48 protein-coding genes, 1 tRNA gene, 1 pseudogene and 1 other annotated feature (1 of these 51 running past the window's edge) are annotated in these 57,671 nt (G+C 70.5%); of the genes and pseudogenes, 26 read left to right on the top strand and 24 right to left on the bottom strand.

The features are described 5' to 3' along the window. From ABD264_RS12325 to ABD264_RS12315, 3 genes are all read right to left on the bottom strand, one after another. On the bottom strand, window positions 1–473 hold the start of the coding sequence (locus ABD264_RS12325) for an MFS transporter (protein ID WP_425554340.1). It extends 967 nt beyond the left edge of the window; only the first 473 of its 1,440 coding nucleotides appear in the window; it begins with the start codon at window positions 471–473; its stop codon lies off the left edge, out of view. 156 nt (window positions 474–629) lie between these two features. Further along, window positions 630–1,379 (bottom strand): sulfite exporter TauE/SafE family protein, encoded by a 750-nt coding sequence (locus tag ABD264_RS12320; RefSeq protein WP_295109145.1) that lies wholly within the window; start codon window positions 1,377–1,379, stop codon window positions 630–632. A 142-nt stretch (window positions 1,380–1,521) separates the two neighbouring features. After that, on the bottom strand, window positions 1,522–2,133 hold the full coding sequence (locus ABD264_RS12315) for a hypothetical protein (protein WP_145011084.1): 612 nt from the start codon (window positions 2,131–2,133) through the stop codon (window positions 1,522–1,524). A 139-nt stretch (window positions 2,134–2,272) separates the two neighbouring features. On the opposite strand from ABD264_RS12315, the gene ABD264_RS12310 reads away from it, so the two are divergent. Continuing rightward, on the top strand, window positions 2,273–2,881 hold the full coding sequence (locus ABD264_RS12310) for a class I SAM-dependent methyltransferase (RefSeq protein ID WP_144943180.1): 609 nt from the start codon (window positions 2,273–2,275) through the stop codon (window positions 2,879–2,881). 55 nt (window positions 2,882–2,936) lie between these two features. On the opposite strand, the gene ABD264_RS12305 is transcribed toward ABD264_RS12310, so the two are convergent. After that, on the bottom strand, window positions 2,937–4,040 hold the full coding sequence (locus tag ABD264_RS12305) for a type I restriction endonuclease (protein ID WP_145011090.1): 1,104 nt from the start codon (window positions 4,038–4,040) through the stop codon (window positions 2,937–2,939). A 320-nt stretch (window positions 4,041–4,360) separates the two neighbouring features. Between ABD264_RS12305 and ABD264_RS12300 the strand changes: the two genes are divergently transcribed. The 4 genes from ABD264_RS12300 (at window position 4,361) to ABD264_RS12285 (ending at window position 8,185) form a co-directional block, all read left to right on the top strand. Continuing rightward, complete coding sequence (locus ABD264_RS12300; protein WP_344206318.1) at window positions 4,361–5,512, top strand: DUF808 domain-containing protein; 1,152 nt, start codon at window positions 4,361–4,363, stop codon at window positions 5,510–5,512. Between the two features lie 51 nt (window positions 5,513–5,563). Further along, window positions 5,564–6,145, top strand: coding sequence for an arylamine N-acetyltransferase family protein (locus ABD264_RS12295; protein WP_344206316.1), 582 nt, complete (start codon window positions 5,564–5,566; stop codon window positions 6,143–6,145). Beyond that, window positions 6,145–6,462, top strand: coding sequence for an arylamine N-acetyltransferase family protein (locus ABD264_RS12290; RefSeq protein WP_344206314.1), 318 nt, complete (start codon window positions 6,145–6,147; stop codon window positions 6,460–6,462). Before ABD264_RS12295 ends, ABD264_RS12290 begins: the two co-directional genes overlap by 1 nt. Before the next feature lie 211 nt (window positions 6,463–6,673). Beyond that, complete coding sequence (locus ABD264_RS12285) at window positions 6,674–8,185, top strand: LGFP repeat-containing protein (protein WP_244944832.1); 1,512 nt, start codon at window positions 6,674–6,676, stop codon at window positions 8,183–8,185. Between the two features lie 131 nt (window positions 8,186–8,316). Here the strand turns inward: ABD264_RS12285 and ABD264_RS12280 are convergent, their stop codons facing one another. From ABD264_RS12280 to hisC, 3 genes are read right to left on the bottom strand one after another with little or no spacing between them, the layout of a single operon-like run. Further along, window positions 8,317–10,014, bottom strand: a complete 1,698-nt coding sequence (locus ABD264_RS12280) for a thiamine pyrophosphate-dependent enzyme (RefSeq protein WP_344206312.1) — start codon at window positions 10,012–10,014, stop codon at window positions 8,317–8,319. 12 nt (window positions 10,015–10,026) lie between these two features. Further along, window positions 10,027–11,469, bottom strand: coding sequence for an amino acid permease (locus ABD264_RS12275; protein WP_344206310.1), 1,443 nt, complete (start codon window positions 11,467–11,469; stop codon window positions 10,027–10,029). A 6-nt stretch (window positions 11,470–11,475) separates the two neighbouring features. Next, entirely contained in the window at window positions 11,476–12,645 is a 1,170-nt protein-coding gene (gene hisC, locus ABD264_RS12270) for a histidinol-phosphate transaminase (protein WP_144943187.1), read from the bottom strand. A gap of 165 nt (window positions 12,646–12,810) precedes the next feature. On the opposite strand from hisC, the gene ABD264_RS12265 reads away from it, so the two are divergent. Then, window positions 12,811–13,299, top strand: coding sequence for an Lrp/AsnC family transcriptional regulator (locus ABD264_RS12265; protein WP_145011107.1), 489 nt, complete (start codon window positions 12,811–12,813; stop codon window positions 13,297–13,299). A 75-nt stretch (window positions 13,300–13,374) separates the two neighbouring features. Here ABD264_RS12265 and ABD264_RS12260 read toward each other — a convergent pair. The 3 genes from ABD264_RS12260 to ABD264_RS12250 all read right to left on the bottom strand — a co-directional run bounded on the left by ABD264_RS12260 (window position 13,375) and on the right by ABD264_RS12250 (window position 15,245). Further along, a tRNA-Leu gene (locus ABD264_RS12260) sits at window positions 13,375–13,458 on the bottom strand. 186 nt (window positions 13,459–13,644) lie between these two features. Beyond that, window positions 13,645–14,508 (bottom strand): metal-dependent hydrolase, encoded by an 864-nt coding sequence (locus ABD264_RS12255; protein WP_344206307.1) that lies wholly within the window; start codon window positions 14,506–14,508, stop codon window positions 13,645–13,647. Between the two features lie 98 nt (window positions 14,509–14,606). Continuing rightward, window positions 14,607–15,245: a YdcF family protein gene (locus ABD264_RS12250; protein WP_303106282.1), complete on the bottom strand. Its 639-nt coding sequence runs from the start codon at window positions 15,243–15,245 to the stop codon at window positions 14,607–14,609. Window positions 15,246–15,363: 118 nt separating this feature from the next. Between ABD264_RS12250 and ABD264_RS12245 the strand changes: the two genes are divergently transcribed. Continuing rightward, on the top strand, window positions 15,364–15,840 hold the full coding sequence (locus ABD264_RS12245) for an acyl-CoA thioesterase (protein WP_303106283.1): 477 nt from the start codon (window positions 15,364–15,366) through the stop codon (window positions 15,838–15,840). A 143-nt stretch (window positions 15,841–15,983) separates the two neighbouring features. On the opposite strand, the gene ABD264_RS12240 is transcribed toward ABD264_RS12245, so the two are convergent. The 3 genes from ABD264_RS12240 to ABD264_RS12230 form a co-directional block, all read right to left on the bottom strand. Then, entirely contained in the window at window positions 15,984–16,538 is a 555-nt protein-coding gene (locus tag ABD264_RS12240) for a DUF2617 family protein (protein ID WP_303106284.1), read from the bottom strand. A gap of 265 nt (window positions 16,539–16,803) precedes the next feature. Continuing rightward, complete coding sequence (locus ABD264_RS12235) at window positions 16,804–17,838, bottom strand: aldo/keto reductase (protein ID WP_303106289.1); 1,035 nt, start codon at window positions 17,836–17,838, stop codon at window positions 16,804–16,806. Then, complete coding sequence (locus ABD264_RS12230) at window positions 17,835–18,470, bottom strand: tetratricopeptide repeat protein (RefSeq protein ID WP_303106290.1); 636 nt, start codon at window positions 18,468–18,470, stop codon at window positions 17,835–17,837. Before ABD264_RS12230 ends, ABD264_RS12235 begins: the two co-directional genes overlap by 4 nt. 113 nt (window positions 18,471–18,583) lie before the next feature. On the opposite strand from ABD264_RS12230, the gene ABD264_RS12225 reads away from it, so the two are divergent. The 4 genes from ABD264_RS12225 to ABD264_RS12210 all read left to right on the top strand — a co-directional run bounded on the left by ABD264_RS12225 (window position 18,584) and on the right by ABD264_RS12210 (window position 26,397). Beyond that, a complete protein-coding gene (locus ABD264_RS12225) occupies window positions 18,584–19,030 on the top strand; it encodes a YsnF/AvaK domain-containing protein (protein ID WP_303106291.1) in 447 nt (148 codons plus the stop codon). A 130-nt stretch (window positions 19,031–19,160) separates the two neighbouring features. Beyond that, window positions 19,161–19,724: a histidine phosphatase family protein gene (locus ABD264_RS12220; RefSeq protein WP_055084075.1), complete on the top strand. Its 564-nt coding sequence runs from the start codon at window positions 19,161–19,163 to the stop codon at window positions 19,722–19,724. Window positions 19,725–20,404: 680 nt separating this feature from the next. Then, window positions 20,405–25,486, top strand: coding sequence for an NAD-glutamate dehydrogenase (locus ABD264_RS12215; RefSeq protein WP_344206302.1), 5,082 nt, complete (start codon window positions 20,405–20,407; stop codon window positions 25,484–25,486). A 179-nt stretch (window positions 25,487–25,665) separates the two neighbouring features. Next, a complete protein-coding gene (locus ABD264_RS12210; protein WP_144943276.1) occupies window positions 25,666–26,397 on the top strand; it encodes a LysM peptidoglycan-binding domain-containing protein in 732 nt (243 codons plus the stop codon). Between the two features lie 79 nt (window positions 26,398–26,476). Here ABD264_RS12210 and ABD264_RS12205 read toward each other — a convergent pair whose 3' ends face one another. Then, window positions 26,477–29,401: a multicopper oxidase domain-containing protein gene (locus tag ABD264_RS12205; RefSeq protein WP_344206299.1), complete on the bottom strand. Its 2,925-nt coding sequence runs from the start codon at window positions 29,399–29,401 to the stop codon at window positions 26,477–26,479. Window positions 29,402–29,594: 193 nt separating this feature from the next. Between ABD264_RS12205 and ABD264_RS12200 the strand changes: the two genes are divergently transcribed. After that, window positions 29,595–30,098 carry a DUF456 domain-containing protein gene (locus ABD264_RS12200; protein ID WP_145011145.1) on the top strand — a complete coding sequence of 168 codons (504 nt, stop codon included), beginning with the start codon at window positions 29,595–29,597 and terminating at the stop codon, window positions 30,096–30,098. 192 nt (window positions 30,099–30,290) lie between these two features. Then, window positions 30,291–30,872: an LOG family protein gene (locus ABD264_RS12195; protein ID WP_295108283.1), complete on the top strand. Its 582-nt coding sequence runs from the start codon at window positions 30,291–30,293 to the stop codon at window positions 30,870–30,872. A 349-nt stretch (window positions 30,873–31,221) separates the two neighbouring features. Here the strand turns inward: ABD264_RS12195 and ABD264_RS12190 are convergent, their stop codons facing one another. From ABD264_RS12190 to ABD264_RS12180, 3 genes are read right to left on the bottom strand one after another with little or no spacing between them, the layout of a single operon-like run. Continuing rightward, a complete protein-coding gene (locus ABD264_RS12190) occupies window positions 31,222–32,616 on the bottom strand; it encodes a molybdopterin molybdotransferase MoeA (RefSeq protein WP_344206296.1) in 1,395 nt (464 codons plus the stop codon). Window positions 32,617–32,635: 19 nt separating this feature from the next. After that, window positions 32,636–33,358: a molybdenum cofactor guanylyltransferase gene (mobA, locus tag ABD264_RS12185; RefSeq protein ID WP_344206294.1), complete on the bottom strand. Its 723-nt coding sequence runs from the start codon at window positions 33,356–33,358 to the stop codon at window positions 32,636–32,638. 3 nt (window positions 33,359–33,361) lie between these two features. Beyond that, window positions 33,362–33,757 (bottom strand): hypothetical protein, encoded by a 396-nt coding sequence (locus ABD264_RS12180; protein ID WP_094393455.1) that lies wholly within the window; start codon window positions 33,755–33,757, stop codon window positions 33,362–33,364. A 231-nt stretch (window positions 33,758–33,988) separates the two neighbouring features. Between ABD264_RS12180 and ABD264_RS12175 the strand changes: the two genes are divergently transcribed. The 5 genes from ABD264_RS12175 (at window position 33,989) to ABD264_RS12155 (ending at window position 42,376) form a co-directional block, all read left to right on the top strand. Beyond that, the gene (locus ABD264_RS12175; protein WP_144943272.1) at window positions 33,989–37,723 is read left to right on the top strand and encodes a nitrate reductase subunit alpha; all 3,735 of its coding nucleotides are present in this window, start codon (window positions 33,989–33,991) and stop codon (window positions 37,721–37,723) included. Next, window positions 37,723–39,483: a nitrate reductase subunit beta gene (gene narH, locus ABD264_RS12170; protein ID WP_290499193.1), complete on the top strand. Its 1,761-nt coding sequence runs from the start codon at window positions 37,723–37,725 to the stop codon at window positions 39,481–39,483. The genes ABD264_RS12175 and narH overlap by 1 nt, the downstream gene beginning before the upstream one ends. Next, window positions 39,483–40,178, top strand: coding sequence for a nitrate reductase molybdenum cofactor assembly chaperone (narJ, locus tag ABD264_RS12165; protein WP_055083592.1), 696 nt, complete (start codon window positions 39,483–39,485; stop codon window positions 40,176–40,178). The genes narH and narJ overlap by 1 nt, the downstream gene beginning before the upstream one ends. Next, complete coding sequence (narI, locus tag ABD264_RS12160; protein ID WP_344206290.1) at window positions 40,175–41,062, top strand: respiratory nitrate reductase subunit gamma; 888 nt, start codon at window positions 40,175–40,177, stop codon at window positions 41,060–41,062. The genes narJ and narI overlap by 4 nt, the downstream gene beginning before the upstream one ends. 90 nt (window positions 41,063–41,152) lie before the next feature. After that, a complete protein-coding gene (locus tag ABD264_RS12155; RefSeq protein ID WP_055083596.1) occupies window positions 41,153–42,376 on the top strand; it encodes an MFS transporter in 1,224 nt (407 codons plus the stop codon). Between the two features lie 189 nt (window positions 42,377–42,565). On the opposite strand, the gene ABD264_RS12150 is transcribed toward ABD264_RS12155, so the two are convergent. After that, a complete protein-coding gene (locus tag ABD264_RS12150) occupies window positions 42,566–42,934 on the bottom strand; it encodes a GntR family transcriptional regulator (RefSeq protein ID WP_344206288.1) in 369 nt (122 codons plus the stop codon). Window positions 42,935–43,031: 97 nt separating this feature from the next. Here ABD264_RS12150 and ABD264_RS12145 point away from each other — a divergent pair, with 97 nt between their 5' ends. From ABD264_RS12145 to ABD264_RS12120, 6 genes are all read left to right on the top strand, one after another. Then, window positions 43,032–44,201: an acyl-CoA dehydrogenase family protein gene (locus ABD264_RS12145; RefSeq protein ID WP_425554339.1), complete on the top strand. Its 1,170-nt coding sequence runs from the start codon at window positions 43,032–43,034 to the stop codon at window positions 44,199–44,201. Beyond that, complete coding sequence (locus tag ABD264_RS12140) at window positions 44,195–45,532, top strand: PIG-L family deacetylase (protein ID WP_344206283.1); 1,338 nt, start codon at window positions 44,195–44,197, stop codon at window positions 45,530–45,532. Before ABD264_RS12145 ends, ABD264_RS12140 begins: the two co-directional genes overlap by 7 nt. Beyond that, entirely contained in the window at window positions 45,529–46,482 is a 954-nt protein-coding gene (locus tag ABD264_RS12135; protein WP_344206281.1) for a glycosyltransferase family 2 protein, read from the top strand. Before ABD264_RS12140 ends, ABD264_RS12135 begins: the two co-directional genes overlap by 4 nt. 68 nt (window positions 46,483–46,550) lie before the next feature. Beyond that, entirely contained in the window at window positions 46,551–47,015 is a 465-nt protein-coding gene (locus ABD264_RS12130) for an SRPBCC domain-containing protein (RefSeq protein WP_344206279.1), read from the top strand. A gap of 268 nt (window positions 47,016–47,283) precedes the next feature. Continuing rightward, window positions 47,284–48,507: an MFS transporter gene (locus ABD264_RS12125; RefSeq protein WP_344206277.1), complete on the top strand. Its 1,224-nt coding sequence runs from the start codon at window positions 47,284–47,286 to the stop codon at window positions 48,505–48,507. A 249-nt stretch (window positions 48,508–48,756) separates the two neighbouring features. Then, on the top strand, window positions 48,757–49,851 hold the full coding sequence (locus tag ABD264_RS12120) for a pyridoxal-phosphate-dependent aminotransferase family protein (protein ID WP_144943264.1): 1,095 nt from the start codon (window positions 48,757–48,759) through the stop codon (window positions 49,849–49,851). A gap of 161 nt (window positions 49,852–50,012) precedes the next feature. Here ABD264_RS12120 and ABD264_RS12115 read toward each other — a convergent pair whose 3' ends face one another. The 4 genes from ABD264_RS12115 to ABD264_RS12100 all read right to left on the bottom strand — a co-directional run bounded on the left by ABD264_RS12115 (window position 50,013) and on the right by ABD264_RS12100 (window position 54,032). Continuing rightward, a complete protein-coding gene (locus ABD264_RS12115) occupies window positions 50,013–50,567 on the bottom strand; it encodes a type 1 glutamine amidotransferase domain-containing protein (protein ID WP_012399062.1) in 555 nt (184 codons plus the stop codon). Window positions 50,568–50,711: 144 nt separating this feature from the next. Continuing rightward, on the bottom strand, window positions 50,712–51,674 hold the full coding sequence (locus ABD264_RS12110; protein WP_012399061.1) for an aldo/keto reductase: 963 nt from the start codon (window positions 51,672–51,674) through the stop codon (window positions 50,712–50,714). Between the two features lie 84 nt (window positions 51,675–51,758). After that, window positions 51,759–52,694, bottom strand: coding sequence for a VOC family protein (locus tag ABD264_RS12105; RefSeq protein WP_425554337.1), 936 nt, complete (start codon window positions 52,692–52,694; stop codon window positions 51,759–51,761). A 558-nt stretch (window positions 52,695–53,252) separates the two neighbouring features. After that, entirely contained in the window at window positions 53,253–54,032 is a 780-nt protein-coding gene (locus tag ABD264_RS12100) for a hypothetical protein (protein WP_144943262.1), read from the bottom strand. A gap of 13 nt (window positions 54,033–54,045) precedes the next feature. Here ABD264_RS12100 and ABD264_RS12095 point away from each other — a divergent pair. Together ABD264_RS12095 and ABD264_RS12090 are read left to right on the top strand one after the other, a co-directional pair. After that, window positions 54,046–55,133: pseudogene (locus ABD264_RS12095) on the top strand (copper amine oxidase); the annotation flags it as partial. 479 nt (window positions 55,134–55,612) lie between these two features. Next, window positions 55,613–55,900, top strand: a complete 288-nt coding sequence (locus ABD264_RS12090) for a hypothetical protein (protein ID WP_244944836.1) — start codon at window positions 55,613–55,615, stop codon at window positions 55,898–55,900. Between the two features lie 114 nt (window positions 55,901–56,014). On the opposite strand, the gene ABD264_RS12085 is transcribed toward ABD264_RS12090, so the two are convergent. Both ABD264_RS12085 and ABD264_RS12495 read right to left on the bottom strand, forming a co-directional pair. Further along, the gene (locus tag ABD264_RS12085; protein ID WP_145011165.1) at window positions 56,015–56,866 is read right to left on the bottom strand and encodes a methyltransferase domain-containing protein; all 852 of its coding nucleotides are present in this window, start codon (window positions 56,864–56,866) and stop codon (window positions 56,015–56,017) included. Window positions 56,867–56,963: 97 nt separating this feature from the next. Beyond that, window positions 56,964–57,170 (bottom strand): IS3 family transposase, encoded by a 207-nt coding sequence (locus ABD264_RS12495; protein ID WP_363785251.1) that lies wholly within the window; start codon window positions 57,168–57,170, stop codon window positions 56,964–56,966. A 61-nt stretch (window positions 57,171–57,231) separates the two neighbouring features. Next, window positions 57,232–57,362, bottom strand: a sequence feature (AL1L pseudoknot). Between the last annotated feature and the right edge of the window lie 309 nt (window positions 57,363–57,671).

The raw sequence follows: 57,671 nt of genomic DNA, 5'->3' as shown, positions 1-57,671 counted from the left end.
TGCACCCAGCCGTTGAGGAACATCACCGTGGCGAACAGGGCCACCGAGGCGGAGACGGCGGGGACGAACGCCACCACCAGGTTGGCCACCGCGGACAGCGCCAGGCCAATCGGCAGGAAGTACCGGGCGTTGGAACGGTCCGAGATGGTTGCGGAGAAGAACTTGGAGAACCCATAGGCCAGCAGCACGGCGTTGCCGATGATGCCGATGCCCACCGTGTTGATGGTGCCCTGCTCCAGCAGCAGCGGTGCGATGAGCGAAATGTTGTTGCGGATCAGGTAGAAGCCCGCGTAGCCCAGGAAGATCCCGATGAACACCTGCAGTCGCAGCCGGGGATAGCGCCGCTGGACCTCGTCCTCGGGAAGGCGCGGGGCGGGCGACGGAGCGGCCATCCACCGCGTGAGCGGCGACATGGTCCTGGCAGTGGCGGTGTCCGCGACAGTGGTCTGCGGGCTGGGGGCGTCAGGGGGCATCCGGTCCAACTCTCGGGTGGTCGTGGGCCGTTCCGGGGCCCGGTGGGAAGAACGGCCATCGTACCCAGGTTTTTCACAGAAACGCCTTGCCTGTGGGCAGGATCGCGCGTGGGAGACGTGCGCGTCATGACGCGCATCCGCGGCGCGACGGGCGCTTCAGCCGAGGAGCAGGGTGGCCGCCCCACGGACCAGGACGACGACGCCGCCGGCGGCGGCGAGCGCCATCGCCAGTTTCTGAGCCGTCGCCTTCGAAAGGTGCTGGGCGAGCCAGGTCCCGGCGACGATGCCCGCGAGGACGGTGGCCACCAGCGCCGCGAGGGCGGCGAGGGCTGGGACAGGAAGCGTGAAGTGCACCCCGGCGGCGAGCTTGGACACGGTGGAGAGGATGCCCATGCTCATGAACACGGGCTGCATGGTGGCCGCAAAGCGCACCTGGTCCCAGCGCGTCACGCGCGAGTAGACGACCATGGCGGGCGCGGCGACACCCGCGGTGGAGTTGAAGAACCCGCCGATCAGACCGGCCGGGGCCACCGCGGCCCGGCGGGAGGCACGCGGGGTGGCGGGGGAGAAGCGGGTGATGGTCAGCGCCGCGAGCACCACGGCGCCCACCGCGACCTGCAGCCAGGCACTCGGCACCCAGCGCACCACGAGTGCGCCCGCCATGATGCCTGGCAGTGCGGAGGTCACCAGCACCGCCGCATGGCGCCACTCCACGAGCCGGCGCACCGAGAGCGTGATGAGGAACCCGGAGCATGTGGTCGCGGCGTTGGTGGCGAGCACGCCGGCGCCCGGACCCATGAGCAGGGACAGCACCGGGGCCACCACTAGCCCCACCCCGGTGCCGGAGACGCGCTGCAGCACCGTGCCCACGAGGACCGCGGCCAGCGCGGCGAGCAGGACGGTCATGGGGGCTCCTTCGTGAAGCGGGTTCCATGCCGCTGATGCAGCGAGCCACGGTTGTGCGAGATGGAGCGAATCCACTCATGATCTCAGGCAAGCTGCCCCGGCGCTCTGAGGGTGATGCCCACCTGGCCCCGCGGCTTCGGGATTAGATGTTCCACTCCCATGCCCCATCTAGCAAGGAAGGCCCGTAGATCAGGGTTCCCTTGGTGCTCGGAAGGTCCAGAACAATTTTCCCGTTGGCGCGTTCTGCTGGGCCCATCTCTCTGATCAGCTCCTTCGAGTCCAGGCAATTGAAGACCGGATTGGTCATGACAGAATTTGCCGTTTTCCCCTTGTCATCCACGAACTTCCAATCTGCGGGATTGAACATGAAGTCCTGGCCGTAGAGCGCCTCCTTGAAAGATTCGGCGGGTCCTGTCTCCGCCTCGACGTTCACGGTCACAAGATGCCCGTTCTCGGCAGGCATGGCCACGGGGCTGGTGCACTGGGTGTCCATGTCGACTGACTTCACGGTGAACTCAATGACGGGTTCGGATTCACCGTTCTGCCCTTCGACTGTGATGCCTGCGGACTCCCCAAACTTCTTCTGGAGGTTCCCGCGCTCGGACGTCGGCGAGGTCGCGTCGGCCTCGGCGGTGGAGGCGCCGGGCGAAACCTCAGCGGTGGTGGGTGAGGCATTGGAGCTGTTTGCTGCATTGCATCCAGCGAGGCAGAGCATCATCACGGGGGCAATGACGAGGTAGGACAGACGCTTCACGGGGGGCCTTTCGGGGTGACGAGGGGTGGCACAGACCGTGCACAGATCCAACAATAAATATGCATATGTAATTTCTTTGGGATCTACGCGTCGTGGCCTGCGACTGCCCTCATGTGGGTTCCCGGCCTACCCTGGCCCCATGGTGGAACAGAGCAAGTGGATGGCACAGGTGGAGCGCAACCCCGGGCACTCGCAGTGGTACGTGGAGCGGTTCCGGACGATGGCCGCTGAGGGGCAGGACATCGTGGGGGAGGCTCGGCTGGTGGACGCGATGCTGCCGCGCGGCGCCCGCGTCCTGGACGCCGGCTGCGGCCCGGGCAGGCTCGCCGGGTACCTGCATGGGGTGGGGCACCACGTCATCGGCGTGGACGTGGACCCCGCCCTGATCGCCGCAGCGAAGCGGGACCACCCCGGTCCGCGCTACGAGGTGGCCGACCTGGCAACCCTCCCGGACCTCGACCTCGGTGTGCCCTTCGACGCGATCGTGTGCGCGGGCAACGTGGTCACGTTCCTCGCCGAGAGCACCCGCCGGGACGTGGTGCGCGGTTTCCGCGCGCACCTGGCTCCGGAGGGTCGAGCGGTCGTGGGCTTCGGGACGGGCCGCGGCTACCCGGTGTCCGTGTTCTTCGACGACGCCGCCGCGGCCGGTCTCACCCCTGAGGTCACCCTGGGCAGCTGGGACCTGCGCCCGTGGCGCGAAGGCGGGGACTTCCTGGTGGCGGTGCTGGGAGTGTCCAGAACAGCATGAAAGAGAGCGTTCCCTCCCCGCGCTCTGCGGAGAGGGAACGCTTTCCGGCCGAGAGTCAGGACAGGAGGCGATCCACAGTGGCGCGGAGTGTGTCGCTGAGGCCGTAGATCTGCTCAGGAGCATCCACCGCGTGGCGGGTCTCGGCTTTGTTCTCGTCGAGGATGCCCACGTATTTCTGATTGCGGTTGAAGTGCAGCCGAGCGATCGTCTTGCGGTTGTTGTCGTCCAGGAGGATGGCGCAGTAGCTCTTGGCATCCCGGTACGAGACGCGAGAGATGTCCACCTGGTTGCACACGATCGCTCGCACAATGTTGAAGGCCGTGAGTTCTTCGGCGGTGGTGATGATCCCGTCTTCGCTCTCCTGCAGGTCCTTCTCCGCCTCGGGCTGACTGGTGAGTTCCACCGCTGCGTCGTCGTCCTGGGGGAAGACCGGCGCAACGGAGCTGGCCCCGAGCGCGGTCGTCAGGCGGTTGTTGACCTGCTCGTTGAGGAACTGCTGCGAGGCCTTGACGACCAACGGGGTGAACTGGTCGCGGGTCTTCTGGGTGAACGAGCCTTCGTAGACCCGGTTCGTGAAGAACCTGATCCAGTCGACGGAGGGGTCCCGGAACTCCGCGGCGATTGCCCGCTTGATCTCCCCCACGTACTTCAATTCGCCAGCCGCATTGATGATGGAGTCGAGGTCGAACTCGGTCTTGCTGAGTTTCTGCAGCTCCGGGATCACTGTGGTGTCGATGTCGAGCAGGTCCAGGACCAGGAAGGGCTTCGCGTCCATGCGGTTGGGAGCGTCGAGATCCGTGTAGAAGTGGTACTTCGCTCCGTTGGTGAGGATCGCGATGCGGGCGTTTGTCACCGCGAAGTACCGGTACAGCTGGGAGGCGTGCTCCAGGGAGAGGGGGGCACCTACGTGCTTGCACTCGATGAGCATCTGGATCTGCCCGTCCTGGACGATCGCATAGTCAATCTTCTCGCCCTTCTTCACCCCCACGTCAGCGGTGAACTCAGGAACCACCTCGGACGGATCGAAGACGTCGTAGCCGAGGATCGTGGAGATGAAGGGCATGACGAAGGCGTTCTTGGTCGCTTCCTCCGTTTCCAGGGACGCCTTTTGCTGCGCGACCTTGTTGGCCAGAGCCGACAGACGTTCGGTGAAATCCATGGGGACCTCCGTGGGGCTGTTGGGTGAGTTTGTTTCACCGGGACCGCGGGCTTGGAGCACCGGGGCGGGGTCTCTGCAAAATTAAACCCACCATACTGATCGCCAAAGCAAATTCGCGCGGACGCGCCCGTGGCGCGAGGGCGGGGACTTCCTGGTGGCGGTGCTGGAGGTGGCCAGGGGGTGAGCGGGGAGCCGGACGAACGGGCCAGTCCTCGGCCGCGCGCCCTGGGAACCACGACCGCGAGCCACTGATCGTCCTCTGCACCCTCTAGTCTTGTCCCGAACACATCCTTGGTGGACGACCTGGAAGAGGGAAGCGGATGGCCGCTGGACTGGCCGCACTGCTGGACGACATCGCGGCACTGGCGAAGCTGACGGCGGCGAGCCTGGACGACGTCGCCGGGGCCACCGGGCGGGCGAGCGCGAAGGCCGCGGGCGTCGTCGTCGACGACACCGCCGTGGCACCCCGGTTCGTGGAGGGCGTGAGCCCCAAACGCGAGCTGCCGATCATCAAGAAGATCACGATCGGCTCGCTGCGCAACAAGCTGCTCGTCATCCTGCCCGTGGCCCTGCTGCTGAGCCAGTTCGCGCCGTGGCTGCTCACGCCGCTGCTCATGCTCGGCGGGACATATCTCTGCTTTGAGGGTGCAGAGAAGGTCATCGAGCGCTTCTCCCCCAACAAGCACGCAGAGGAAGAGCCGGCGGCGGACCGCGGCCCGGACGCCGAGAAGAAGATCGTCTCCGGCGCCGTCCGCACGGACCTCATCCTCAGCTCGGAGATCATGGTCATCTCCCTGAACGAGGTCTCCCACGAGCCGCTGCTCTCCCGCACCCTGATCCTCGTTGCGGTGGCCATCTTCATCACGATCCTCGTCTACGGGGTGGTGGCGGTGATCGTGAAGATGGACGACATCGGGCTGGCGCTCGCGAAGAAGGACTCCGAGGGGGCTCAGAAGTTCGGCCGCGGACTGGTCAAGGCCATGCCTGCGGTGCTGCAGGTCATCTCCGTGGTGGGCGTCTTCGCCATGCTGTGGGTAGGCGGGCACATCATCCTCACGGGCATGAACGATCTCGGCTTCACGCCCGTCTACGACTGGGTGCACCACCTCGGAGAGTCCGTCCACCACGTGGCGGGCGTGGGTCCGGCGCTCGCGTGGATCGTGGAGACGTTCTTCGCGCTGGTGCTCGGGGTCATCTGGGGCTGCGTGATCGTGGGTATCGTCCATGTGCTGCCGTTCGGGAAGAAGCACGGGGAAGGCGCGGACGACGACGCCGCGGCCCAGGACGGTGACGCGGCCGCAGCTGAGCGCGCGGCGTCGCCGGCAGGCACGGTTGCCGACACCTCGGATCGCAGCACCCCGGACGACGGTGCCCCGGGCGGTGACGTTTCGGGCCGCGGCACCCCGGAGTCACGGGCCCCGGGGGCCGGGAGCGCCGAGGGCGGCTCGACCGCGGCGGACCGTACCGACTGAGCACCGTCCGCCTTTGACGCGTCGCCACGCCCGTCGACACGGAGGGCCCCCATGACCCACGCGACCGCCCAGGAGTGGCAGATCGACGCCGTGGACGTGCCGGCCTACCTGGCCGCGCTGGGGGTCGAGCCCGCGTCGCCGAGCCTGGACCTGCTTGAACATCTGCACCGCGCCCACGTGTCCACCTTTCCGTTCAGCAACGTGGAGGTGCTGCTGGGTGAGCACCCGGGCGTGGAGCCGGCCACCGTGTTCGACCAGGTCGTGGTGCGCCGCCGCGGCGGGTACTGCTTCGAGCACTCGCAGCTCTTCTCCGCAGCACTGCAGACGCTCGGCTTCACGGTGCGCCGCGCGCTGGGCCGGGTCCGTTCGCTGCAGAGTGCGCGCACCCACATGACGGTCCTCGTGGACCTCGACGGCGCCCGGTACCTGTGCGATCCCGGGTTCGGCTTCAACATCACCGGCCCCATTGCCCTCGACGACGGCGCTCGCCGCGTGGAGGGGGGCGTACCTTCTCCGTGGGCCGGGTCCCGGACGAGGGCTGGCCGCTGTGGTCCCTCAACCGTGACGGGGAGATGGAGCACGTGCTGGACGAGTCCACGGTGCACCCGGCAGACGTCCGGATGGGCCACCTGATGACCTCCACCGGCGAGGACTCCGTCTTCCGCCAGCACCTCATGGTCATGCGCCACACCCCGCAGGGGCACGTGACCGTCACCGAGGGCGGGGTGACCGTGCGGTGGCCAGGGCAGCGGAGGTCGCACGAGGAACTCGGGGTGGACCGGGTGGTCGGCCTCGTACGGGAGCTGGACGTGAGGGTCTCGGACGCGGAGGCGGAGGAGCTCGCCCGGATCGTGGCGGGCCTGCGAAGCCGACCGGGCGCGGTGACACTGCATCGTCGGCACCCCGGCCCGCGCCGTCGTGCCCATTCAGCTGCACACTCCGAGGAGTAGGCAAGCCCGCCGGGAGGCCGCTCTGAAGGGCAGTTCCACTCCTCAGATTCAGGGTGCTGCCCGGAGGGTCTCCGTGCGCGCGGTGCCCTCGACTGGAATGATCGGGCTCTGGCCAGGCATTCCTCCCCCGCATGCGCGGCCACTGCCGTGCCCGGAACCGAGCTGACCGGGCGCGGGACAACTGCACATCCCCCCTCAGAAAGCACCCCCCATGCATTTCTCACGTCATCTCGCCGTGCCCGCGGCGGCCCTCGTCCTGAGTGCCGCGACGGCTCTCGTCCCCGTTCTGATCGGCCCCGCACTGATGAGCCCTGCAACGGCGGGCACCGCCCCGAGCACCACCGCCCACCTGGGCACCCTCCAGAAGGGCGCCGCCCAGACCAGCACCGCCCAGGCGAGGGCCGTGCAGACGGGTGCCTCGGCGTCGTCGGCCAGCATGCTGCAGGCAACGGCCCCCAGAGCAGCGGCGCTGCCCACCACCGGCTACCACCGCTCCTTCACCGGCGCGGGGAAGACCTCCACGTATCACGTCTATGCGGACGGCCTCGACCGTTCCAAGGCCGTGGGAGTGCTGTACTACCTGGGTGGCGACTACACCAGCGTCAAGGAGACCTGGGTCCACAACCCCGGGGGCACGCACCTCACGGCCATGGCGGCGGAGGCCCGGAAGAAGAACATGGTCCTGGTGGTTCCGATCTCCCCGGACACGGACACGTCCGGCAACGGCGTGACCTGGTGGGAGGAGGCCGACGGCAACGGCGACTGGTTCCGCGCCCTCCAGGCCGGTCTCACGTCGAACTACGGTCTGGACGCCTCCCGCACCTGGTTGGCCGGCTACTCGGGCGGGGCGGAGTTCCTCACCTACGAGCTGCTCGCGGACCGACAGGGCTGGCTCCAGGGTGGCGGTGCCACGATCATCGGCGGGGGCGGGTCCGACGGCATGCAGACCGCGCCGAGCGCCGCCGTCCGTTCGCTGTCGCTGACCTGGTTCGTCGGGTCGAAGGACGTGGCGGGCAGCACCACCCCGGCCACGTGGTCCGCGTCCGCCACCGCGGCCCAGGGCAGGCAGCGCTACGCCCGGGACGGTTTCACCCGTACCCGCCTGACCACGCTGCCGGGGCTCAGCCACGACGACTACGACATCGTGGGCCTGATCTCGAAGGGTCTGGCGACGCTGCCGCCCGCCCCGGCGACGTCGTCCCCCTCCTCCCTGCTGCGCGGCGCCATCCGGGCGGACTACCTTGCCACCGGCGGGGCCGCGACGTACGGCCAGCCCACCTCGGCGGAGAAGCCCACGGGGGTGCACGGCGGCGTGTACCAGGGTTTCACGAAGAACTGCACCTACTACTGGAGCCCGCAGACGGGAGCGCATCCGGTGCGGTGGGGCACGGGCATCGGCAACGCCTACCGCGCCGCAGACCTGGAGCGCGGGTGGGGGTACCCGGTGATCGCCGAACGGGCCCTCGCCAACGGCGCGTACCAGGACTTCCACCGGGGCACCGCGCGTTTCCGGGCAATCTACTCCCCGCGCACGGGCACCCACGCGGTGAAACTCAGTGGCGGCATCGGGACCGCGTGGCAGAAGGCCGGTCACGAGCACGGCTGGGGCTTCCCCACCACGGAGGAGTACGCCGTGAACGGGGGCGTGGCGCAGAAGTTCTCGAACGGGTGGGTGGCCACCTGGCACCGAGCCACCGGGAAGGTGACGGTGGCGAAGGGCTGAGCGAGCTCCGTCGTCGCCCGCCGGGACCGCTCCGCGACCCGCGGCAGAATCTCAGGCGCGACATGCCCACCGGGACCGTCTCCCAACGGGCATGTCGCGCCTCAGATGTGCGAGGGGGGACGACGCCACCCTCAGTCCCGCTCCGGCTCCGCCGTCCTCGCCCGGCTCGCCGGCATGATGAAGCACCATGGACTCTGCTCGAGCGAGAGCGGCATGGGGACCGTGATGACCGTGGGGCGCTTCGCGGCGACCGCCTCGGCCATCGCGGAGCCCAGCTCCTCCGGGGTGGTGGCACGCAGTCCGAGTGCCCCGAAGGACTCGGCCATCGCCACGAAGTCCGGGTTGCGCAGCTCGGTGCCGGAGCCGTGGCCGTAGATGCGCACCTGGTCCGCCTGCACGTTGCCGAACGCGCCGTTGTCGAAGACCACGGTGATCACGTTGAGCCCGTACTGCACCGCGGTGGCGAGCTCCTGCACGCCATACATGAACCCGCCGTCACCGGTCACGGAGACCACCACGCTGTCCCGGTGCGCAGCCTGCACGCCCAGCGCGGTGGGGAAGCCGTAGCCCAGATTGCCCTGGTAGCCGCACGTGATGAAGTGCCGCGGGTCGTAGACGTCCAGCGCGAAGTAAGAGGCGAAGCCGATCTGCGAGACCTCCTCCACGAAGTACCCGTCCCGGGGAAGGACCTCCCGGATGGCCGCGAGGTAGTCGGCGTGGGGCTTCAGCTCGGCAATCTCACGCCGCGCCTTCTCCTTGATCCCCGCCAGCTCCTCGTGCCGCGAGGGCCGCTGCGGAGCGTCCTGCAGGGCCGCGAGCAGCTGGTCCACCACCAGGCGCGAGTCGCCGGTGAGCCCCACGGTCGGTTCGAGCCGTTCCTGCTGGGCCGGGTCGATGTCCACGTTCACGGTCACCAGGCCCTCGGGCGTGTCCGGCCACCGGAACCACACGAGCTCCTGCCGGGTGCCCACGGCCAGCAGCACGTCCGTGTCTGCCCAGCGCTCGAACCCCGCCGCGCTGGAGAACCCCAGCGGGTGGTCGTCCGGAACGATCCCGCGGCCCCCGCGCAGGGACACCATGGGCGCCTGCAGCGTCTCTGCCAGCGCCAGGACGCCCTCCCGCGCGTGCCTGGCACCGCTGCCCACCATGATCATGGGATTGCGCGCCCCGGCCAGCGCCTGGGCCGCGCGGGCCACGGCGTCGTCGTCCGCACCGTGCGCCCGCGTGGGCTCGAGCTCCACCGGCGGCATGGACGCCTTCCGGGTGAGCACGTCCCACGGGATGGCGACGACGGACGGTCCGGGCCGCCCGCCCGTCGCCTGGGCGAAGGCCTCGGCGACGGCGCCGGGAACCTCCGCGGGGTCCGTCACCGTGGTCGCCCACTTGGTGAACGAGGACACCGTGGCCTGCTGGTCCGGCATCTCGTGCAGGTGGCCCATCCCGCGGCCCATGTAGTCGGTGGGGATCTCGCTCGTCACGCACACGGTGGGCGTGCTCGTGGCCAGCGAGGTCAGCATCCCCGCGCTCGCGTTGAGGACGCCCGGCCCCGGAACCACGCTGAACACTCCGGGCCGTCCCGTGGACTGGGCGTACCCCAGCGCCATGTACGCGCAGGCCTGCTCGTGGCGGGCACCGATCACCTCGATGCCCGGTTCCCTGCGCAGGGACTCGAACAGCTCGTAGGTCTGGACCCCGGGGATGCCGAAGACGGTGTCCACACCGCGCGCGCGCAGCCCGGCCACCGCGGCCTGCCCGGCCGTGAGGACCGGGGGCTGCGCGGCGTCGGCGTACGTGGAAGCGGGTGCTGAAGGGGCGGAGGTGGTGCTCATGCGGGTTCTCCCCTACTCGTCGAGGTTCGCGTGGACCGCGGCGGGCTGGGTGGTGCGCCGAGTCACGAACACGCCGGTCACGGCGATCAGGGTCGTGGCGGCCACCGTGAGCAGCAGCTGCGTGCGGGCCGCGGGGTCGAACAGCGCAACTACCACGATCACCACCAGCAGCGCGACCGTCAGGTAGGACAGGAACGGGAACAGCGGCATGCGGTAGGTGCTCGCCCGCTCACCGGGGTTCTCCCGCTCGCGCCGGTGCCGCAGCGTGATCTGGGAGGCCGCCACGGAGATCCAGATGATGATGATCGTGGAGCCCACGATGGACAGCAGCGTGTCCAGGACCTTGCCGGGGAAGACCGCTTCCAGGATGCTCGCCACGAACCCGAACGAGACCGTGAGCAGCACGGCCCGGCGCGGCACGCTGTTGCGGGCGGTGCGCTTGATCGCGGCGGGGGCGTAGTCACGCTGGGCGAGTGAGTGCATCATGCGCGACGCAGCATAGATGTTGGCATTCAGCGCGCTGAGCAGGGCGAACACGGCGATCAGCGCCATGATGTTGCCCGCGGCGGGCAGGCCGGCCACGTTGAGGACCGCAGCGAACGGACCTTCGGGCGGATCCGCCTGGGAGGGCTTGAGCACCGCCACGATGATGAACACCGAGCCGATGTAGAACAGGCAGATCCGCCACGCCACGGTACGGATGGCGGTGGCCACGCTGCGCTGCGGATCGACCGTCTCGCCGGCCGCGATTGCCACGATCTCGGTGCCGCCGAACGCGAAGATCACGATCAGCAGACCGGCACCCACACCGGCCACACCGGTGGGCGCGAAGTCCGCGAAGTTGGAGAGGCCACCCTCGTGGCCCGGGACCACGCCGATCAGCATGAGCACACCGACCACCAGGAACGCGAGGATCACACCCACCTTGATGAACGCGAACCAGAACTCGAACTCGCCGTACTTGCTCACCGCGAACATGTTGATGGTGGTGAACAGGGTCATGAACACGAGGCTCAGCAGCCACGTGGGTGGAACGGTGACGTCCCCCATGGTGTTCTTGAGGATGCCCGTGAGGATCGTGGCGGCACCGTTGGCCTCGGCGGCGGTCACCACGGCGAGCTGCACCCAGTACAGCCAGCCCACGGTGTAGCCCGCCACGGGGCCGAACGCGTTCTGCGCGTGCGCGGAGAACGCACCGGTGGTGGGGTTCGCGGCGGAGAGCTCGCCGATCATCCACATCACGAGGATGACCAGCGCACCAGCCACGATGTAGGAGACCAGGATGGCGGGGCCGGCCACGGCCACACCTTTGCCGCTGCCGAGGAACAGGCCCGCGCCGATCGCGCCGCCCAGGCCCATCATGGTGAGCTGGCGGGGCTTGAGCCCGCGGACCGTCGAGGTGGACTCCAGAGGGATCTGGGCGGAGGTCTTCCGGGGTGCGCGCTGCGCGTTCATCGCGGATCAGCCCCCGTTCCGGGTGTTCGAGGTGCCCGGGGTACCCGCAGAGTCCGCGGTGCTCGACGTGCCGCGGACCAGGCCGAGGACCTCTTGCGCCGCCACGAGGAAGGCCTGGTTGCCGGCGGGTGAGCCGATGCTCACACGGATGCCCTCGTCCCCGAATGCGCGCACGATCACGCCGTGGCGGGAGAAGACCTCCTCTGCGTCCTGCGTCTTCGCGCCGGTGCGCAGCCACACGAAGTTCGCCTGCGACTCGGGGACGTCCCAGCCCTGCTCGGTGAGCCTGCTGTGGACGTGGTCGCGCTGCTCGACGAGCGCGGTGATGCGCTCCTCGATCTCGCTCTCCGCCGCGAGGCTCGCCAGGGCGGCCTGCTGGGCGAGGTTGGTCACGCCGAACGGAATGGCGACGGCGCGCAGTGCCGCGCTCACGTGAGCCGGGGCGATTGCGTAGCCGATCCGCAGCCCCGCGAGACCGTAGGCCTTGGAGAAGGTGTGCAGCACCACCACGTTCGGGTACTCGCGGAAGAAGTCGATGCCGCGGGCGGCGTCCGGGTCCACGTTGAAGTGCACGTAGGCCTCGTCCACCACCACGAGCACGTTGCTGGGAACCTGCGCCATGAACTCGTGCAGCTCGTCCGTGCCCACGGAGGTGCCCGTGGGGTTGTTGGGCGTGCACACGAGCACCACCTTGGTGCGCTCCGTGATGGCGGCGGCCATCGCGGGGAGGTCGTGCCGCTCGTTCTCGTCCAGGGGGACCTTCACGGCCGTGGCACCGGCGAGGCCCGCCAGGATGGGGTACGCCTCGAAGGAGCGCCACGCGAAGACGACCTCGTCGCCCTCCTCGCACACGGCGCGGATGATCTGGGAGGCCACCTCCACGGACCCGCTGCCGAAGCTGACGGACGACGGTTCCACGCCCCAGCGGTTCGCCACGGCCTGGGTGACCGCCTGGCAGGTCATGTCCGGGTAGAGGTTCATCTCCGGGGACACCTGGTTCACGGCGTCCAGCACGGACGGCAGCGGCGGGTACGGGTTCTCGTTGGACGAGAGCTTGTACTGGACGACGTCGGACGCGGCGGCGGACTTCCCCGGCTTGTAGGGGGGAAGTGAACGCAGCGCCGCCCGCAGGGTGACGGCGGACTGGGCCGAATCCTCGGGGTGCTGAGTTGTCACGGATGGCTCCTTCACGGCATTGTGGTCGGAGTCACAGTGGCACAGGACTCCTGGGCTGACAACCAGTCATCCGAAACTCGAGCACACTGCTCACTCTTCGCCGGTCTACCGGTGAGTCGCTGTACAGATTGTCATGCTTTTCAGGTCGGACCACGAGGAGCCCGAATGAAGATCGATGACCTGGACGTGCGTATCGTCGAGCTCTTCAGTCGCGAGGACGGAATCGGAGTGCTGGCCGCGTCCCGTGAACTGGGGGTCGCGCGGCCTACGGTGCAGTCCCGCCTGGACAAGCTCAGGGCGGCGGGGGTGATCGAGTCGAGCGGCCCGCTGCTGAACCCGGCGGAGTTCGGCTACCCGGTGATGGCGATCGTCTCGATCGAGATCGCCCAGGGCGTGGGGCACATCGCCGTGGGCACGGCGCTGAAGGAGATCCCGGAGATCGTGGAGATGTACACCGTCTCGGGGGACCACGACGTCATGGTGCGCGTGGTCGCGAAGTCCAACGACGACCTTCAGCGCGTGCTCGACGCCGTGGCCGTGACCGGCGCGGTGAACAGGACCCGCAGTGTCGTCGTGCTGCAGACCCACTTCCAGAACCGGCTGCTGCCGCTGTTCGCGCGGGTGGGCGGAGCGGGCGACGTCATGGGGGAGTGAACCGCGGCGGCGGGACCGGCTCCGGACATGAGAAGATCCCGCCCGACCTTCCGGTCGAACGGGATCTCTCTGCGGTGCGCGAGGGGGGAGTTGAACCCCCACGCCCTTTCGGGCACACGGACCTGAACCGTGCGCGTCTGCCTATTCCGCCACTCGCGCTCATTGCCCGCTCAGCCTTCGGCTGCGAGCAACGTCGAAAACAATACCCGACGCCCGCCACCTTGGCGAATCGGCACCCCGCGCGGGAGAGCACGAGGGCACGACGACGAGGCGCCGCCACCACCGCGCGTCAGTCCCCCCGTGCGGCGCGGCCGGCTGAACCGCCAACAGACCCTGGCGCCGTCGTCACACGCTCACCGTCAGCCCCGCCCAGGAGATCGCCGCGCAGCACAGCCCGGCCAGGGCGTAGAGCGTGACGGGCACGATGACCGCGATCTCGCGTGCGGAACCGGCGTTTCCCAGCACCGGCAGGCGCACGAACGCGCTGCGGCGGTAGAACGTGATCGGCAGGGGCAGGGGGATCCGCAGGGGCCACAGCAGGTGGATGCCCTGCGTGGTGAGCAGGTCCCCGAGCAGGTGCACGGCGCACCCGAGCCCCACCGCGACCACGAACCAGTGCGGGTCCTCGGGCGGGTGCGTGGCCACGAACGCGCCCAGCAGGATGCCCACCACCCAGTTGGCGTGGGCCAGCCGGTCCGGCACGAACGCCAGCACCTTCACGGCGCACGCGATCAGCAGCACGGACAGCACCGCTGCCAGTGGCCACACCTGCCCGGGCAGCGACGCGGCGGCGTCCGGGGCCGCACCCGCCTCGCCGCCGGTGCCGGGCCAGGAGAAGGAGTGCCAGCGCAGCGCGTCCCCCACGGGGATGGACGCGCGCTGGGAGAGCACCGCGAGCAAAATCACGAACACCAGGCCCACGAGCGAGTGGGTGGCCCGTCGGTGACCCCCGGACAGCGTGCTCGTGGCCTTCGCGATCCACCCGGACAGCGGTGGCAGCGAGCGGGCCACGGTGCCGCCGGGGTGGTCGAGGTCCGGCAGCAGGGCCGCACCGGCGCAGATCAGCGAGCCGGTGATCACCCCGGCGTTGCCCACGGGCATGAGGCCGAGGCCCACGGGGATGGAGACGTCTGCGAGCTGCACGGTGTAGGTGCCGGTGAGCGCCACCCACGCGGCGGCACCGCAGGCGGCGTGACTGGGACCCATCATGGGGCTGACCTGGGCATGGAGTGGTCCTCTCAAGACCTCGGGGAAGGAGAGGACCCCAGGCTAGGAAGGGGCTCAGACCCGCATAAGCGACCGCCGGCTCAGGAGGAGGACTTGGGCTTTCCGGGCAGCTGCTGGTCGCACCCGGGGGTGAGCCAGGCCTTCACGAACCCGGCGCTCTGGTGCACGTACTGCATGAGCAGGCTCGTGCCGGTCAGGTGGAAGTCCACGGAGGCCATCCGCAGCTCGCCGGTGTAGCAGCGGGAGAGGATCAACCGGGATCGGCTGACGTGCTGCGTGAACGTCACCGCGGTGACGGTGTCCCAGCCGCGCTCCTGCGCGAGGGAGCGCAGCTCGATGGCCTCGCCCTGGGTGGTGGAGGGGTCCGGCTTGAAGCAGATCACCTCCACACCGTCGTGCTCGTTGCAGAACGAGCGTGCCTCGTAGTAGGCCACGGTCTCGGGGGAGTCGTAGGCCTCCGCGTCCGGCACGGAGATCACCAGGGTCTTGGCGATGTGCTGGTTGTAGACGAGGTCCTGCGCATACTCCACCCGCGTGGGGTCCGGGGGACCGAGCACCAGCACGGCGTCCGAGGCGCCGGGGCGCTCCACGCGGGGGTCGTCCAGCACCGCGTGGCACACCGCGAGCCACAGCACGATCAGCAGCACCACGGCGATCACCACCACCAGGGGCCACCGTCGTCTCGTCGCGGGGCCCTCTCCGGGCGCCGTTTCTGCCAAGGTGTTCCTTCCGCGTGGGCTGTTCGGCGAATCTGCCGCCGATATCATCTCACCCAGTGGCAGCGCGGACACCGGTTCCGCGTGACGACCGGGCGAACGCCCAGCAAGGAGACAGCCCATGCGTTCGAATGAGCACCTCGACCGCGCCGTGACCTGCCAGGTTCCCCTGCGCTGGGGAGACATGGACCCCTACGGCCACGTCAACAACGTGGAGGTCATCCGGGTGCTGGAGGAGGCGCGGATCGCGGCGTTCGGCGTTCCCGTGGGCACGGGCGAGCAGGTGCTGCCGGCCCGGATCCCGCTGTTCTCGGTCCTCCCGGAGGGCACCCAGGCCCTGATCGCGGAGCACCGGGTCAAGTACCTGCGCCCGCTGGAGTACCGCAACGTGCCCGTGGACGTGCGCGTATGGGTGGTCTCGGCCAGGGCGGCCACACTTGTGCTGGGTTTCGAGATCCTCGACTCCGACGACGGCGCCCCGGTGGTCCGCGCCCAGACCCAGCTCGCGCTGTTTGTCCCGGCCACGCGCACCGTGCTGCGGATCACCCGCGAGCAGCGGGAACTCCTGGAGCCGTACACGGGGCCCTCGCCGTTCTGAGGCCGGCCTGAGGTCGGCGCGCCTGCGAGGCGGCTGGGCCTCGGGCGGCGCCAGTTCCGACCACGTGAGCGGGGGGTGAACGGGCCGGGGCTGGAGCCTCGGGGCAGGGCCATGGCGGGGCCCGCTGGAACGGTGCGGTGCGCTCAGGCGGCCGCGCGCGCCGTCGACGTCGTCAGCCGCAGCTCGGCGCGGGTGCGCAGGATGTGGCCGCTCTCCGGCAGCACGCGCCACGTCCACCACATCAGGGCGCGGGAGACCAGGTCCGCGTGGCACGTGGCAGCGGTGACCGCTGCGGGTTCCTGGGGATCCTGGACCGCCAGGGCCAGGGGAGCGGCCTCGAGCGTCTCCCACAGCCGCCGCAGCTCCTTGCGCAGCCCACGGGGCGAGTGCTCGGTGACGATGCAGCCGGTCTCCACGCGCGAGGCGAAGGGTGTGGGGTGGGCCTCGTAGCGCAGCACCGGCAGGCCGGCAGCGGCGTCCTCGAAGACGTCCACGGTCTCGATCCACGTTTCCCCGTGGTGGCCGACCACGCACTGGTGGTGCCCGGGTCCCACCCGCAGCTCCACCTCGGTGTTCTTGTCCACGCGCAGGCTACGGCTGGCGGGTGCCTCGCGCGCCGGGAGGTCCGTGCGGTAGCCAAACTCCTCTGGGCGGCACACGACGTGCCCGGGCGTGCGGGCGAGCCAGAGATGCTCCATGGTGGCACTGTCTTCCTGTTGGCACCGCGGCAAGGCCCTGTGGCAACCCACCGCACTTGCTTTACACATGAAAGTATCCCCGGGCAGGGGGACAAGCAAGCACCGCCGGGTCACTGTTGGGTGACGGTGGGACGCTCCCGTGGTCGGCGCCGCGGGGCCTCGGCGCGGGGACCTCGAGCCCTCTCGCCACGGTCCGCCGGGTGCGCACCGGAGACGGGCGCAGCGCCGTCGCCGACCGACGCAGGGCGCAGACGTGGGGAGCCCCTCAGGGCAGCGGGCGGCCGCGCGCGGCGGTCCACAGCGCGTACCAGTCCTCGTGGCTCATCAGCTCAGCGGCTCGGGGCGCCTGCGCGCACGCCGCGATCCGTTGCGGATTCAGCGTTCCGACCACGGGCCGGATGCCGTACGGGTGGCGCAGCAACCACCCCACCACCACGGCCTCGGGGGAGAGGTCCATGCGCGCGGCGAGGTCGGCGACGAGCGCGCTCGTGCGCTCCCCCGGTGACGTCGCCGTCGTGCAGCCAGCGCTGTCGACCACGTCACGCGCGGCGTCACGGTCCACCGTCGACGTCGCGGACCCGTCCCCGGACGACGGCGCGGGCGCACCGGAGTACGCCCCACCGGCCAGGGCACCCCACGCCTGGATCTCGATGCCGTCCGCAACGCACTGCGCGAGCAGCCCCTGGGGGAAGGAGACCGTTGCACCGTCCGGGTGGTTGGCGAGCACCTGGGACTCCACGAAGTCCCGGTGCTCGAGGCTCATCTGGATCTGCACCGCGCTCAGCGGTACGCACATCAGCTGCTGCAGAGCGGCGACGTGGTGGGACGTCATGTTGGAGAGCCCCACCGAGCCGATCAGCCCCTCCCGGTGCAGCTCGTCCAGCGCACGGGCGGTCTCACCCAGCGGGGTGAGGGGGTCCGGGCGGTGCAGGAACAGCCGCTCCACACGGTCCACCCCCAGCCGGCGCAGGGACCCCTCCAGGGAGGAGCGGATCGAGTCCCGGTCCAGCCGGTAGTGCGCCGGGGAGCCCGCCGGGCCGGTGTTCCCGGGGAGCTTGATCCCGCACTTGGTCTGGATCCGCACCGAGCGCCGCAGGGACTCGTCCTCCGCGAGGATCCGCCCGAACACGGTCTCGGAGTCCCCGCCCACGTAGATGTCCGCGTGGTCGAACAGGGTGATCCCGGCGCGGTGGGCGGCGTGGACGGCGTCGCGGGCGACGTCGTACTGGGCCGCGGGAATCTCCGTCTGACCCCACGAGCCGCCCAGGTTCATGCAGCCGTAGACCAGCGGGGAGCTCACGCGCGGCCCCACTGCTGCTCGGCGGCGCGCCGCAGCCGGGCGGCCTCCGCGAAGGCCGCCGCGGACTCGTCCAGCTTGCCGGTGCTCTCGTAGAGGGAGCCGAGCTCGGTGAAGCAGTCAGAGCGGTCCCTGAAGGTCTCCGGGTCCTCCTGGTAGAAGTCCACGGCCCGGTTGTAGGCGGTGACGGCCTGGGTGGGGCGGCGGGTCGCGCGGTAGACGCGGGCCAGGTTGACGTAGCAGTCCGCCTGGTCCCTCGGGTCGTGGGGCGCGTCCAGGTACTGGCCGAGGGTGTCCAGGAGATGGTCCTCCGCGGCGCGCAGGTCCCCGGTCTCCACGAGCAGTGAGCCCAGAATCAGGTGGGCGCGCGCCTTGTGCCTGCCGCTGTCCTCCAGCCCGGCGAAGTGCTCCAGTGCCTTGCCGTACTCCACGACCGCCCTGCTGGTCTGCTCCGTGACCACGTAGACGTGGCCCAGGTTGTAGTGGCACGCGGCGAGCTCCCGCTCGGTGCCCTCACCCTCGCGGAACAGCTCGATGGCCTGGCGGTACGCGGTCTCCGCGAGGGCGTGGTCACCGCGGTCCTCCGCGTCCAGGGCTCGTGTGAAGTATCCGTTGCCGTCGTCCGAGTAACTCATCCCAGCATCCTCCCGTGGCCCGTCAGGGTTTAAGAATGCTACATGCGCGGGGCCCGCAGGAACCCTGCTGATAGTCTCGGTCGTACACTCTCTCTGGCCCTCTGGAGGACACGATGGCAGCACAGAACACCACGCCGGGACAGACCCCGCATGGGCCGCACCACTCGGACGCCACGGAGCGCGACGCCGCCTCGGTGGTCCGCCACGAGGAGCGGCTCGTGATCCACCGCGAGCAGGAGCAGACGGGCCGCGCCCGGCTGCGCAAGTACGTGGTGAGCGAGCCCGTGCGCCAGGAGGTCACCGTGGCCGCCGAGGAGCCGGACGTGGTGCGCACCGCCGTCACGGCCGAGGAGCGCCAGGCGTTCCTGGACGGACGGGAGCTGGCGGTCGGGGAGGACGAGGTCATCCTCTACCGCACCGAGCCCGTGGTGCAGACCGTGCGGGTGCCCTACCAGCGGGTGCGGCTCGTCGCCCGGCGCGTGGAGCACACGGAGGTCGTGGAGGACACTCTGCGCAAGGAGCGCGTGGACATCGAGACGCAGGAGGACCCGCGCGTCTGAGGGCGGGTCGCCGGTTCGGGGGCGGTGCCGGTGCTTGAGGCGGCGTCGCTGCACGGCCTGACGATGCATTACGTCGGTACGGCACGACGACGCCGCCGGGCCTGTCTGCGCACGGGGGTAGGTTGGGCGGGTGACTGAAACGACCCTGACACTGATCCGCCACGGCCAGACCGACTGGAACCTGCAGGGGCGGCTGCAGGGCCGTTCCGACATCCCCCTCAACGAGACCGGCCGGGAGCAGGCGCGCGAGGTCGGCCGTGAACTCGCCGCCTCCGGACGGCACTGGGACGTGCTCGTCTCGTCCCCGCTGGCACGGGCACGGGAGACCGCGCAGCTGATCGGCGAGCAGCTCGGGCTGACGCTGTCCGGCACGTACGAGGACCTCGTGGAGCGTGCCTTCGGGGACGCCGAGGGCTACGACTGCACGGGCATGTCCGATGACGAGCGCCACGCCTTCATGGAGCACCACGGCGAGACCGCCGAGGACGTGATCCGGCGTGGCATCGCGGTGCTGCAGCAGATCATCCGGGACCACCCGGGCAAGAACGTGATGGTGGTGGCGCATGGGACGATCATCCGTCTCACGGTGGACCGGATCCGCGGCACCCAGCTGCACAGCCTGGCCAACGGTGAGGTCCTGGACGTCACCTCCGCCGAGGTGGCCGCGGCCAGCGCCGAGGAGTCCCGCGGCTGAACCATCGCACCGCGGTGATTCCCGGTGGAGCATGCCCACGGGAACCACGAAGAAGTCGACCACGGCGCGCTTGAAGCCCAGGCCGTAGAACGCCATGACGGGCAGCCAGATGGCGGCGATCTTGCCGATGGCGACCAGGAGAATGCAGCGGCCCACAGCGGACCAGGGCACGCGACCGCGCATTGCGGCCAGGGGCGTCAGGGCGAAACCGCCGGTGAGCAGCCCCATGACCATGAGGATCACGATGGTGATCCCGGCCGGGAACAGCACGAGAGCTGCGGAGGGTTCGGTGGCCTTGGCCGTGCCGGAGGCGACGGCCGCCGTCACCACCTCCGCGGGTGTCTCGTTGCTCATGGGTGCTCAGCTCTCTCGCGGCCACGGGCACGGCTGGTGCGCGGTGGAACCGGTGTGCCGGGGATCCGCAAGAGGGGAAGGCGCAGATCGGCGCCCGGAAGAGTGTAGGTCTCTGCAATGCAGGTGCCCGCCGGACCCGCTTCCTGGCCCGCGTGCTCCCGGGGCCCTAGGGTTAGGGGCGTATGCGGCAGTGTGGCCGTGAGCGAGACGGACGGACGGGGCCCGGCAGCGGTCCCGTGTGCGCCGTCCGTGGTGCCCGACCGGGCGTCACGTGCCACGCCGTGGAGTTACCACCAACTCGACGAGTCAAAAGGCGTGATGCAGCAGTGACCCCTCCTCCAGACACCACACAGGTCATCCCCACAGTGTGGACGCGACCGCAGTGGAGAGGCGCGCAGTCGTGGATCAACGAGTACTACCGCTCCGTGCCGGACGCGGACGTGGCGGGCGCGGACGTGCAGGTGCTCACCGAGCGAGCGGAGACCCACCGCGAGGTGGGGCGGGTCCGTGGTTCGGACCGCCTGTGCATCCAGGTCCGGGAGGACCACGGCCAGACGGTGCTGTACATGGTCACCACGGACATGCCGTTCCTGGTCTCCACGCTGACCACGGAGATCGCGGCGAACTGGGGCGGCGCGGAGCTCGTGCTGCACCCCTTGCTGCTGGCCTCGCGGGACGCCGCCTCGCACGAGCTCACCGCACTGGAGCGCGTGCCCAACATCTCCGCAGTCTCCTCCGGCGACACCACGGCCATCCCGTTGACCCGGGACCTGGTGGGGGAAGCCGCGGCGGGCGGGGACACCCAGATTGCCGTGGAGTCCTGGATCCGCATGGAGCTGCACCGCTCGCTGGACGAGTCCGCGCGTGGAGAGCTGCAGCGCCACATCGAGAAGCTCGTGGCGGACGTGACTCGGGTGTCCGAGGACCAGGTGGCCATGCTGCAAGAGGCCGGGGTGATTGCGGCGTCGCTGGACCCCCTCGAGGAGCTCACTTTCCCGGACGGCTCGCAGCTGCCGGACGTCCAGGCCGCCAAGGACTTCCTCGAGTGGCTGCGGGACGGCAATTTCGTCTTCATGGGCATCAAGCGCTACGACCTCGAGTCGGACGGCGACGACGCCGTGCTGCACTCCCGCCCGGACACCGGCCTCGGCCTGCTGCGCGAGCGCGGCCAGGAGGGCCACGCCCAGCGGCTCACGGGCCTGGGCAGCCTCCACGCGCGGGACCACCAGGTGGTCTTCGTGACCAAGGCGAACCGGCGTTCCTCGATCCACCGCCGGGAGTACCTGGACTACATCGGGGTGCGCACGTTCGGCCAGGACGGTGAAGTGAACGGCGAGTACCTGATCCTGGGGCTGTTCTCCCGCCACGCGTACTCGGTGCCCGCCCAGCTCACGCCGCTGGTGAAGGAGAAGGTGGAGCGGGTGGTCCGGGACTTCGGTTTCCTGCCGGACTCGCACTCCGCCCGTGACCTCATGGGCATCATCGAGGACTACCCGCGGGACGAGCTCTTCCACATGTCCGCGGAGGAGCTCTGTGAGACGGCCAGCGGGGTGCTCGGGCTCAACGAGCGCCGCCAGACCCGGCTGTTCCTGCGCCAGGACACTTTCGGGCGCTTCATGTCCGCGGTGGTCTACCTGCCCCGTGACCGGTACAACACGTCCGTACGCCAGCGCATCGAGGCCCAGCTCTTCGAGGCCTTCGACGCCGAGGCCATCGACTTCGAGGTGCGCCTGACGTCCTCCTCTCTGGCCCGCGTGTTCTTCCGGATCCGCCTGCCCTACACGGGCGAGGTGCGCGAGTTCGACCACGAGGAGCTCGAGTCTCGGCTGCGCGCGGCGGTGCGCTCCTGGCCGGAGTCCCTGGACCGGGCCATCGGCCTGGAGTTCGACGCCGAGCACGCGCTCTCCCTGAGCACCATGTGGGCGGAGGCGTTCCCCGGCTCCTACCGCGAGGACTACGAGATCGAGGAGGCCATCCAGGACCTGCGCCGCTGCGAGGAACTGTGGGGCCGTGACAGTGACCTGCCCGCGGAGGTCCGGGTGGCCGAGACCGGCGGCCAGGTGCGGCTGAACATCTATCTCACGCAGGCCCTGTCCCTGACGGAGCTGCTGCCACTGCTGCACAACCTGGGCCTGCGGGTGCTGGACCAGCGCCCCTACACGGTGACCCCGGCGGACGGGCGCGAGTTCCAGCTCTACGACTTCGGCGTGGAGCTGCCTGCGGGCGTGGACCCGGCGGGTCCCGAGGACGCGAAGACCGAGGATCTGATCGAGGACACGCTGTGCGCGGTGCTCTCCGGGCGCTCGGAGTCGGACAGCCTGGACCGTCTGGTGCTCACGGAGCGCATGGACTGGCGCTCCGTGGCGGTGCTGCGCGCATACGTGCGCTACCTGCTGCAGCTCGGCTACTCCAACTCCTTCGAGTACATCGCGGACACCCTCGTGGCCTACCCGGAGGCCACCGCGGAGATCTCCGAGCTGTTCTCGGCGAGCTTCGACCCGCAGCGCTTCGGGGACGACGACGCTGCTCGCGAGGCCGCCCGGGACGCGGCACTCGAGCGACTGGGCGCCGTGCTGGACGGCGTCCCGAGCCTGGACGCGGACCGCCTGTTCCGTGCGCTCGCGGACGTGGTCTCCGCGACCCTGCGCACGAACGTGTTCCAGCAGCGGCCCACCATGGCGTTCAAGCTGGACCCCGGGGCCATCCCGGCCGCACCCCAGCCCCGCCCGGCCTACGAGATCTGGGTCTGGTCCCCGCGCGTGGAGGGAACGCACCTGCGCTTCGGCCAGGTGGCCCGCGGCGGGCTGCGGTGGTCCGACCGCCGCGAGGACTTCCGCACGGAGGTGCTCGGGCTCGTGAAGGCGCAGATGGTCAAGAACGCCGTCATCGTGCCCACGGGGGCCAAGGGCGGCTTCTTCCCCAAGCAGCTGCCGGACCCCGCGACCGACCGCGAGGGCTGGCTGACCGAGGGTCGGGAGTCCTACAAGCTGTTCATCGCCTCCCTGTTGGACGTCACCGACAACATCGAGCGCGAGGCTGAGACCGGCGCCGCGCAGGACACGGCGTCGTCGTCCCGCGGGGACGCCACCCCGGGCTCCGGGGGTGGCGCGAGCGGGCCGGCCGAGACCTCCGGCGAGGCCGGGGACACCGTGGTGCACCCCGAGAACGTGGTGCGCCGCGACGGCGACGACTCCTACCTGGTGGTCGCCGCGGACAAGGGCACCGCGGCGTTCTCCGACACCGCCAACGCGATCTCCCTGGAGCGCGGCTTCTGGCTCGGTGACGCGTTCGCGTCCGGCGGGTCCGTGGGCTACGACCACAAGGCCATGGGCATCACCGCCCGCGGCGCGTGGGAGTCCGTCAAGCGCCACTTCTTCGAGCTGGGCGTGGACACCCAGTCCGAGGCGTTCACCGTGGTGGGCGTGGGCGACATGTCCGGGGACGTGTTCGGCAACGGCATGCTGCTCTCCGAGCACATCCACCTGATTGCCGCCTTCGACCACCGGGACGTGTTCCTGGACCCCACCCCGGACGCCGCGGCCTCCTACCAGGAGCGCGAACGGCTGTTCACCGCCGGGCGCACCTCGTGGCAGGACTTCGACCGGGACGTGATCTCCGAGGGCGGCGGCGTGTACTCGCGCCGGGACAAGTCCGTGCCCATCACCCCGCAGGTGCGCGAGGCGCTGGGCATCGAGGACGGCGTGGAGTCCCTGAGCCCGCAGGAGCTCGTGCGCCGCGTGCTGCTGGCCCCGGCTGACCTGCTCTACAACGGCGGCATCGGCACCTACGTGAAGGCCTCCTCGGAGACCAACCAGGAGGTCGGTGACAAGGCCAACGACGCCATCCGCGTCAACGGCGAGGACCTGCGCGTGAAGGTCGTGGGCGAGGGCGGCAACCTGGGGCTCACCCAGCTGGGCCGCATCGAGGCCGCGCTGAACGGGGTGCTGGTCAACACGGACGCGATCGACAACTCCGGCGGCGTGGAGTCCTCCGACCGCGAGGTGAACATCAAGATCCTCGTGGACGGCATGGTCCAGGCCGGGCTGCTCTCCCCGGAGGAGCGCGCCGAGTTCATCGAGTCCATGACGGATGAGGTGGCCGAGCTCGTGCTGCGCACCAACGTGGCGCAGAACGTGCTGCTGACCACCGAGCGCGCCCGCGGCGTCGAGTTCACCGAGACGTTCATCCGCCTCATGCACTGGCTCGAGGAGACCGCGGACCTCAACCGAGAGCTGGAGTTCCTGCCCTCGGACGAGCAGCTGCGGGAGCGCGCCACGCAGAACGAGCCCCTCACGGGCCCGGAGCTCTCCGTGCTGACGGCGTACTCGAAGATCCAGCTCACCAAGGCGCTCGTGGACAGCGACCTCGCCGAGGACCCGTGGTTCCACGGCACGCTCTCGCAGTACTTCCCGGCGCAGATCCGGGAGCGCTTCGGAGACGAGCTGGAGACCCACCCGCTGCGCAAGGAGATCATCTCCACGGTCGTGGCCAACCAGATCGTCAACTACGGCGGCATCGCCTTCGCGTACCGCGTGGTGGACGACTCCGGCGCGGACCTCGCGGACATGGCGCGCGCGTTCGTGGCGGCCATGGAGATCTTCGAGCTGCGGGACTACGCGCACCAGCACGCCCACCTGGGCGCGGACGTGCCCCTGGAACTGTGGAACCGGATGTCCCTGAGGATGCGCCGTCTGCTGGACCGCGTGGTCCGGTGGTTCCTGCACCGTCAGATCGCGGACTCGGACATCCAGGAGCTCGTGAACACCTACCGGCCCGTGGTGCGCATGCGCTTCGGGACCGAGCAGCTGATGAGCACCGAGTCGCAGGAGCGCACCCGCGCGGAGGCCGAGCTGGCCGAGCGGCAGGGCGTGCCCCGGGACCTCGCCGTGGAGTGGGCCGAGCTGCTCGACGCCTACGCCCTGCTCGACGTCGCCCGGCTCGCGGAGTCCCAGGGCCTCACCGGCCCCGAGGGCGAGGTGGGCGTGGGGCCCGACGGCGCGGCGTCGTCGTCCCGGGAGGCGCTCGCCGCCACGAACGAGGACGGCGTGAGCGTGCAGATGGTCGCGCGCGTGTACTTCACGCTCTACGACCGCTACGGGCTCGAGAACCTGCTCAACCGCATCAGCGCGCTGCCGCAGACCACGCGGTGGGAGAACATGGCGCGGATCGCGATGCGCGAGGACCTCTACGCGACCCTCGTCTCGATCGCCGCGCAGGTGCTCGAGACGCCGGGCGCGGACGCCTCCGAGAAGGTCCGTGCGTGGGAGCACGAGAACGCGGACCGGCTCGAGCGGCTGCGCGAGGTGCTCGACGAGATCGAGTCCATGTCCGACACCGACGACTTCGGCTCCGAGCTCGCGGCACTGTCCGTGGCGCTGCGGACCCTGCGCGGTGCGCTGACGGACTGATCGCGGCGGTGTGACCCGCGCGTGACGTCGTCGTGGCGTGACGTCGCGGGGCGCGTACCGGTGGAAGCCCGGGTGGTGGTTCATGGAGCCGCCGCCCGGGCTTCTTCACGCCCGTGCGGTAGCGTGACGGGTATCATACCGGGTGGCCGCTCGGGTTGCCCTCGGCGTTGGGAGAGAACATGAACCAGAGGATCCTCAAGGGACTTGCACCGCTCGCCGTGGCGGGTGCGCTCGTGCTCACCGGGTGCAGCCAGGGCGGGGACGCCGACGACGCCGCCTCGGGCTCGGCGTCCGCCTCGTCTTCCGCGGCCTCCGGGGCGGCGAGCGGACAGGCATCGGCGGGGGCATCGGGCGGCGCTTCCGACGGTGCCTCGGCGGGGGCGTCCGACGGGGCGTCGGACGGCGCCTCTGACGGGGCCTCGGGCGCGGCGGGCGACGGCGCAGCCGGTGGGGCATCCTCCGACGGCTCCGGCCAGGCCGACGGAGCCGCGGGCAGCGGTTCGCAGGACGGCTCGGGTGCCTCCGGTGACGGATCCGGTCAGGGAGGTGCCGCCGCGGGCGGTGCTGCTGGCGGTGCCGCGGGGTCCGACGGATCGAGCGGGGCTGCGGGCGGCTCTGGTGCGTCCGGCGGAACGAACGGTACGGGCGGTAGCGCGGCCGGTGGTTCCGACGCGGCTGGTGCGGGCGGCTCCGGTGCAGCCAACGGTGCGGGAGGATCCGGCTTCGCGCCCGTCGACAACGGCACCGGGACGATCGGTGCGGGGCAGTACACCGTGCAGCCCGGGGACACCCTCGGCTCCATCGCGCAGCGCTCTGGCGTGACCGTGGCGCAGCTGTACCAGGCGAACCGGGACCGGATCTCGCTGCACACCATCCGCGCGGGACAGGTCATCACCATCCCGCAGGTGTGACCGCCTGACAGGAATCAGCGGCCCCGCGGCGTCTGCACCGAGTGGTGCGGGGCCGCGGGGCCGTGTGCCGCGCCGTCGCTCAGTCCGCCACGCGGATGAGGCCCTTCGCACCCCGTTCCGCTTCCGCGAAGGAGTGGTTCACGAACGTGTAGGTGCCCGCCTCGGGGAAGCTCAGCTCCACGAACCCGCCCTGCGCCGAGGCGAGGTCCAGGGCCTGGGCGCCGCCCGTTCCACCGGGGTTGTTCGTGGCGGACGGGGTGAGCTGGTAGGCGCCCTCCTTGTAGACGGTGTCGAACTGGCCGCCCACCACGTGGAAGCTCAGCCCCTTGGACGGCCCGGCCGCGAGCACCCAGATCCGCACGCGTTCGTCCGGGCGGGCGGTCAACGGCGCGTGCATGTACTGGGTGGCGTGGCCGTTGAACATCGTGAACGTGGGCTGCCCGGTCTTGATCTTCTCCGGGTCGACGACGGCGCCCGCGCCCTCCGGCACGTCCGGCTGGTTCTCGTCCGGGGCGGAGAGGTAGGTCTCGTTCTGCACGAGCAGGTACTCGCGGTCCACGGCCGGCAGGTCCGGCGGGTCGATGACCACCGCACCGAACATGCCCGCGGCGACATGCGTGCTCATGGGCATGGACGAGCAGTGGTAGAGCCAGATCCCGGAGCGCTGGGCCTTGAAGCGGTAGACCAGCGACTCGCCCGGGGCGATCGTGCGCATGGGCTCGTCCGGGGAGACGTCCCCGGCGTGGAAGTCCACCGAGTGGCCCATGGATCCGTGGTTCTCCAGGGTGACCTCGAACGTGTCACCCACCTTTCCCCGCAGCGTGGGTCCCATGTACTGGCCGTTGTAGGTCCACGCGTCCATCGTGACGCCGGGCGCCACCTCGCGGGCCACCTCCTGGACGTCCAGCGTCACGCGGTGCACGGTCTCCTCGGAAGCCGGTTCCAGCACCGGGGAGCGGGTGGTGAAACCCTTCCCCGGGGCGGCATTCAGGTCTGCCGACTGCGCGGGATCCGCCTCCGAACCGGCAGCGGTGCCCGAGCCTGCCGCGCCGCCCGCAGCCGACGAGTGGTCGTGCGTTCCGTCGCCGGACACCGCCTGGCCGTTCTCGTCCACGGGGACCACGTTCACGGTCATGCCCATGGAGCGGTGCCCGATCACCGAGCACCACCCGTCCAGGGGATCGGTCACGACTCCCACGCCCACCGTGGCGGTGGCTCCGGGATCGAGCCGTCCGGAGGTCGCGCCGTTGGCGAAGACGAGGTCGTGCACCATCGAGGGGTCCTCGTTGACCAGGGTGATGACCAGCCGGTTGCCCCGGGGCACACGGATCTCGGAGGGGTCGAAACGCATGTCCTCGCGGGCATGCATCGTCACCTCGGTGGTCTCCCCGGTGCCCTCCGCGGCGGACCCGCCGCCGCCCGAGAGCGAGAACCCTGCGGACTGCGGAGCAATCGCGATCCCCGCCGCCACGGCGAGCACCACGGTGAGCACGCCGGCCAGCAGCTGCGTGAGGGGGGAGGCCCCGCCCGCCGACGACGACGCGGCGCTCTGTCGTCTCGCGGAGCCGTCACCCTCCCGCTGGGTCGGGGCGCCCCGGGACGAGCTCCCGCCGTGCCCCGCGTTCGCTGGCTCCGCCTCGCCCGAGGAGCCGGGCGTCGGTACTGACCCGGCCCGCCCGGGACGGGACGGTGAGGCAGCCGCGTGCGGTGCGGCGTCGTCCTCGGCCGAGGAGGCCCGAGCGGCGCGTTCGGCGACCATGCGGCGTCGTGCGGCCACCGAGACCTTGGCGGAGGAGATCATCAGGGGGATGAAGGCCGCGAGCACCACCGCGCCCACGATGGAGACCAGCGCGCGGACCCACGAGGGCAGGACGCCCGCGGGCAGTGCGAACAGGGCGATGCAGAGGTTGGCGACCGTGGCGCGGTAGACGCCCGCCCGGTTCATCGCCGCCAGCGAGGCGCGCACGGCGGCGGGTCCGCCGCCCATGGTGGACGGCAGGATGTAGCTCATGGCCCCGAACAGCGTCTGCACCAGGAACCCGGCCACGAACGGGACGGTCAGGGTCTGCGCGACCGAGGTCTCCAGGCCGCGGGTCGCCACGAGCCAGGCTGCGAGGGCGGAGGTGACGACGAGCCACGCGACGCCCGAGGCCAGGGACCAGCCCATGTATCCCTCGGGGCGGCGTCGTTGGGCGGTGCGCAGCATGAGGACACCGATCAGCGCGGCACCCACGGTGTAGAGGGCGAGCCCGGCGGCGGTCAGCGCGGGGTGGCCGGTCAGCGCGAAGAGGGCGCTGAGCAGGCTGCCCGCGGCCATCAGGGGCAGGGCGATCCGGGAGAGCCGCACGGCGTCGTCGCGCATGCGGGTGCGCAGGATGGTGGGCCACAGCGTGAGGAGCGTGGCGGAGACCGTGAGGCCCACGAAGCCCAGGACGTTGACGGCCTGGTGGGCCAGCAGCAGCCGCGCGTGCCACTCGGCGGGCAGGTCACGGGCCAGAATCGCGCCGAAGACGGCACCCACGGGGAGGAAGAAGGACGCCGTGGCGTACCACCGCACCGTGATTCCGAAGCGCGCGGGCAGGGCCTCGCGCAGCTGACGCAGCAGGGCGAGACCGTGCCACGTGAGCATCGCACCGATCACCGTGGCCGCCACGACCGTCAGCCACCACCAGCCGCCCAGCATGCCCGCGATCAGCAGCACCGTGCCCGCCGTGACCCCGTAGATGCGCACGATCTGCCGCGGTCGGTCCGTGTCCGGGAGCTTGTGGTGCAGCAGCGCCTCGGTGAAGTGCTGGGACCACACCATGATGGACGTGGTGATCAGCCCCAGCGTGACCACGTGCACCATGAGCCAGCGGGTCTCGGGGATCCACCGGTGCACCCCGATCACCACCACCAGCGCCACCAGCCACCACCGCACCGGCTTTCCCGCGGTGCGGTGCCAGGACCTCCCGCGACGGGGCTTCGCGGCGGCGGGGCGCTCAGTGGCTGCGGGGGAGGGCACGGTGCATCCGATCTTTAAGTGGCTTCTTCCATGCCATTTTAGGCCGGGGCGCGGCGCCGGGGCGGTGACGGCGGCGACGACGCCGTTGGGGGGAGGAGGACCAGCCCCGTCGTCGGCCACGGCTGGTGGGCGCCGACGGTGTTGTCGGTCAGAGTGGCCGGGACTCACCGGGGCGGGCCCGTACGATGACTGCGTGACCGCAGAGATCATCGCCACCGTGGTGGCCGTCCTCCTGATTGTCGTGGGCTGCGTGGGAATCGTGGTCCCGGTGCTGCCCGGCTCCATCACCGCCCTGGTGGGGCTGCTCATCTGGGCGTTCGTGGTGCGTGCCCCGGAGGGGTGGGTGGTGCTCGCACTGGGCGGCACCCTGCTCGTGGCGGGGATGTCCGCGAGCCTCGTGATGACCGGCAGCACCCTGAAACGCCGGGCCATCCCCAACCGCACGCTGCTCTTCGGGGTGGTCGGTGCGGTGGTCGGCATGTTCGTGATCCCCGTGGTGGGGCTGCTCATCGGCTTCGTGCTGGGTCTGCTGCTCTCGGAGACCGTGCGCAACAGGAACCTGACCACCGCGCTGGAGACCTCGTGGATCGCTGCGAAGGCCATGGGGCTGGGCATGCTGGTGGAGCTCTCCTGCGCGCTGCTGGCCTCGCTCACGTTCATCGTCGGGGCGATCATCTTCTTCGCCACGCACGCGTAGTCCGGCGCTCCCCGCCTGCCGCTGCGCCACCGTCCCGCGCATTTCTCGTGCAGCTTTTGACGTTTCGCGGGCCCCAGACGTCAAGAGCTGCACTTTTGATGGAGTGGGCGGCGGTGGGTGGCGCTCTTTCGACGGAGTGGGCAGTGACGTGCGCTTCCGTGATGGTGCGAGCCCCTCGGTAGGGTGGCCCGCATGACTGCAACCTCACCCGTCATCCGTTCCGTGGCCGTGTTCACCGGAGCGAAGGATGGCGCCTCGCCCGAGTACGCGCAGCTGGCCCGGACCCTCGGAGCCACGCTCGCCCACGCCGGAGTCACCGTGGTCTACGGCGGCGGCAAGGTGGGGCTCATGGGTGCCGTGGCGGACGGTGCTCTCGACGCGGGCGGCCGCGTGGTGGGCGTGATGCCCGAGCACCTGGTCTCCGGGGAGATCGCGCACCCGGGCCTGAGCGAGCTGGAGGTGGTGCGTACCATGCACGAGCGCAAGCAGCGCATGGCGGACCTGGCGGACGCGTTCATCGCCCTGCCCGGCGGCGGAGGGACCCTGGACGAGTTCTTCGAGGCGTGGACCTGGCAGCAGCTCGGCGTACATGCGAAGCCGGTGGGCCTGTGCGGGCGCCGGTTCTGGCAGCCGCTGCTGGACATGCTCGACCACATGGTCACCGAGGGCTTCGTGCGCCCCGAGGACCGGGAGATGCTGGTGGTCGCCGACGGCCCCGACGACGTCCTGCCCCGCTTGAGCGGGTGGCAGCCGCCCGCCCCGAAGTGGCGCTGAGCAACCACCCCGGGCACCCCCACCCCTGAGAACCACCCCTGCAAAAACTCAGCAAGTGCCGTTCGGGGCGCCTGAAATGGCACGTGCTGAGTTTTTGCAGCACGAGTGACGGCAGCAGCGCCGACAGCAGAGAGGGGCGACGACGCCGCTGCGCCGGGTTCCCTGCCTCGCTCGTGCTCCCGCGCCGGTCGCCGCCTGTGCGAAGCGCGCAACCCCGTCCTGACCGAGAACCGCCACAGGTGCAAAAACTCAGCAAGTGCCGTCCGGGGAGCCCGAAATGGCACTTGCTGAGTTTTTGCAGCGGCTGCGGCTGCGGCGGCAGGGCGAGGCGACGACGTCGCCGCGCCGGTCACACCCGCCAGGGCAGCGGGATGACCTCCATGTCCTGGCCGGCGTGCATGCCGCCCTCCGGGACTACCAGGAGGACATCCGCGTGGGCGAGTCCAGAGAGCATCGCCGGGCCCACCGCGGGCTCGGGGATGACCCGCCCGTCCTGCAGGTAGGCGGGGATCACGCGGGTGCTGCCGGTGGGTCCGAGCGCCGCACCGGCGGTGACGCGCCGGGTGGCGGGCAGGGCGTCCCCGGTGGCGCCGCAGATCAGGGCGTGGCCCACGGTGAGCAGACCCGTCATCGCGGACAGCGGTGAACCGGGCAGGGCGAGCACCACGGGCCCGTCGTCGGGCAGCTTGGCGAGGATCACGCCGTGCGCGGGCTCCTGGGCCACACCGTCGAGGACGAGGTGTGCGCCCAGCTCCTCGAGCGCCTGGCGGACGTGGTCGTCCTCGCCGTGGCCGGTGCCGCCCGTGGTGACCACGATCTCCGCGCGGGCGTCCAGGAGCGAGTTCGCTCCCATGGGGGACTCCGTCAGCGCGTTGACCGTGCCCTGCGCGCCGTCGGCCACGCGACGGACCTGGTCCACGTTCGCCCCCAGCTCGTGCAGCACGGCGGGCAGCTGCAGGCCGAGGGAGTCGCGCACCTCGCCCGGGCCGGGGATGCCGTCCTCCACCACTTTGGCGAAGCCGAGCAGCACGGTGACGCGCGGGCGGCGTCGTACCGGGAGCATGTCGTGCCCGGCGCTCGCGGCGAGTCCCAGGTGCACGGGGTTGAGCTTGCGCCCGGCGCGCAGCAGCAGGTCCCCCTGCTCGATCTCCTCGCCCACGGCGCGCACGTCCTGGTTCTTCACCAGGGGAGCGGCGGGGGTGGCGTCCTCGAGGGTGTCTCCCTCCTCCGCCTTGCGGCCGTGCTCGGTGCCGGCCGGCACCTCCACGGAGGGGTCCGCGGGGACCACGTGCCCCCGGTGGGCCTCCAGCAGCGCGGTGGTGCCGAAGGGGACGGCGTCGCCGGTGTTCACGTGGGTGGCCTCGCCCGCCGCGATCTCCACCACGGGCAGCATCCGCTTCTCCGGGGGCAGGGTCAGTAGCAGGCGCTCGTCGGTCTCTGCGGGCTGCGGGGTGCGGATGCGCCACGGGCCGTCCCCGGCCACGGCCCAGCCGTCCGCGGCGGCGGAGGCGTAGTGCGGCACGGGCATCTCGGCGGTCACGGACTCGGCGAGGATCTCGTCCTGGCACTGCGCGAGCGGCAGCAGGATCTCGGGCAGCGTCTGGGGGAGCCCGTAGGCGATGCGCCGGGCCTCGTCCCACTGCGCCCAGTTCACGGTGGGGGCGGCGGTGTCCTGGTGGGCCCCGTGCTGCTCGTGCTCCTCGCGGGCGGCGGGGTCGTGCGGGTGCGGAAGGCCGGGCATCATGTCTCCTCAGCGTGCTGATTCAGTGCAGATCGAGCCTGTGAACATCATCCCACGTGTCCACGTCCGCGGTGCTGTCCTCCGGCACCGGCGTCTCGGTCAGGTCCAGGTGCCGCCAGACGGAGCGCACTGGCGCGTCGGTCGTGGGCGCGGCGTCGAGCGCGCGGTCCAGGGCTTCCGTGCGCACCAGTACGGCCAGGTTCTCGCGGCGCCCCTCGGCGGAGACGGCGATCATTCCGTCCGAGGAGGACGTCGACGACGCCGCCCTGGCCGCCTCCGCGCGCAGCGCCGGCAGGGCGCGGTCCACGAAGGGCATGTCGCACGCCAGCACCGCGGTCCAGGCAGCGCGTGCGGCCACGGGGGAGAGACTTGCGGCTCCGGCCGCGATCGCCGCCGCCGGGCCGGAGAAGGGCGGGTCCTCACGGGTGCGCAGTACGTCCTCGGGCAGCGGCTGGTCCTCCGGCCCCACGACCACCACGGTGCCGAACGGGCGCACAGACTCGACGGTGTGCGCCAGCAGCGTGGAGCCCCGCAGCGGGAGTCTGGCCTTGGGCGTCCCGCCCAGCCGGGAGGAGCGGCCGCCGGCCACCACGAGGCTGTCGAAGCGCGTGAGGATCTCGACGCCGGGGGCACTGTCTGCTGCTCCGTCGTCCCCTGTGCCGGCGTCAGCGGCGTCGTGCCAGGCCCGTTCTGACGCGGGGTCTGGCAGGGAACCGGGAACGGAACCGGAGCCGGGGGTGACCACGGCTCAGAGGGTGGACTCGGCGTCGTCGAGCTCGAGGTCCTCGTCCGCGGGGCGCGGCTTCTTGGGCAGGCCCGCGATCCGCAGCCCGCACTCGACGGCCAGCAGGACGAACGCGATGTAGTACAGGATCATCGTGGGGTACAGCGAGGGGATCCGCTGGCTCATGCCCACCAGGGAGAGCACCAGCAGGACCGCGGCGAGGATCGTCACCAGCAGGTGGGCCGTGCCGAAGACGCCGGGGCGGCCCTTGCGCGCGAGGTAGGCGGCGCCCAGCGCGAAGAGGATGGGGAACAGCAGCTGCCCGGCGAGCGTGATGCCGTCCTGGACGTACGGGTAGACCCCCATGGCCTGGACGGCCGCGGTGACCACGAGCAGGAGGGGCGCGACGATCGACTTCATGAGACACCAGTCTAGGGGCGGCGGCGGGAGCGGTCCGACGGCGTCCGCGCGGGTTGAGCGGGCGCGCGGCCGGGCCCGAGATGCCGCCCGGACCAGGTCGAACACGGTTCGGGCGGACGATTAGGTCACCTAAGTGTGTGGTATTTCCGCAGGTCAGAGCGCGAATTAGGGAACATCGCCACGCCCAATTTAATCCGCATCAGCAATGCCAAAAGGGCTTAGCATTCGGGTATGGCTACCACCCAGACCCCGGCCGGGATCGACGGACCGGCATCCGACGCGCTGTTGAAAATGGGACGCTTCTTCTCCCGCTGGGACGAGACGCCGGACCGCCGCGCCGTCTTCCGCGAGGGCGGGCGTGCGGGCGATTCCTTCTACCGCAACCGGTGGAGTCACGACAAGGTGGTCCGCTCCACCCACGGCGTGAACTGCACGGGCTCGTGCTCGTGGAAGGTGTACGTCAAGGACGGCATCATCACGTGGGAGGCCCAGGAGACGGACTACCCCTCGGTGGGGCCGGACCGTCCGGAGTATGAGCCCCGGGGCTGCCCCCGCGGTGCGGCGTTCTCCTGGTACACCTACTCGCCCACCCGTGTGCGCTACCCGTACGTGCGAGGTGTGCTGCTGCAGATGTACCGCGAGGCCAAGCAGCTCCACCACGATCCGGTGCTCGCGTGGGAGTCGATCGTCAACGACCCCGTGAAGCGCCGTGAGTTCCAACAGGCCCGCGGCAAGGGCGGGCTGGTACGCGCCTCGTGGCAGGAGGCCGTGGAGATGACGGCGGCCGCGCACGTGCACACGATCGCCGCGTACGGCCCGGACCGCTGTACCGGCTTCTCGCCGATTCCCGCCATGTCGATGGTCTCCCACGCAGCCGGCGCGCGGTTCATCAACCTCATCGGCGGGGTCATGAACAGCTTCTACGACTGGTACGCGGACCTGCCCGTGGCCTCCCCGCAGGTCTTCGGGGACCAGACGGACGTCCCGGAGTCCGGGGACTGGTGGGACGCCACCTACCTCATGATGTGGGGCTCGAACATCCCGGTGACCCGCACCCCGGACGCCCACTGGCTCGCGGAGGTCCGCTACCGCGGCACCAAGGTGGTCTCGGTGAGCCCGGACTACGCGGACAACACCAAGTTCGCGGACGAGTGGCTGCCCGCGCAGGCCGGCACGGACGCCGCGCTCGCGATGGCCATGGGCCACGTGATCCTCAAGGAGAACTTCGTGGACCGCCGGGTGCGGTTCTTCGAGGAGTACGTCCTGCAGTACACGGACCTCCCGTTCCTGGTCTCGCTGGACCAGCGGGCGGACGGCACGGTGGTCCCGGACAAGTTCGTGACGGCCGAGGACCTCGCGGCCGCGGGGGACGACGACGCCGCGGGGCAGGCCGACCCCGCGTTCAAGACGGTGCTGCTGGACCGGCACACCCACCGCCCGGTGGTGCCCAACGGCTCGATGGGCTTCCGCTACAACGAGCAGGACGAGGGCCGCTGGAACCTGGACCTGGGGGACACCCTGCCGGCGCTGTCCGTGGCGGACTCCGCGGGCTACGAGGGCGGGGTCAGCACCGTGGAGCTGCCCGCGTTCACGGACCCCACGGGTGTGGGCTCCGTGATCCACCGCGGCGTTCCCACCACCACGGTGGCCGGGCGCACGGTCACCACGGTCTTCGACATCATGCTCGCGCAGTACGGCGTGGGCCGCGACGGCCTGCCCGGTGAGTGGTCCGCGGGCCTCGACGACGCCGCCACCCCCTACACCCCCGCGTGGCAGGAGGAGGTCACCTCCGTCCCTGCGGAGGCCGTGATCCGCACGGCACGGGAGTTCGCTGCCAACGCGGAGAAGTCCCACGGCCGGTCCATGATCATCCTGGGCGCGGGCATCTGCCAGTGGTACCACGGTGACACCACCTACCGGGCGATCCTCGCGATGCTCATGCTGTGCGGCTGCCAGGGCCGCAACGGCGGCGGCTGGGCGCACTACGTGGGCCAGGAGAAGGCCCGCCCCATCACGGGCTGGGCCGCGATGGCCTCTGCGAACGACTGGGTGCGCCCGCCGCGGTTCATGATCGGCACCGCGTTCTGGTACATGCACACGGACCAGTGGCGCTCGGACGGCTACTCCTCGGATTCGCTGCAGTCCCCGCTGGCCGAGGGACACCTGAAGAACATGCACACGGCGGACGTCGTGGCACAGTCCACCCGCCTGGGGTGGATGCCGTTCTACCCGCAGTTCCACGAGAACTCGCTGGACGTCGCGGACGCGGCGATCGCCGGTGTGGAACGCGGCGAGGCGGCGTCGGAACCCGAGTGGATCGCACAGAAGCTCAAGAGCGGGGAGCTGAACTTCGCCGTCGAGGACCCGGACGCCCCGGAGAACTGGCCGCGCACGCTCGTGCTGTGGCGCTCCAACCTCTTCGGCTCCTCCGCGAAGGGTGAGGAGTACTTCCTCAAGCACCTGCTGGGCACGCACCACAGCGTGCGCGGCGAGGACCACGCGCAGGCCAAGCCGCAGGACGTGCGCTGGCGGGAGGAGGCCCCCGAGGGGAAGCTGGACCTGCTGGTCTCCGCGGACTTCCGCATGACGTCCTCCACGCTGCTCAGCGACGTCGTCTTCCCCGCGGCCACGTGGTACGAGAAGTACGACCTCTCCTCCACGGACATGCACCCGTACGTGCACGCGTTCACCCCGGCGATCACCCCGCCGTGGGAGGCCAAGACGGACTGGAAGCTGTTCCAGCTGCTCTCGGACGAGGTCAGCCGGCTCTCGGTGGGCCACCTGGACACCCGCAAGGACGTGGTGGCCACCGCGCTGCAGCACGACACCCCCGGGGAGATCGCCCAGCCGGGCGGTCACGTCCCTGACTGGAAGGGCACGGACATCCCCGCGGTGCCGGGCAAGAACCTGCCGCCCATGAAGATCGTGGAGCGGGACTACACGGCGATCGGGGACAAGTTCGTGGCCCTCGGCCCGCTCGCGGACAAGCTCGGGCTGACCACCAAGAACGTGACGTTCGACGTCTCCGCCACGGTGGACCGGCTGGGCCGCCAGCACGGCGTCTTCGACTCCGGTGCGGCGGAGGGCAGGCCCGCCCTGGACTCGGACGCCCGCATGGCCGAGGCCATCCTGAGCCTGTCCGGCACCACCAACGGCGCGCTGGCCACGCAGGGCTTCGAGACTCTCGAGAAGCGGGTGGGCAAGCCGCTGGCGGACCTCGCCCGCGGCTCCGAGGAGAAGCTCATCACCTTCAAGGAGACCCAGCAGGCACCGGTGCCCGTGATCACCTCCCCGGAGTGGTCCGGCTCCGAGACCGGTGGGCGCCGGTACGCGCCGTTCACCGTGAACATCGAGCGCCTCAAGCCGTTCCACACCCTGACCGGGCGGATGCACTTCTTCCTGGACCACGACTGGCTCAAGGACATGGGAGAGATGCTCCCCGTCTACCGCCCGCCGCTGGACATGCACCGGCTCTTCGGCGAGCCGCAGCTCGGCGACAAGGGGGAGCTGTCCATCGCCGTGCGGTACCTGACCCCGCACAACAAGTGGTCCATCCACTCCGAGTACCAGGACAACCTGTTCATGCTCTCGCTCTCGCGCGGCGGCACCACGGTGTGGATGGCGCCGCAGGACGCCCAGGCCATCGAGGTCTCGGACAACGAGTGGGTGGAGTGCGTGAACACCAACGGTGTGTTCGTGGGACGCGCCGTGGTCTCCCACCGCATGCCGCCCGGCGTCGTCTACGTCCACCACGCGCAGGAGCGCACGATCGACGTCCCCAAGTCCGAGACCACGGGCAAGCGCGGCGGCATCCACAACTCCGTGACGCGCATCCTCGTGAAACCCACCCACATGATCGGTGGCTACGCCCACCTGTCCTGGGCCTTCAACTACATGGGGCCCACCGGAAACCAGCGGGACATCGTCTCCGTGGTCCGCAAACGTTCCCAGGAGGTTCAGTACTGATGCGTGTGATGTCGCAAGTTGCCATGGTGATGACCCTGGACAAGTGCATCGGCTGCCACACGTGCTCCGTCACGTGCAAGCAGGCGTGGACCAACCGGGCGGGCACCGAGTACGTGTGGTTCAACAACGTGGAGACCCGCCCCGGGCAGGGCTACCCGCGCCGCTACGAGGACCAGGACCGATGGAAGGGCGGCTGGGAGCTCAACAAGCGGGGCAATCTCAAGCTCAAGTCCGGCGGGCGGCTCAAGAAGCTGGCCCAGCTCTTCGCGTCCCCGGTGCAGCCGGAGCTGAAGGACTACTACGAGCCGTGGACGTACGACTACGAGAACCTGGTCAACGCTCCGGCGAGCGACGACTTCCCCGTGGCGCGCCCCAAGTCCCTGATCACGGGCAAGGACACCAAGATCGAGTGGTCCGCGAACTGGGACGACGACCTCGGCGGCGCCACCGAGATGGGTCACCTGGACCCCGTGGTGGAGAAGCTGCGCAAGGACGCGAACGACCGCATCAAGTTCGAGTTCGAGCAGACGTTCATGTTCTACCTGCCGCGGCTGTGCGAGCACTGCCTCAACCCCTCCTGCATGGCCTCGTGCCCCTCCGGTGCCATCTACAAGCGCACCGAGGACGGGATCGTGCTGGTGGACCAGGACCGCTGCCGCGGCTGGCGCCAGTGCATCACCGGCTGCCCGTACAAGAAGATCTACTACAACCACAAGTCCGGCAAGGCCGAGAAGTGCACGTTCTGCTACCCCCGCATCGAGGTGGGCATCCCCACCGTGTGCGCGGAGACGTGCGTGGGCCGCATGCGCTACATCGGCATCTTCCTGTACGACGCCGACAAGGTCACCCAGGCGGCCGCGACCCCGAACGAGCAGGACCTGTACGAGGCGCAGCTGGACCTCATGCTGGACCCGAACGACCCCGAGGTCATCGAGGCCGCCCGGCGTGACGGGATCCCCGAGGACTGGCTGGACGCCGCCCGCAAGTCGCCGGTGTACGCGCTCGCCAAGACCCTGCGGGTGGCGCTGCCGCTGCATCCGGAGTACCGCACCATGCCCATGGTCTGGTACGTGCCGCCGCTCTCGCCCATCGTGGACCTCCTCAAGGAACAGGGCCACGACGGCGAGGACCCGGAGAACCTCTTCGGGGCGATCGAGTCCCTGCGGATCCCGGTGGAGTACCTCGCGGAGCTGTTCACCGCGGGGGACACCGAGCTGATCACGGACGTGCTGCGCAAGCTCGCGGCCATGCGGGCGTACATGCGGGACATCACGCTCGGGGACGAGCCGGACGAGAGCATCGCGGAGGCGGTGGGCATGACCGGTGCGCAGATCAAGCAGATGTACCGGCTGATGGCGATCGCCAAGTACGACGAGCGCTACGTGATCCCCGCCGCGCACGTGGAGGACGCCCACAACCTGGAGGAGATCGGCTGCTCCCTGGACGTGGACGGCGGCCCCGGAATGGGTCAGACCGGTGTGTTCGGGGAGGCCTCCGGGCGCCCCGCCCCCGTGGCGGTGGAGAACTTCGCGGCGCTCAAGGCGCGTCAGCGCGGGGAGGACCCCACGGGCAACGACCAGCTGTCCGGGCGCGTGAACCTGCTGAACTGGGACGGCAACGGCACACCGTCCGGACTGTTCCCCGCCCGGATCGGCCAGGGTTCGGAGGCCGAGGAGGCCGCGGCGAGCCTCGCGGCGACGTCGTCGAACCCCGGCTCCCGCCCGGACCAGGGGACCGCCGGCGCGGACGGGGGCCGGTGATGGGCCTGCTCGCGAACCTGCTGGGCAAGCCCGGCAAGGGGACCGTGGAGGTCCCCGGCTACCGTGACCGCACGCCGCAGCGCTCCGCGGTGGTGCGCCAGTGCGCCGGGCTGCTGCTGAGCTACCCGAGCCCGGAGCTCGTGGCGCAGCTGCCGCTGCTGGAGAGCGCGCTCGAGGAGGTGGGCGTGGACCCGCAGCGGATCGCGCCGCTGACCGGGTGGCTGCGCGGGCCGGACCTGCGGGAGATCCAGGGCGAGTACGTCCAGGAGTTCGACCTCTCCCGCCGCCACAGCCTGCACCTGACCTACTGGACGGACGGGGACACCCGACGCCGCGGCGAGGCGCTGTCCGCGTTCAAGCAGGTCTACCGCTCCCACGGCTGCGAGTTCGGCGACGAGGAGCTGCCGGACCACCTCCCCGTGGTGCTCGAGTTCGCCGCGCGCGTCTCCGCGGAGGACGGCTTCGAGCTGCTGCAGCGCTACCGCCCGTCCCTGGAGCTGCTGCGCCTGGCGCTGGTCCGGGACGAGCTGCCCCAGGCCTGCGCGGTGGAGCTGATCTGCTCCACCCTGCCCGGGCCCTCGCCCGAGGACGAGTCCGCCGTGGCCCGGATGGCCGGCTACGGCCCGCCCACCGAGGAAGTGGGCCTGGACGCCTACGACCCCCGCCTGCTGCCCATGACCGGAGGAAACCCGTGAACGTGATCGACATCCTGCTCTGGGGAGTCCTGCCGTACGTGGTCATGCTGACCCTGGTGGGCGGGCTGATCTGGCGCTACAAGTACGACCAGTTCGGGTGGACCACCCGCTCCTCGCAGCTCTACGAGTCCCGTCTGCTGCGCATCGCGTCCCCGCTGTTCCACTTCGGCATCCTGGCCGTGCTGGCGGGACACATCATGGGCCTGGTGATCCCCAAGTCCTGGACCGAGGCCGTGGGCATGTCCGAGCACGCGTACCACTTCCTGGCGCTGTCCATCGGCTCGGTGGCCGGTGTGGGCACCCTGGTGGGCCTGGTGCTGCTGATCGTGCGCCGCCGTCTGACCGGTCCCGTGTTCATGGCCACCACCAACAACGACAAGTTCATGTACGTGATGCTCGTGGGCGCCCTGCTGGCAGGGCTCGCCACCACGGTGCTCTCCGTGTTCGACCCCTCCACCGTGGACTACCGCGAGACGGTCTCCCCGTGGTTCCGCTCGCTGTGGATCCTGCAGCCGGACGTGGGCGCCATGGCCGCCGCGTCCACGAGCTTCCACGTGCACGTGCTGTGGGGCATGGCGCTGTTCGCCGTGTGGCCCTTCACCCGCCTGGTGCACGCGTTCACCGCGCCCCTGCACTACCTCTTCCGCCCGTACATCGTCTACCGCTCCCGGGGGGACTCGCCCCGCGCGGGCTCGGTGAACTACCGGCGCGGCTGGGAGCCCATCGGCACCCAGGACCGCGCGAGCACACGACGCCGCACGCGCCCTCCGCGCGAGCACTCCGGTTCCACAGGCTCCGGTTCCACGCGCACCGGTTCCGGGCAGTCCCGTTCCGGGCGCGAGGGCACCGGTTCTGAACGCTCCGGCTCGGAGCGCACCCGGTAGCGACGCCGCGCACCCGCCGTGCGCCGTCGTCGTCCCTCCCCACCCGTCACCCCGCCGCAGCCGCGGCACCCGCACCCACCGAGGAGAACCATGTCCACCGCCCCCGTCGCCGCGGCGACACCGAACCTGAAGCAGGGCCAGCTCAGGAACCTCGTGCTGGCCACCCTGGCCTCCACCGTGGGGTTCTGGGCGTGGACCGTGATCGGGCCGCTGTCCAAGCGCTACGCCACGGAGATGCACCTGAGCCCGGGGCAGACGGCCATCCTGGTGGCCATGCCCATCTTCGTGGGCTCGATCGCCCGCGTGCCCGTGGGGGCGCTCACGGACAAGTTCGGCGGGCGGCTGATGTTCACGGTGATCCTGGGGGTCACCGCGCCGCTCGTGCTGCTCACCGGCGTGGTGGGGGGAATGCACAACTTCCCGCTGCTGGTGGTGGTCGCGTTCTTCCTGGGCATCGCGGGCACGGTCTTCGCGATCGGCATCCCGTTCTGCTCCGCGTGGTACGAGTCCCACCGCAAGGGCTTCGCCACGGGCGTGTTCGGTGCCGGCATGGTGGGCACCGCGGTCTCCGCGTTCTTCACCCCGCGGCTCGTGGCGGCCACCGGGTACTTCACGACGCACGTGATCATCGCCGCGATCGTGGCCGTCAGTGCGGTGCTGTGCTGGCTCATGCTGCGTGACTCCCCGGCGCGCGCGGGCGTCCCCGTGGAGCCGGTGGTGCCGAAGCTGAAGGCGGCGTTCAAGCTCAAGGTCACGTGGCAGCTGTGCTTCCTCTACGCCGTGGTCTTCGGCGCGTTCGTGGCGTTCTCCAACTACCTGCCCACGTACCTCGCCAACGTCTACTCGTACGACCCCACCGCCGCCGGCACCCGCACCGCGGGCTTCGCGGTCGCGGCCGTGATCGCCCGCCCCGTGGGCGGCACCCTCGCGGACAAGCTCGGGCCCAAGGTCATCACGCTGCTGTCCCTGGCCGGGACCATCGTGTGCGCGGTGCTCGTGGCGTTCCAGCCCAGCGGCGAGCACGTGTACGGTCCGCTGTTCCTGCTCATGGCACTGTTCCTGGGCCTCGGCACCGGCGGCGTGTTCGCGTGGGTGGGCCGGGCGACGCCGGCGGCGAACGTGGGCACCGTGGGCGGCGTGATCGCCGCGGCCGGTGGTCTGGGCGGCTACTTCCCGCCGCTGGTCATGGGCGCCACCTACGACCCGGAGAACAACTCCTACTTCGTAGGCCTCATGCTCCTGGCCGTGTTCTGCCTCGCGGCGCTGCTGCTCTCGCTCGTGGTGCGCCACGGCGGGCGGGACCGGGAGGACTGAGCCACCCGCACGACTGCAGACCGCGCCTCGCCCTGCTGGACACCGTGACCGGTGGATGGCAGGGCGACGTCGTTCCGGCCACGGGCGGCACGGGGCACCTGCCGCGGTGCAGTCCCTGGCGCAGTCAGCCCCGCACAGGGGCAGCTCGGGGCATCGGGCCCCGGGTACTCCGGGCGGCCACAGGGGCGGTCAGCCCTGGGCGCGGCGGTCCAGCGCGCGCTCCACGAGCGCCACGCACTCCTGCGGCGAGTAGTGCAGGCGGTCCGCGACCACCGTGAGGTAGTCGACGACGGCGCGCGCCGCGGCGTCGTTCCGCTCGTCACGGCCCTGCGCGATGAAGGTGCCCTTGCGCCCGCGCGTCTCGATGATCCCGCGCGTCTCCATCTCGCGGTAGGCCTTGGCCACGGTGCCCGCGGCGAGACCCAGCTCAGCGGCGAGCGCGCGCACCGGCGGGATCCTGTCGCCCACCGCGAGCTCGCCGGTGGAGACGTCCCGCAGCACGCACTCCACGAGCTGCTCGTACACCGGGGTGGTGGTGTGGGGGTCGAGCGTGAACATGGGTGCGCCTTTCCGTCGTGTGTCTTCATCGTAGGACCCGTCCCACCCCCGGCGGGGTGCGGTGGAGACGCCCATCACTGCACGTAGGCTGATGTTTGTGTCCGTGCATGCAGAACTCCCATTTCCGCCCGCCGCGGTCCCCGATCCGCAGGCCGTGCGTGCCTTCGTCGACCACGCCCTGGACCGGGCCCGCGAGCTCGGGTGTCGGCTGCCCGCCCCGGGGGAGGGGCGCACGGCCGAGCTGTGGCGCTCACTGAGCGGTCTCGGGCGCACCGATCTGGCGTGCGCGCGCATCATCGAGCCCCACCTGGACGCCGTTGCGATCCTGCGGCAGGCCGGCCGCGTGGACCTCGTCAGCGACCACGACACCTGGGCCGTGTGGGCTGCCGAGGGTCCGGGGGAGCCGCTGCTGGCCACGCCGAGCGGCCCGGCGGCGTCGCCGGAGCAGACAGCAGACACCGATCCCACCCGCTCCACCGACCCCGGGCTGCCCGGCCACCCCGCAACCTGCCCCGGCGCCCCGGCGGCGAGCGGCGTCGTCCCCGCCGAGACGTGGACGCTCACCGGCACCAAGCCGTGGTGCTCGCTCGCGGACTCCGTGACGCGCGCCGTCGTGACCGCCCACGTGGCGGACTCCCACGGCAACCCCACGGGCCACCGCCGCGCGTTCGTCGTGGCCACGGACCACCCCGGGTTCGCCCCGGAACCGGCCTCGGAGTGGACCTCGCACGGCCTCGCGGAGGTCACCACCGTGCCGGTGAGCTTCGAGCACGTCCCCGCCGAGCCGCTGGGCGCGGACGAGTGGTACCTGACGCGCCCCGGCTTCGCGTGGGGCGGCATGGGCGTGGCGGCCGTCTGGCTGGGCGGCGCGCAGGCCGTCGCGGACCTGCTCTGGGAGCAGCTGCGACACCCCCGCCGCCCGCCGGACGACGCCGCCCTCACCGCTCTCGGCCGCCTGGACCTCGAGCTAGGCGCCGCCCGCGCCGTCCTGGACCGTGCAGCCCTCGCGGTGGACGACGGCGACGCCGCCGGGGACCGTGGCGCGGCCTGGGCCCTGCGCGTGCGCCGCACGGTCGCCGACGCCGCCGAGACGGTGATCCGCGTGGTCTCCCGCGCCACGGGACCCGGCCCGCTCACCGGGGACCCGGCGCACATTCGGCGTGTGGAGTCCCTGCAGGTCTACATCCGCCAGGACCACGCGGAGAGGGACACCGCCGCCCTCGGCCGCACACTGCTCGAGCTGGGGGAGGAGGACACCCCGTGGTGAGCTTCGACCACCGGGACCCCGGCACTCCGGAGGCGCAGTGGGCCCGCTGCGGCGCCCTGTACCGCGCCCCGGAACTGGACCTGGCCGGGGTGGACCGGGTCGTCGTCTTCGCCGCCCACCCGGACGACGAGACCCTCGGAGCGGGCGGTACCGTCCACCGGCTGGTGCGGGCCGGGGCGGACGTCCGCGTGGTGGTGGCCACGCTCGGGGAGAACTCGCACCCGGACTCCACCACGTACGCCTCGCACGAGCTGGCCGAGGTCCGGCGCGAGGAGATGGTGGCCGCCCTGCGCACGCTCGTGGGCCCGGACGCCGCCCCCCACTTCCTGGACCTCTCGGACGGCTCGCTCACGGAGGAGCAGCTGCGCGCCCCGGTGGCGGAGCACGTCGCGTGGGCGGAGCAGGGCCGGAAGCCCCTGGTGCTCTCCACGTGGGAGCAGGACGGCCACACGGACCACGACACCCTGGGCCGCACCGTGGCGCTCGCCGCCGGAGCGCGAGGTGTGCGCTGCGTCCAGTTCCCGGTGTGGCTGTGGCACTGGGGCTCGCCCACGCGTCTGCCGCGCGGCCTCGTGCGGGTGCCGCTCGGCGACGTCGACCGTGCCGCCAAGCGCGCCGCCCTCGACCACCACGTGACCCAGGTGCGCCCCCTCTCGGACCGTCCCGGGGACGAAGTGCTGCTGGGCGAGCACGTGCTGGCGCACTTCGAGCGCCCGGCCGAGTTCTTCGTGGTGGCGACCCCGGACCAGAGCGCGGTCTTCGACCGCGTGCACACGGCCACCGCGGACCCCTGGGGAGTGGACACCTCCTGGTACGAGCGGCGCAAGCGAGATGTGCTGCTCGCGAGCCTGCCCTGGCAGCACTACGACCGCGTGCTCGACATCGGCTGCTCCACGGGCGCGCTCACGGCGGAGCTCGCCCAGCGGGCGGGTGCCGTGACCGCGGTGGACGCGAGCGACGTCGCCCTGCGCGCTGCCCGCGCCCGGCTCGCGGAGGAGGACCTCGAGAACGTCGAGCTCGTCCACGCCGTGCTGCCCGCGGACTGGCGTGAGGACTGGACCGGCCGGGATCTGGTGGTCGTGAGCGAGATGGGCTACTTCTGCTCTCCCGTGCAGTGGCACGAGCTGCTCGGGCGTTGCGTGGCCGCTCTGCGACCGGACGGGCACCTGGTGCTGTGCCACTGGCGCCACCCCATCGCGGACTGGCCGCTGGACGGTGCGGACGTGCACCGTGAGGCCCGCCGCCGCCCGGAGCTGAGGCGCGTGGTCAGCCATCGCGAGCGGGACTTCGAACTGGAGATCTTCGACCTCGTGCCTCGGGACGAGCCGTGATCCACCGGGTGGCCGTGGTCGTCCCGGCCTGCAACGAGGAGCAGCGCGTGGGGCGGTGCATCACGTCGGTGGCCGCGGCCATCGCGTCGGCCTGCGCCGTGACCGGCATGACGGGGACGCCGTCGCGATCCACACCCCTGCCCAGCTCTGCGACACCGGAGCCTGCGGGACCGGGCAACGCCGCCGCCGCGCCGCTCGCCGGCGCCCAGCCGTCGCCTCCCGCCGCACCCGTCGTGTCCACGCCGCTCCACGTGACGGTGGTGCTCGCCGCGGACGCGTGCACCGACCGCACGGTGGAACGCGCGAGGACCGCGTGGGCGGCGTCGGGACTGGCTGCAGAGGCAGCGCGGCTAAAGGTGGTGACGGGGACGTGGCGCAGCGCGGGCGGGGCCCGGGCGGCCGCGGCGTCGTGGGCCCTGGCGAACAGTCGGCCGGAGTGGATCGCGTCCACGGACGCGGACACCGCCGTGCCCGCGCACTGGCTGACGCACCAGCTGGGGCGTGCGGCGCACGGGGTGGACGTGGTCCTCGGCACCGTGGAACCGGACCCCTCGGAGTGCCCGGTGGCCGTGTACCGCCTGTGGCAGCGGGAGCACACGCTTGCGGAGGGCCACCCGCACATCCATGCCGCCAGCATGGGGGTTCGTGCGGCGTGCTACGAACGCGCCGGGGGCTTTCCGCCACTGGAGTGCAGCGAGGATGAGGCACTCGTGGCCGCGCTGCACCGGACGGGAGCGCGTATCGAGGCCACGGACCGGATCCGGGCCATCACCTCCGCGCGGTTCGAGGGTCGCGCCGAGCTCGGGTTCGCCCACCACCTGCTGGGCCTCGCACAGCTGGCCGGTCAGCCGGAGAAGGCGCCGCGGCCGGGGCCCGCGCAGCCACCGCGGCCCGAGCCAGCAGGCCGCCCGAACGGCGCGAGGTTCTTCGCCCACCGCAAAAACACTTGAACACCCAGCCCCGGTCCTGGCTACTCTGAAACGGAACAGAGACACGTCACCACCACAGGAGGTACCTCGTGAGCGAGAAGAGCATTACCGTCAGCCGTGTCATCGACGCCCCGGCGGAGGAGATCTTCGAGGTCTTGACACTGCCCGCCAAGCACCCCAGCCTGGACGCCTCCGGAACCGTCGTCTCCGGCACGGACCAGCGCATCCAGAACGTCGGCGACGTCTTCGTGATGAACATGCACGCCGAGATGATGGGTGGGGACTACAAGACGGAGAACCACGTCACCGGTCTTGACCCCAACAAGCTCATCGCGTGGAAGCCCTGCCCCGAGGGCACCACCGTGGAGGACAACGGCTGGGAGTGGATGTACGAGTTGCAGCCCGAGGGCTCGGACTCCACCACCGTGACCCTCACCTACTCGTGGGAGCACGCCAACCCCAAGGTGACGAAGAAGATCAGCTTCCCGCTCTTCGGCGAGAAGGTTCTGGAGGAGTCCCTCGAGCGGCTTGCCTCCACCGTCGCCGGCTCCTGACACTGCGCGGAGCGGTGTGCCCCGCGCCAGAATGACCGTTCGCCCGCGTCCTCCCCAGGGAGGACGCGGGCGTCGTCGTGTCCGGGGCGGTGCCGCCGCTTCCGCGTGACTCCCGCACGACGCCGCACGGAAACCTCGCGTGGGAGCGGCCCGGGCCCGGGCGCGCACCGGGCGTACCCTGGCCGAGGTCGTGCACGAATGGTACGGCCGGGCCCGGGAAGACGCAGCTGCCCGGGCAGGGCAGTCGCAGCAGGAGGTGCATCCGGGTATGGGATCGTCACGCAGGGCGTGGGAGGGCTACGACAGGGGGAGCTCGGGCTATCGGCGCATCCTTGTGGCGCTGCTGTGCGCGGGCGTGGCCACGTTCGCGCAGCTGTACTCGGTGCAGGGCGTGCTTCCCATCATGGCCGAGGACCTGCACGTGGACGCCGCCCAGTCCGCGCTCGCCGTCTCTGCGGCCACGCTGGGGCTCGCGGTGGGAGTGATCCCGTGGTCGCTCGTCTCGGACCGGTGGGGGCGGCTGCGGGCCATGGTGATCGCCGTCGTGGCGGCCACGTGCCTGGGCGTGCTCATGGGGTTCATGCCCACGTTCGAGGCGTTGGTGGCCCCGCGGTTTGTGGAGGGCATGGCCCTGGGCGGCATCCCGGCGGTGGCCATGGCCTATCTCGCGGAGGAAGTCAGCCCCCGCTACGGCGCAGTGGCCGCCGGGACCTACATCTCCGGGACCAGCCTGGGCGGACTGTTCGGGCGGATCGTCGCCGCACCCCTCGCGGACTTCTTCGGTTGGCGGGTGGGCACGTCCGTCGTTGCCCTGCTCGCCGCTGCGGCTGCGGTGGTGTTCATCGTGCTCGCGCCACGGCAGCGCGGGTTCACGCCCCAACCGGTGCGGCTCACGGGTGAGCAGGGACTGCTCTCCCACCTGTGGCTCAACCTCCGGGACCGGCGGCTGCTCACGCTCTACCTGCAGGGCTTCCTGCTCATGGGCGGGTTCGTGGCCGTCTACAACTACATCGGCTTCCACCTGGGCGAGGCGCCGTTCGGCGTGCCCCAGAGTGTGGTGTCCGTGCTGTTTTTGGCGTACCTCTCCGGCACGTGGTCCTCTGCACGGGCCGGCGGCCTCGCGGGGCGGTTCGGACGCCGCCCCGTGCTGCTCGGCTCCGCACTGGTCATGCTCACGGGTCTGCTGCTCACCGCCGTGCCGTGGCTGCCCGTGATTGTGGCGGGGCTGCTCGTGTTCACGGCCGGGTTCTTCGCGGCGCACTCCGTGGCCAACGGGTGGGTTCCCGCCCTCGCCACAGAGGGGCGCGCCCAGGCGTCCTCGCTGTACACCCTGCTCTACTACGGCGGTTCGTCAGTGCTCGGCTACGCGGTGGGCGTGCCCTTCACCGCCGCGGGATGGAACGGGGCGGTGCTGTGCATCGCGGGGTTGATCGTGGCGGCCGTGGTGCTCGCGCTGACTTTCCTGCCGCGAGCGGCAGCATCCTGCCGATAGGCCACCTCGGACGAGTTCGAGGTCGCCGCGGAGCCCAGAAGGCAATATCTTGCCGGTCTGCGGGTGAGCCTGGAATGACGGCAGACGTGCAGCGCCTGCATCTGCGCGCGCGGGGATCGCGCCGGGTGTGATCTGGCTCTACGCTGGAGGCGGCCCCGCACACCAACGCGCGCCGCCGTCCGCCGGTGCTCCCGCGGACACCGCCCCGCGAGGACGCGAGTTCGGATGGCGCAGTCAGGAGACCCTTCCATGAGCGACATCCTCACCGTCCGCCACCTGTTCGGCCCAGGCCCCACCAACCCGTACCCGGAGGCCACCGAGGCGCTGGCCCGTCCGCTGCTCGGTCACCTGGACCCCCAGTTCCTCGCCGTCATGGACAGCGCCTGCGACGGTCTCCGGACGGTGTGGGGCACCGAGAACCGCCGCACGCTCCCGCTCTCGGCCACCGGTTCCGCTGGTATGGAGGCGGCGTTCGTGAACTTCGTGAACCCGGGGGATCCCGTGGTGATCGCGGTCAACGGCCTGTTCGGGGAGCGCATGTGCGATGTCGCTGCCCGTTGCGGCGCCGAGGTCACCCGCGTGGACTTTCCCTTCGGTGAGCCCGTGGACGCCCAGAAGGTGGCCGCCGCGCACCCCTCACCCAAGATCATCGCCGCCGTGCACGCGGAGACCTCCACGGGTGTGCGCTCGGACATCGCCGCTCTCGGCGCGCTCAAGGGGGATGCGCTGCTGCTCGTGGATGCCGTGACCTCCATCGGCGGCATCGAGCTGAAGGCGGACGAGTGGGGGATCGACATCGGCTACGCCGGCACCCAGAAGTGCCTGGGCGTGGCTCCCGGTCTGGCTCCGTTCACCGTGTCGGACCGCGCCTGGGAGCGCCGTGTGGAGAAGCCCCGCTCGTGGTACCTGGACCTGGGTATGCTCGGCGGCTACGTGGGGGAGGCCTCCGGGGCCACCCGCACGTACCACCACACCGCGCCGGTGGCGATGGTCGCCTCCCTGGAGGCTGGTCTGCGCCGCGTCCTGGCGGAGGGACTCGACGCCGTCCGCGCCCGTCACGATGCCGCTGGCCGTGCGCTGCAGGACGGTCTGCAGGAGATGGGCCTGGAGCTGTTCGCCCGGGAGGGGTACCGTCTGCCGGAGCTGACTACCGTGAAGGTTCCCGAGGCAGTGGACTCCGCAGCCGTCCGCAGGGAGCTGCTGGAGACCTACAACATCGAGATCGGCCCCGGGGTGAAGGAGTACGCGAACACCGTGTGGCGCATCGGACTCATGGGTCCGAACGCGTGCCCCGAGTCGGTGACGCTCATTCTCGGCGCGCTGAGGAACGTGCTGGGCCGCTGACCGCCCACGGCTGCTGAGCGGCCGCGCCGGTCGCGCGCCCCTCGGCCGGCCACCCCGGTGGGCGACGCCGGGCGGCAGGAACCAGCAGGCTGACCCACGAGAACGGCGGGCCCCACCGGGGTGGTGGGGCCCGCCGACGTGGTGCGGTGTGAGCGTGGGGATCAGGCCGTGAGCTGGTCCTCGATGGCGCCCACGAACGCGTCCAGGTCACCGGGGTTGCGGGAGGTGATCAGGGTCCACTCCTTGGCGGGGCACACCTTGACCTCCTGGTCCACCCAGTTGCCGCCGGCGTTGACGATGTCCGTCTTCACAGACGGGTAGGACGTCAGGGTCTTTCCGTCCACCAGGCCGGTCTCCACGAGCAGCCACGGGCCGTGGCACAAGGCGGCCACTGGGCGGCCGGAGGACGCGAAGGCCTTGGCGGTCTTCTGTGCGTCCTGGTCCAAGCGCAGGGCGTCTGCGTTGAGGGTCCCGCCGGGCAGCAGCAGCAGGTCGTACTCGGACTCGTTGACGCTGGAGATGGTCTGGTCCACGGGGAAGGTCTCCCCCCGGTCCCAGTCGCCCACGAGGGACTTCACCTCGCCGGTCTCGGGGGCGGCCACCGTAACCTCCGCCCCGTCAGCCCGCAACTTCTCCAGGGGCACCTTCAATTCGTCCTGCTCCACGCCCTGGTTGGTCACCAGAACGAGAATCTTCTTGCCGGATAGTTCAGCCATTGTCGAGAATCCTTTCTCTTGGTTGGTGGCTCCACTGTGGCACCGCGGCACTTTCCCTGGCAAGGGTGTCCCCGCCGGTTCCGCTGTCAGCGACACGATCATGACGCCGCCGCGCGGCGTCTGCTGCGTGCACCCAGCGTCCCCTCACGCGAAGGGCTGCGACACCCGGTCCAGTGCGGCGATGTCGTCCGCGCCCAGGTGCAGTGCGGGCGCCGCCACCAGCGAGGACAGCTGCGCGGCGGAGGATGCGGAAGCAATGGGTGCGGTGACGCCCTTGGCGAGCAGCCATGCGAGGGCCACGGTGGCCGGCTCGGCGCGGTGCCTGTCCGCCACGGAGACCAGTTCCTCCACAACCGCGAAGCCCTCGGGGGAGACGTACTCCCGGGCCATCTGCTCGCGGGCCGCTCCTTCGAGGTCATCGGTGGTGCGGTACTTGCCCGTGAGGAAGCCGGAGGCCAGGGAGAAGTAGGGGAACACGGCAGCGTCGTACTCCTGGGCGATCGCGGCGTAGTCCCGCTCGAAATCGCGGCGGTGCACCAGGTTGTACTGCGGCTGGATGGCCGCGGGAACCGCCATGCCGCGCTCGCGGGCCACCGTGAAGAACTCGCGCATGCGCTGCGGCGAGTAGTTGGACAGCCCTACTGCGTGCACGCGCCCGGAGTCCACGAGCTCGTGAAAGGTTTCCACTTGCTGCTCGATGGGCGTGTCCGCGTCGTCATAGTGTGCGTAGTAGAGGTCCACGTAGCCGGTCTGCAACCGGTCGAGGGACGCCTCGAGAGAAGCCACCACGGTGTCGTGAGCCAGGCCGCGGAACTGCGGGTGCGCACCGGTCTTGGTCGCGAGCACCACGGAGTCACGGTTGCCGCGCGCCGCGAACCAGCGCCCCAGAACCGTCTCGGACTCCCCGCCCTCGTGGCCCTCGGCCCACACGGAGTACATGTCCGCGGTGTCCACGAAGTTTCCGCCCGCGGCCACGAAGGTGTCCAGGACGTCGAAGGACTGCTGCTCGTCGCTCGTCCACCCGAACGTGTTCCCGCCCAGGTTCAGCCGGAAGATCTCCTGCTCGATCCCGGCGATCCGTGCGGTGGTGGGTGCGTGCTGGCTCATGAGAACCTCCTGCGGTGGTGTGGTGGCCGGTCGGGGCCTTTTCCCTGGCGACTGTAGCAAGCCGACATGACGGGGCGGGCAGTGTCAGGCGACGCCCGGCGCGGGGGCCTGCGCGACCTGGATGAGCGTGCCCCAGGGGTCCTCGAAGCGCAGCACGGCGCCATCGTGGCGGGTGGCCACGCGGTGGTCCGTGAGGCGCTCCTCCAGTGCGGCGATTTCCTCGCCGGTGGGGAGGTCGATGTTGACCTGGCCCAGGCCCAGGGACGCGGCGCGCGGACCGGCGCCCGCGCTGTTCCACGTGTTCAGAGCGATGTGGTGGTGGTAGCCGCCCGCAGAGATGAACAGGGCGGACCCGGCGTCGCTCATCACCTCGAAGCCGAGCGTGTCCACGTAGAACTCGCGCCCGGTGGGAATGTCGCCCACCTGCAGGTGGACGTGACCCAGCGTGGAGGCCGGTGCCGTGGTCGGCTGTGGCGCCTCCAGGGACAGATTCGTGCGCAAGAACTCGTTCGGGTCCAGATAGTTGGAGGCCAGGCTGAGCAGGCCGTTCGCCTCGCGCTGCCAGGTCTCCCGGGGGCGGTCGGCATAGAGCTCCACGCCGTTGCCCTCGGGGTCCGTGAAGTAGAAGGCCTGACTGTAGAGGTGGTCCGCGGAACCCGTGAAGGTGCCCGGTGCGAAACGGGCCATCGAGGCGAGCGCGCGGGCCAGGGCGGCGTCGTCGTCGAAGAGCACGGCGGTGTGGAACAGGCCCGCCTGGTTCGGGCGCCAGGATGGCAGGTCCGTGACGCGGCGCAGGCGCAGGACCACGCGGCCGTCGTGGCCCAGTACGGCGGTGTCCCCGGAGTGCTGCAGGACGTCCAGGGTCACGCCGGTGGAGTAGTAGGCGATCATCCCGTCCAGGTCCTTCACGAGCAGCTCCACGGCACCCATGGTGGTGCCGTCGGAGAGCAGGTCGTCCGCCGGACGGCGGCGCAGGCTGCGGGGATCGGGGCGCTGGATGAGCAGGGACACGGGAACCACTTCCTTGTCGGGGGACGGCCCGGGAGGCCGCCGGAATACTCAACACATTACCTGGGAAATAGTTACTGCCGCAAGTACATCCGGGTAGAAATGTGGACGCACCGTCAACAAGCAGCCACCTTGTGATGGGCAATCACCACGTCGCCCCTCGGGCGGCCAACCGAACCTGACCACTCGTCCGAGCCCTGGTCCACGGGTCTGGATGTGTCGAGCAGAGAGGGGGCAGGCCCGTGGGGGAGTTTCTGTACCGGCGCCCCGAGCAGTTCCTCGCCGCCTGCTGGCGGCACCTGGGCCTCACGGCGGTGGCCACGGTGAGCCCTCGTGCTCGTCCTTTCCCTGGGCCTTGCACTGACCCGCGGCCCGCTGCCTCGATTCGGGTGTCCCGTGCTCGTGGCCGCGGGCATCGGAGAGGGGGCACCCGCCATCGGTCTGATGGTGCTGCTGGCGTGCGTCCCGGGCTTCGGGGTCCGCTCCTCGGTCGCGGGCCTCGTGGCCTGTGCGGTGCTCCCCGCTCTGCGGGTCTTCACGGCGGGGCGGGCACCCCCGCGCGGTGGGTGGTCAGCCGCCCTGCTCCTGGATGATCGCGATCTTCTGCCACACCTTCCGCGCCATGTCCGACGTGAGGGCCTCGATGCCCTCCACGGCGTCCAGCACGTCTGCGTCCGTGGTGTCCTCTGCGAACAGTGCGGCGGTCTTGCCCACGAGCGAGAGCATCTCCGTGCAGTAGTCCAGGTACTGGGTCATCTGTGCGCGCGTCAGTGCCGGTTCGTCCTCCCGCGCGTCCTCGGTGTAGACCCTGGCGGCGGGCAGGCGCTCCGGGACCTTCACGAGCTGGTGCATGTCGATCACGTGGGCGAGCGAGCGCAACCGGTGCACCACGCGCAGCACGCGGGCGCGCTCCAGGCGTTGCGGCACCGCGAGCAGGAAGAAGATGGCGATGCCCGCGAAGACGAGGTCGTTGACCACCGTCTCCAGCAGGGGTAGCCAGTCCACCGGGCCGAGGGCATCCGGGTCCGCCCAGATGCTCAGCGCCGCCAGGGTGATGGCGGTGCCGAAGACGAGCAGCACCGCCAGGACGCCCAGCCGGGACAGGGCGCGGGCGGTGCGGATCCGGTGCCGGCTGATGCCGCCACCCTCGGTGACCTCGTCCACCAGGGCGATCAGCTCACCGCAGACCTCCCACAGGCTGCGCTGGGGGAAGCGGGAGTAGATCCTGCGCTGCAGGGCGGCCGCGGACGCGCGCACGGCCTTGTCGTCTAGGTGCTGGTAGCGGCTCTCGGGCGGTGGCCCGTCGTCGTGGTCGTCGGGGCGGGCGGGAAGCGGGCGGAGCGAGCGCATCCCAGCAGGCTACGTGACCGGCCCGCCACCGGTGCTGGAGGAGGAGTTCGAGATGGTCGAGCAGACCCACTCGACCGACAAGCGCTGGCTCGCCGCGCTGGAGCGCTGCGGCCTGCCTGTGGAGAAGGTCCGGGTGGCACCACTGTCCGCGGGCGTGTTCGAGTACCCGGAGGAGAAGGGGCGGCGCATGCTGCGCGGCCTCCCGTTCCTGCAGAAGGAGGATCACAAGCCCGCGTGGACGTCACCAGCCACATGGTGGACCAGGTGCTGGACCCCGAGCTGGTGCCCGTCCCGGAGGAGCACGGCGAATACTCGGACCCGGAGCTGATCGGGCCCCGTGCACCACCCAGAAGCCCATCGAGATCATCCAGCCGGAGGGCCCGTCCTTCACGGTGACCGGCCGCAACCACATGGAGTGGGAGAAGTGGAGCCTGGACGTGGGCTTCGACATGCGCGAGGGGCTGGTGCTGCACAGCATCGCGTTCGAGGACAAGGGGCAGAAGCGCCGCATCCTGGACCGCGCGGCCATCGCGGAGATGATGGTGCCCTACGGTGATCCATCCCAGGTGCGCTCCTGGCAGAACTACTTCGACACCGGGGAGTACCTGGTGGGCCAGTGGGCCAACTCGCTGGAGCTCGGCTGCGACTGCCGGCGAGATCACCCACCTCTCGCCCGTGGTGGTCACGGGACGCGGTGAGCCGCGCGAGATCGCACCGAGGTTGGGTGGGCCGTTCCGCCAGCACGTGTTCTCGGCGCGCCTGGACGTCGCGCTCGACGGCGGCCCCTGCCGCCTGGAAGAGGAGGAAGACGCCGTGCGCGTGTCCCTGTCCTCGGACGTGAGCCCGCGCGGCAACGCGTTCACGCGCAAGTGCACCGTGCTGGCCACCGAGAGGGAGGCCGTGCGGGACGCCGACGCGGCCGTGGGCCGCACCTGGGTCGTCTCCAGCGTCGAGCACACCAATCGCCTGGGCCACCCGGTCGCGCACAGGCTGCGCCCCGAGAGCTTCTTCGACCGCTCGCCGGTCCTGGGCGTCCCCGCTCCCGCCAAGGGCAACTGCTGCGCGGGGGAGCAGGAGCAGTCCTGCGGCTGCGAGTCGTAGGACCACCCGCGCCGGTCTGTGCCGGCAGTGCGTGATCGAGGCGCCCACCCTTGGCGGGGGGTGTGCGTCTCCCGACGGCGCCGTGCCCGGCCTGTGTGAGGCGCGGAGTGGTGTCATGCCGGGCGGTTCGTTGAAGAACGGCTGGCCGATCACATTGCCTCCGGGGCGCTCTCCACACCCCGGTGGCCACCCTTCGCATCGCCACCATCGAAACGGGCCGCGGGACACCCCGACAGTTCCGCTCGGAAAAACTGCCCTTGACGCCACTCGTCTGCCGGGAGTGCTTGGAAACTTGCCAAAATCTCGGCTAGACCTCTCACATGAGCAACTGTCCAACTCGCCATGCCCTGGGCCGGATCGATGTGGTTACCCTTGAAGATCTTCCGGCGCTGAGTCGGGATGTCCCCTTAAACCTTTCAAACATCCGGGCTGGATGACCCGAATTTGAGCACGGTTTCGACTCCCTCAAGGGGCGGCGCATGCTGGGACTCCTCTACGGCGGACGGCATGTCTACCGAATGTGCTCAGTCCGTGTGGAGCGTGACGTCGACAACCCTCTAGACCTGGACGAGACAACCATTCCGGGTGGTGCCTACCTGAGGCTCCGTCTGCGGGGCGACGTGCCAGAGGTCTACGGACAGATCGGCGAAGCATTCGACGTCCTCTTTGGGCAGGCGGAGCACGACCCCACCCGGCCCTCGACTGAGAGTTACCGACGTGAGGGCGAGATCGACTGTCTCGTGCCCATCGTTCGGCAGCTCGAATGACAGGTCCTGAATCGCCTGGACAGGCCCCGCCGCGAGAGTGTGTTTCGCTCACGCAACGTGCCCACCACGACTGGAGCCATGAGAACCCCGCTGTCCGCGGCTCGCTGAGGGTGGTCAGACCCTTGTGCATCGTGCTGCGAAGTCGGGGCGGGCGATGACCTCCCCGTGGGGCATGCAGAACCAGGCGTCGGGGGAGTGGCCCCAGTCGTGCCAGGCGAAGGCGATCTGCTCGACCTCGTCGGGGGAGAGGCCCTCTTCCCGCGCTCGGTCGGCGAAACCCGAGGTGCGGACGCGCTCGGCCTGGGAATCGCCCCACCAGCGCGTCGACTCGGGGGTCGCGTAGGTCCATGTGGAGGACTGGGCGGTCTCGACGTCGAGCCCGGCCTCGTGCGCCCAGGCCCGCAGCCGCCGCCCGGCATCCGGTTCGCCGCCCAGAGCCCGGGCGCTCGCGCAGTACGTCTCCCGCCAACGGTCGAGACCCGCGCTCTCGGGGTGCCAGACCATGGCGCCGTAGTCGGCGTCGCGGCACGCGATGATTCCGTCCTCGGCGCAGTGCATAGCCATCGCGCGCAGCGCCGCCACGGGGTCGGGAACGTGCTGGAGCACCTGGTGGGCGTGGACCACGTCGAAGGAACCGGTCTCGACGTCCACGGTGAAAAGGTCGGAGGCGAGGAACGTGGTGGTCGTGTCCGCCCGCCTCCGCGCGTTCTCACGTGCCGCGGCGACGGCGTCCTCGGAGAAGTCGACGCCGACCACCTGCCCGGTGGGGCCCACGAGCTCCGCCAGGTCCAGGGTGATTGAACCGGGGCCGCACCCCAGGTCCAGAATTCGCATTCCGGGGCGCAGGCGGTCGAGGAAGTAGGCGCAGCTGGTCGCGGCCGTCCGCGTTCCGTGGGAGGCGAGGACCGCTGGCTGGTGGCCGTGGCTGTAGCGGAGAGGCGGGGCGGAATCGGGCGGGGTGGTCATGAGGGAACGGTAGGGCGTATGCGTGAGTGGCAAAAAGGCGAGGTCGCATGGTGAGACGAGCTGACGCAACCACTGGCGCCTCAGAGACCCGGGCGTGTCACCTGGCGCGTGGGACGAGCCTCACGAGATGTACTGACCGGCGACGTTGATGGGTCGAGACGCCGTCGTCGCTGTAACAGGTGTGGCGTGAATCGACCGTGCAACGCGCCACCCCGACCCCTTCCCGGCGCAGTTGGGCGTGGAGCTTCTTCGCGCCGTAGACCCCAAAATTTTTCGCGTGCACGCGCCGGATATCGACCAGCAGTTCCTCGTCGCGCAGTGCCCGCTTCGAGGGCGGGCGGGACGTGAACGCGTGGGTAGGTGCTCGGCGCGATCTGGGTGCCCGCTGCGGTGAGCGTGCGGCAGACCGGTTCGGCGCCGAACTCGTGCTTGTGCTGGTCGATGAACGTCACGATCATCTCTGTGGGCGGTCGAGCTCCGCTGCGAAAAAACCGCGGCCGATCGCAGGATCGCGTTCGCCCGGCGAAGCTCACGCACTTCCTTCTCCAACTCAGCCAGCCGATCGGCGTCGCCGGATCCCGTCGCGCGCCCATGGCCATCCTCGTGGCACTGTCCCGAAGTTCATCGGGGATACTTCCTCGGTGCTGCCATGAAGCTCGGTGCCCGGGAAGCAAACTTGGGCCTTGACCCCGAATCGTGGACACGGTGTCGTTTCGGTTATGCCGCTTCCGTGAGCGTAGCGGAGGCGGCGGTTTCGTAGGCGTTCGGGGCGATGTTCCCGATCGCGGAGTGGCGTCGGCGGGTG

Source organism: Kocuria salsicia, from assembly GCF_039532055.1.
GTDB lineage: Bacteria > Actinomycetota > Actinomycetes > Actinomycetales > Micrococcaceae > Kocuria > Kocuria salsicia.
This window is presented reverse-complemented; position numbering and strand designations above follow the sequence as displayed.

Coding starts and splice junctions, on each gene's coding strand:
- ABD264_RS12245 (WP_303106283.1), top strand. CDS start 15,364: ATGCGTTCGAATGAGCACCTCGACCGCGCCGTGACCTGCCAGGTTCCC.
- ABD264_RS12210 (WP_144943276.1), top strand. CDS start 25,666: ATGAACCAGAGGATCCTCAAGGGACTTGCACCGCTCGCCGTGGCGGGT.
- ABD264_RS12155 (WP_055083596.1), top strand. CDS start 41,153: ATGTCCACCGCCCCCGTCGCCGCGGCGACACCGAACCTGAAGCAGGGC.
- ABD264_RS12305 (WP_145011090.1), bottom strand. CDS start 4,040: ATGGATTTCACCGAACGTCTGTCGGCTCTGGCCAACAAGGTCGCGCAG.
- ABD264_RS12120 (WP_144943264.1), top strand. CDS start 48,757: ATGAGCGACATCCTCACCGTCCGCCACCTGTTCGGCCCAGGCCCCACC.
- ABD264_RS12125 (WP_344206277.1), top strand. CDS start 47,284: ATGGGATCGTCACGCAGGGCGTGGGAGGGCTACGACAGGGGGAGCTCG.
- ABD264_RS12240 (WP_303106284.1), bottom strand. CDS start 16,538: ATGGAGCATCTCTGGCTCGCCCGCACGCCCGGGCACGTCGTGTGCCGC.
- ABD264_RS12255 (WP_344206307.1), bottom strand. CDS start 14,508: ATGATGGGTCCCAGTCACGCCGCCTGCGGTGCCGCCGCGTGGGTGGCG.
- ABD264_RS12285 (WP_244944832.1), top strand. CDS start 6,674: ATGCATTTCTCACGTCATCTCGCCGTGCCCGCGGCGGCCCTCGTCCTG.
- ABD264_RS12310 (WP_144943180.1), top strand. CDS start 2,273: ATGGTGGAACAGAGCAAGTGGATGGCACAGGTGGAGCGCAACCCCGGG.
- ABD264_RS12320 (WP_295109145.1), bottom strand. CDS start 1,379: ATGACCGTCCTGCTCGCCGCGCTGGCCGCGGTCCTCGTGGGCACGGTG.
- ABD264_RS12115 (WP_012399062.1), bottom strand. CDS start 50,567: ATGGCTGAACTATCCGGCAAGAAGATTCTCGTTCTGGTGACCAACCAG.
- narJ (WP_055083592.1), top strand. CDS start 39,483: ATGGGCCTGCTCGCGAACCTGCTGGGCAAGCCCGGCAAGGGGACCGTG.
- ABD264_RS12295 (WP_344206316.1), top strand. CDS start 5,564: ATGACCCACGCGACCGCCCAGGAGTGGCAGATCGACGCCGTGGACGTG.
- ABD264_RS12225 (WP_303106291.1), top strand. CDS start 18,584: ATGGCAGCACAGAACACCACGCCGGGACAGACCCCGCATGGGCCGCAC.
- ABD264_RS12280 (WP_344206312.1), bottom strand. CDS start 10,014: ATGAGCACCACCTCCGCCCCTTCAGCACCCGCTTCCACGTACGCCGAC.
- ABD264_RS12300 (WP_344206318.1), top strand. CDS start 4,361: ATGGCCGCTGGACTGGCCGCACTGCTGGACGACATCGCGGCACTGGCG.
- ABD264_RS12090 (WP_244944836.1), top strand. CDS start 55,613: ATGCTGGGACTCCTCTACGGCGGACGGCATGTCTACCGAATGTGCTCA.
- ABD264_RS12180 (WP_094393455.1), bottom strand. CDS start 33,757: ATGAAGTCGATCGTCGCGCCCCTCCTGCTCGTGGTCACCGCGGCCGTC.
- ABD264_RS12100 (WP_144943262.1), bottom strand. CDS start 54,032: ATGCGCTCGCTCCGCCCGCTTCCCGCCCGCCCCGACGACCACGACGAC.
- ABD264_RS12275 (WP_344206310.1), bottom strand. CDS start 11,469: ATGAACGCGCAGCGCGCACCCCGGAAGACCTCCGCCCAGATCCCTCTG.
- ABD264_RS12085 (WP_145011165.1), bottom strand. CDS start 56,866: ATGACCACCCCGCCCGATTCCGCCCCGCCTCTCCGCTACAGCCACGGC.
- ABD264_RS12190 (WP_344206296.1), bottom strand. CDS start 32,616: ATGATGCCCGGCCTTCCGCACCCGCACGACCCCGCCGCCCGCGAGGAG.
- ABD264_RS12230 (WP_303106290.1), bottom strand. CDS start 18,470: ATGAGTTACTCGGACGACGGCAACGGATACTTCACACGAGCCCTGGAC.
- ABD264_RS12175 (WP_144943272.1), top strand. CDS start 33,989: ATGGCTACCACCCAGACCCCGGCCGGGATCGACGGACCGGCATCCGAC.
- ABD264_RS12290 (WP_344206314.1), top strand. CDS start 6,145: ATGACCTCCACCGGCGAGGACTCCGTCTTCCGCCAGCACCTCATGGTC.
- ABD264_RS12150 (WP_344206288.1), bottom strand. CDS start 42,934: ATGTTCACGCTCGACCCCCACACCACCACCCCGGTGTACGAGCAGCTC.
- narH (WP_290499193.1), top strand. CDS start 37,723: ATGCGTGTGATGTCGCAAGTTGCCATGGTGATGACCCTGGACAAGTGC.
- ABD264_RS12195 (WP_295108283.1), top strand. CDS start 30,291: ATGACTGCAACCTCACCCGTCATCCGTTCCGTGGCCGTGTTCACCGGA.
- ABD264_RS12265 (WP_145011107.1), top strand. CDS start 12,811: ATGAAGATCGATGACCTGGACGTGCGTATCGTCGAGCTCTTCAGTCGC.
- ABD264_RS12110 (WP_012399061.1), bottom strand. CDS start 51,674: ATGAGCCAGCACGCACCCACCACCGCACGGATCGCCGGGATCGAGCAG.